The organism is Calditrichota bacterium (assembly GCA_013112635.1).
Taxonomy (GTDB): Bacteria; Calditrichota; Calditrichia; order Calditrichales; family J004; genus JABFGF01.
This window is the reverse complement of the sequence record JABFGF010000001.1, coordinates 403,701-461,371: the sequence shown is the minus strand read 5'-3', so window position 1 is coordinate 461,371 and position 57,671 is coordinate 403,701. Positions and strand designations below refer to the sequence as shown.

General features: G+C 35.9%; 38 protein-coding genes, 2 tRNA genes and 1 pseudogene (2 of these 41 cut by a window edge). 3 read left to right on the top strand and 38 right to left on the bottom strand.

Annotated features, from left to right (window positions below):
* The 20 genes and pseudogenes from HND50_02090 to HND50_01995 form a co-directional block, all read right to left on the bottom strand.
* Positions 1–1,304: the 5' portion of a phenylalanine--tRNA ligase subunit beta gene (locus HND50_02090; protein ID NOG43990.1), read on the bottom strand. It extends 1,081 nt beyond the left edge of the window; only the first 1,304 of its 2,385 coding nucleotides appear in the window; the start codon lies at positions 1,302–1,304; its stop codon lies beyond the left edge, outside the window.
* A gap of 39 nt (positions 1,305–1,343) precedes the next feature.
* The gene (gene pheS, locus HND50_02085) at positions 1,344–2,312 is read right to left on the bottom strand and encodes a phenylalanine--tRNA ligase subunit alpha (protein NOG43989.1); all 969 of its coding nucleotides are present in this window, start codon (positions 2,310–2,312) and stop codon (positions 1,344–1,346) included.
* Positions 2,313–2,386: 74 nt separating this feature from the next.
* The gene (gene rplT, locus HND50_02080) at positions 2,387–2,734 is read right to left on the bottom strand and encodes a 50S ribosomal protein L20 (protein ID NOG43988.1); all 348 of its coding nucleotides are present in this window, start codon (positions 2,732–2,734) and stop codon (positions 2,387–2,389) included.
* Between the two features lie 15 nt (positions 2,735–2,749).
* Positions 2,750–2,944, bottom strand: a complete 195-nt coding sequence (gene rpmI, locus HND50_02075) for a 50S ribosomal protein L35 (protein ID NOG43987.1) — start codon at positions 2,942–2,944, stop codon at positions 2,750–2,752.
* 14 nt (positions 2,945–2,958) lie between these two features.
* The gene (locus tag HND50_02070) at positions 2,959–3,447 is read right to left on the bottom strand and encodes a translation initiation factor IF-3 (GenBank protein ID NOG43986.1); all 489 of its coding nucleotides are present in this window, start codon (positions 3,445–3,447) and stop codon (positions 2,959–2,961) included.
* A 41-nt stretch (positions 3,448–3,488) separates the two neighbouring features.
* Positions 3,489–5,402, bottom strand: a complete 1,914-nt coding sequence (gene thrS / locus HND50_02065; GenBank protein ID NOG43985.1) for a threonine--tRNA ligase — start codon at positions 5,400–5,402, stop codon at positions 3,489–3,491.
* 43 nt (positions 5,403–5,445) lie between these two features.
* Positions 5,446–5,519: transfer RNA gene (locus tag HND50_02060), tRNA-Val, on the bottom strand.
* A 187-nt stretch (positions 5,520–5,706) separates the two neighbouring features.
* Positions 5,707–5,789: transfer RNA gene (locus tag HND50_02055), tRNA-Tyr, on the bottom strand.
* Positions 5,790–5,859: 70 nt separating this feature from the next.
* The gene (gene aroE / locus HND50_02050; GenBank protein ID NOG43984.1) at positions 5,860–6,678 is read right to left on the bottom strand and encodes a shikimate dehydrogenase; all 819 of its coding nucleotides are present in this window, start codon (positions 6,676–6,678) and stop codon (positions 5,860–5,862) included.
* Between the two features lies 1 nt (position 6,679).
* A complete protein-coding gene (aroA, locus tag HND50_02045) occupies positions 6,680–7,927 on the bottom strand; it encodes a 3-phosphoshikimate 1-carboxyvinyltransferase (GenBank protein NOG43983.1) in 1,248 nt (415 codons plus the stop codon).
* Positions 7,928–8,020: 93 nt separating this feature from the next.
* Positions 8,021–8,530, bottom strand: coding sequence for a hypothetical protein (locus HND50_02040; protein ID NOG43982.1), 510 nt, complete (start codon positions 8,528–8,530; stop codon positions 8,021–8,023).
* Positions 8,530–8,817: a PspC domain-containing protein gene (locus HND50_02035; protein NOG43981.1), complete on the bottom strand. Its 288-nt coding sequence runs from the start codon at positions 8,815–8,817 to the stop codon at positions 8,530–8,532. Before HND50_02035 ends, HND50_02040 begins: the two co-directional genes overlap by 1 nt.
* Before the next feature lie 189 nt (positions 8,818–9,006).
* A pseudogene (locus HND50_02030) lies at positions 9,007–9,216 on the bottom strand (PspC domain-containing protein).
* Positions 9,217–9,275: 59 nt separating this feature from the next.
* Positions 9,276–9,752: a transcription elongation factor GreA gene (greA, locus tag HND50_02025; protein ID NOG43980.1), complete on the bottom strand. Its 477-nt coding sequence runs from the start codon at positions 9,750–9,752 to the stop codon at positions 9,276–9,278.
* Positions 9,753–9,837: 85 nt separating this feature from the next.
* Complete coding sequence (locus tag HND50_02020; GenBank protein NOG43979.1) at positions 9,838–12,042, bottom strand: bifunctional (p)ppGpp synthetase/guanosine-3',5'-bis(diphosphate) 3'-pyrophosphohydrolase; 2,205 nt, start codon at positions 12,040–12,042, stop codon at positions 9,838–9,840.
* 36 nt (positions 12,043–12,078) lie between these two features.
* A complete protein-coding gene (gene dnaB / locus HND50_02015; protein ID NOG43978.1) occupies positions 12,079–13,476 on the bottom strand; it encodes a replicative DNA helicase in 1,398 nt (465 codons plus the stop codon).
* A gap of 207 nt (positions 13,477–13,683) precedes the next feature.
* Positions 13,684–14,460 (bottom strand): uracil-DNA glycosylase, encoded by a 777-nt coding sequence (locus HND50_02010; GenBank protein ID NOG43977.1) that lies wholly within the window; start codon positions 14,458–14,460, stop codon positions 13,684–13,686.
* 4 nt (positions 14,461–14,464) lie between these two features.
* Positions 14,465–15,436: a bifunctional phosphopantothenoylcysteine decarboxylase/phosphopantothenate--cysteine ligase CoaBC gene (gene coaBC / locus HND50_02005; protein NOG43976.1), complete on the bottom strand. Its 972-nt coding sequence runs from the start codon at positions 15,434–15,436 to the stop codon at positions 14,465–14,467.
* Complete coding sequence (gene gmk, locus HND50_02000) at positions 15,423–15,986, bottom strand: guanylate kinase (protein NOG43975.1); 564 nt, start codon at positions 15,984–15,986, stop codon at positions 15,423–15,425. The genes coaBC and gmk overlap by 14 nt, the downstream gene beginning before the upstream one ends.
* A gap of 3 nt (positions 15,987–15,989) precedes the next feature.
* Positions 15,990–16,865, bottom strand: a complete 876-nt coding sequence (locus HND50_01995) for a YicC family protein (protein NOG43974.1) — start codon at positions 16,863–16,865, stop codon at positions 15,990–15,992.
* A 207-nt stretch (positions 16,866–17,072) separates the two neighbouring features.
* Between HND50_01995 and HND50_01990 the strand changes: the two genes are divergently transcribed.
* Complete coding sequence (locus tag HND50_01990) at positions 17,073–18,719, top strand: DUF814 domain-containing protein (GenBank protein NOG43973.1); 1,647 nt, start codon at positions 17,073–17,075, stop codon at positions 18,717–18,719.
* Between the two features lie 9 nt (positions 18,720–18,728).
* On the top strand, positions 18,729–19,994 hold the full coding sequence (locus tag HND50_01985) for a tetratricopeptide repeat protein (GenBank protein ID NOG43972.1): 1,266 nt from the start codon (positions 18,729–18,731) through the stop codon (positions 19,992–19,994).
* 15 nt (positions 19,995–20,009) lie between these two features.
* Here the strand turns inward: HND50_01985 and HND50_01980 are convergent, their stop codons facing one another.
* The 15 genes from HND50_01980 to HND50_01910 form a co-directional block, all read right to left on the bottom strand.
* Positions 20,010–20,999, bottom strand: a complete 990-nt coding sequence (locus tag HND50_01980; protein NOG43971.1) for a PorV/PorQ family protein — start codon at positions 20,997–20,999, stop codon at positions 20,010–20,012.
* 15 nt (positions 21,000–21,014) lie between these two features.
* Positions 21,015–21,599, bottom strand: a complete 585-nt coding sequence (locus HND50_01975) for a phosphatidate cytidylyltransferase (GenBank protein NOG43970.1) — start codon at positions 21,597–21,599, stop codon at positions 21,015–21,017.
* A gap of 82 nt (positions 21,600–21,681) precedes the next feature.
* Complete coding sequence (locus tag HND50_01970; GenBank protein ID NOG43969.1) at positions 21,682–22,440, bottom strand: PASTA domain-containing protein; 759 nt, start codon at positions 22,438–22,440, stop codon at positions 21,682–21,684.
* A gap of 19 nt (positions 22,441–22,459) precedes the next feature.
* Positions 22,460–22,897, bottom strand: a complete 438-nt coding sequence (locus HND50_01965) for a D-tyrosyl-tRNA(Tyr) deacylase (GenBank protein ID NOG43968.1) — start codon at positions 22,895–22,897, stop codon at positions 22,460–22,462.
* On the bottom strand, positions 22,894–26,367 hold the full coding sequence (gene dnaE / locus HND50_01960; protein ID NOG43967.1) for a DNA polymerase III subunit alpha: 3,474 nt from the start codon (positions 26,365–26,367) through the stop codon (positions 22,894–22,896). Before dnaE ends, HND50_01965 begins: the two co-directional genes overlap by 4 nt.
* Positions 26,368–26,591: 224 nt before the next feature.
* Complete coding sequence (locus tag HND50_01955) at positions 26,592–28,799, bottom strand: T9SS type A sorting domain-containing protein (protein ID NOG43966.1); 2,208 nt, start codon at positions 28,797–28,799, stop codon at positions 26,592–26,594.
* A gap of 5 nt (positions 28,800–28,804) precedes the next feature.
* Positions 28,805–33,442 (bottom strand): T9SS type A sorting domain-containing protein, encoded by a 4,638-nt coding sequence (locus HND50_01950; GenBank protein ID NOG43965.1) that lies wholly within the window; start codon positions 33,440–33,442, stop codon positions 28,805–28,807.
* 333 nt (positions 33,443–33,775) lie between these two features.
* On the bottom strand, positions 33,776–36,049 hold the full coding sequence (locus tag HND50_01945; protein ID NOG43964.1) for a T9SS type A sorting domain-containing protein: 2,274 nt from the start codon (positions 36,047–36,049) through the stop codon (positions 33,776–33,778).
* 9 nt (positions 36,050–36,058) lie between these two features.
* Positions 36,059–37,405 (bottom strand): T9SS type A sorting domain-containing protein, encoded by a 1,347-nt coding sequence (locus HND50_01940; GenBank protein NOG43963.1) that lies wholly within the window; start codon positions 37,403–37,405, stop codon positions 36,059–36,061.
* A gap of 34 nt (positions 37,406–37,439) precedes the next feature.
* Complete coding sequence (locus tag HND50_01935; GenBank protein ID NOG43962.1) at positions 37,440–39,182, bottom strand: DUF1028 domain-containing protein; 1,743 nt, start codon at positions 39,180–39,182, stop codon at positions 37,440–37,442.
* Positions 39,183–39,221: 39 nt separating this feature from the next.
* Entirely contained in the window at positions 39,222–41,447 is a 2,226-nt protein-coding gene (locus HND50_01930; GenBank protein ID NOG43961.1) for a T9SS type A sorting domain-containing protein, read from the bottom strand.
* 65 nt (positions 41,448–41,512) lie between these two features.
* Positions 41,513–42,925 (bottom strand): hypothetical protein, encoded by a 1,413-nt coding sequence (locus tag HND50_01925; protein ID NOG43960.1) that lies wholly within the window; start codon positions 42,923–42,925, stop codon positions 41,513–41,515.
* 24 nt (positions 42,926–42,949) lie between these two features.
* Positions 42,950–45,835 carry a T9SS type A sorting domain-containing protein gene (locus HND50_01920; GenBank protein NOG43959.1) on the bottom strand — a complete coding sequence of 962 codons (2,886 nt, stop codon included), beginning with the start codon at positions 45,833–45,835 and terminating at the stop codon, positions 42,950–42,952.
* 42 nt (positions 45,836–45,877) lie between these two features.
* Positions 45,878–48,037, bottom strand: coding sequence for a T9SS type A sorting domain-containing protein (locus tag HND50_01915; protein NOG43958.1), 2,160 nt, complete (start codon positions 48,035–48,037; stop codon positions 45,878–45,880).
* Positions 48,038–48,238: 201 nt separating this feature from the next.
* Positions 48,239–52,423 carry a response regulator gene (locus HND50_01910; protein ID NOG43957.1) on the bottom strand — a complete coding sequence of 1,395 codons (4,185 nt, stop codon included), beginning with the start codon at positions 52,421–52,423 and terminating at the stop codon, positions 48,239–48,241.
* A gap of 216 nt (positions 52,424–52,639) precedes the next feature.
* Between HND50_01910 and HND50_01905 the strand changes: the two genes are divergently transcribed.
* Complete coding sequence (locus HND50_01905) at positions 52,640–53,884, top strand: DUF1015 domain-containing protein (GenBank protein NOG43956.1); 1,245 nt, start codon at positions 52,640–52,642, stop codon at positions 53,882–53,884.
* Positions 53,885–53,958: 74 nt separating this feature from the next.
* On the opposite strand, the gene HND50_01900 is transcribed toward HND50_01905, so the two are convergent.
* The 3 genes from HND50_01900 to HND50_01890 form a co-directional block, all read right to left on the bottom strand.
* Positions 53,959–55,296, bottom strand: a complete 1,338-nt coding sequence (locus HND50_01900) for a sigma-54-dependent Fis family transcriptional regulator (GenBank protein NOG43955.1) — start codon at positions 55,294–55,296, stop codon at positions 53,959–53,961.
* A 4-nt stretch (positions 55,297–55,300) separates the two neighbouring features.
* The gene (locus HND50_01895; protein ID NOG43954.1) at positions 55,301–56,449 is read right to left on the bottom strand and encodes a tetratricopeptide repeat protein; all 1,149 of its coding nucleotides are present in this window, start codon (positions 56,447–56,449) and stop codon (positions 55,301–55,303) included.
* A 143-nt stretch (positions 56,450–56,592) separates the two neighbouring features.
* Positions 56,593–57,671: the 3' portion of an OmpA family protein gene (locus HND50_01890; GenBank protein NOG43953.1), read on the bottom strand. The gene runs 322 nt beyond the window's last position; the window shows 1,079 of its 1,401 coding nt (coding positions 323–1,401); its start codon lies off the right edge, out of view — the gene reads right to left on this strand; it ends in the stop codon at positions 56,593–56,595.

The following is a 57,671-nucleotide window of genomic DNA, read 5'->3' as shown; positions in this document are numbered from 1 at the left end:
ATTCTCTTAAGTGTATTAAGAATTTTGGTGTCATCTAAAGTGGAGCCAAGGATGCGATTTACCTGGCTTAAACTAAAAGGTACTATTGAAGGATTTATTGGTTGAGGATATTCATCAATTATGCCTGAAGCAATTTCTCCACCCGCAAGATCTTTAATAAGTTGAGCTGCTCTGTCAAGCGCATAAATAACACCGTCGTAATCTGTGCCTTTTTCAAAACGCTGTGAAGCATCCGTCATTAAACTTAATTTTCGAGTAGAGGTAACAATGTTTTTAGGAGTGAAGTAAGCACTTTCCAATAAAATATTTGTTGTTACATCACTTACTTCGGAATTCATACCACCCATAATTCCACCAATAGCTACTTCCCGTTTTCCATCACAAATCATAACTGTATTTTCAGGAAGCAATCTTTCTTTCTCATCTAAAGTTGTAAATTTACTACCTGCAGTACTGTTTTTTACATTGATTTGGTGTCCTTCAATCAAATCATAATCAAATGCATGGAGTGGTTGTCCTAATTCGTTTAAAACAAAGTTTGTTACATCAACAACATTGTTAATTGAACGTGAACCAATAGCTTCCAACTTAGTTTTTAACCATTCTGGTGATGGGCCTATTTTTACATTTTTAATAACTCGGGTGGCATATCGCGGACACCCTTCTGTATAATCAATATTGACTTTTATTAAATCTTTTGCCTGGAAAGAATCAGATTCATCGATATCTATTTTAGGGAGATTGACTTTTTTCCCGGTAAAAGCGGCAACTTCTCTTGCAATGCCAACATGGCTTAAGCAGTCAGGGCGATTAGAGGTAATAAATAAGTCAAATATATAATCTTTATAATCCGCCAAAACTGTATTTATATCGCTGCCCAATTGTTCAGTTGTATTAAGTGGCCAAATCCCCTCGGATGCTTCTTCAAATCCCAGTTCCTCTTTTGAACAAATCATTCCAAAAGATTCTACTCCGCGAATTTTTGCTTTTTTTATTTTAATACCATTGGGAAGTTTTGCTCCGGGTTGTGCAAATGGAATTAACTGACCTGCTTCGACATTTGGTGCTCCACAAATTACCTGAAATGTTTCATTTCCTGTTGAAACAGTGCAAACACTTAATTTATCAGCATCCGGGTGCTTTGAAACGGATTCAACTTTTCCTAAAACAATATTGTTAAATTCTGCAACTAATGGAATAATCTCTTCAACTTCCACACCGGAATCCGTGATTTTCTGGGCAAGCTCCTCGATGGAGATATCGATATCAATGTATTCTTTTAACCATTTATAAGAAATTTTCATGCTGTTCCATAATAAAGAAGTATATAAATAAAAGTATTGTTAAAACTGATTTAAAAAACGTACATCATTCTCAAAGAAAAGGCGGATATCTTTAACATCGTATTTAAGCATTGCCACGCGGTCTATGCCCATACCAAATGCATAGCCAGAGTATTTTTGGGGGTCAATATTAACTGCTTTGAATACGTTTGGATGAACCATTCCGCAACCAGATATTTCCATCCATTTGCCATTAAACCAAACATCATATTCTGCGCTTGGTTCTGTAAATGGAAAAAAACTTGGCCGAAACCTAACTTTGGCATCTTTACCAAACATTTTATGTGCGAAAGCCTGTATCACACCCTTTAAATCTGCAAAAGTTACCGTTTCACCTACAACCAATCCTTCAACCTGATGAAAAAACGGAGAATGTGTTGCGTCTGGTGTATCACGTCTGTAAACACGGCCAGGCGCAATAATTCTTATCGGAGGCTTACGATCTTCCATAACACGGATTTGTACAGGAGATGTATGTGTCCTTAAAACGATATCTTCAGTGATGTACAAAGTGTCCTGCATTGCGCGTGCTGGATGACTTTTAGGTATATTCAGAGCCTCAAAATTATAATAGTCTGTTTCAATCTCGGGGCCGTCCTCAATTGAAAAACCGAATGACTTAAAAATACTTTTTATTTCGTCTGCAACCTTTATAAGAGGATGCTTTCTGCCAAAATGAGTCCTTCTTCCCGGCAAGGTGAGATCAATTTTTGAATTCGAGTTTTCATCCGATAAAAATGAACTCTTCTTGTTTGAAAAAGCCTGTTCGATCTGTTTTTTACAGATATTTAATTCAGCACCAAATTTTGGTTTGTCAGCTGGAGAGACATCCTTTATAAATGCAAAAGCGCCTGTCACTAAACCTTTTCTTCCAAGAAACTTAACACGTAATTCTTCCAGGCTGCTTTCATTATTGACTTTTTCTATTTCCGCGTCAAAACTATCTTTAATTTCTTTAATTCTATGCACAGATAAGTCCTTTTATAAAAAAAAAGGAAGTACATGAAAAATATACTTCCTTTTAAAACAAGTTATTAATTTTACTAAGCTGAAACTTGCTTAACTAATGCTGAGAAATCTTCTGGATGACGAACTGCCATGTCGGCCAGTACTTTTCTATCTAAGTCAATATTTGCTTTACCCAATTTGTTTATGAAAACTGAGTAGCTAATATCATTTAAACGGCAGGCTGCATTAATTCGGGTAATCCAAAGGCTGCGGAAACTGCGTTTCTTTGCTCTTCTATCCCTATATGCATATAACCAACCTTTTTCAACCTGGTCTTTTGCTGTTTTATATAAACGGCTTTTCCCCAGTTTATAACCTTTTGCTGCTTTTAATATTTTTTTACGCCTTTGACGGGCCGCAACATTATTAGTCGCTCTTGGCATTTTATTCTCCTGCTTTTATGCTAAAATCATTTTTTTTACGCGTGCTGAATCTGCATCGGAAACCAAACTCTCTTTTCTAAGGTTTCTTTTTCTCTTAGCAGATTTTTTTGTAAGAATGTGGCTGTGATGAGACGAGTGTCTTTTTATCTTGCCACTTGCTGTAACCCTGAAACGTTTTGAGGCGCCTCTGTTAGATTTCATTTTTGGCATAACCAATTTCCTTCCTATTTATATGTCATAATCATGTTCATATTTCGTCCCTCAGATTTGATGGCACTTTCAACTTTGGCAATATCTTCCAGGGCCTCGGTAACCCTTTCTAATAATTTTACACCAAATTGTTTATAGGCCATCTCTCTGCCTCGGAACTGAACAGTGAACTTTACTTTACATTTGTGCTCAATAAACGACCGCGCATGTTTTAATTTGTACTCTAAATCATGGTCATCTGTTTTTGGGCGCATTCTAATTTCTTTTAAAACTACAACGTGTTGTTTCTTTTTATTATCTTTCTCTTTTTTCTTTTGCTGGAAAATATACTTTCCATAGTCAAGAATTTTACAAACCGGCGGTTTGGCATTTGGTGCAATTTCAACAAGATCCAGACCAGCTTCTTCGGCCATTTCTCTGGCCTTATCAACAGAAACAATTCCAACTTGTTCATTTTCTTCGCTAATAAGTCTAACTTCCTGCACTCTAATGTCACTATTAATTCTGACTTTACTGGTTGCGATAACTATCTCCTTTTAAATAATCAGTTTTGATCTAATTCTGTGCTTAATCTATCAATAAATGATGAAAGCGTCAACCTGCCTAAATCACCATCTCCTTTATGTCGAACCGAGACGTTATTTTCTTCCATCTCATTATCTCCAACGATTAACATATATGGGATTTTTTGAACTTCTGCTTCACGGATTTTAAAACCCATTTTTTCGCTACGTGTATCAACATCAACGCGGAAATTGTTTTCTTTTAAGCTTGCTGCAATCTTATTAGCATATTCTGCGTGCCTGTCGGCGATTGGGATAACCTGAATCTGTTGAGGTGCCAACCACAAAGGAAAATTACCGGCATAATGTTCAATTAAAATCCCAAAGAACCGTTCGATAGAACCAAGTAACGCCCGGTGAATGGTTATTGGCCTATAATTTTGTCCGTCTTCATCTACAAAGTTTAAATCAAAACCTTCTGGTAAATTAAAATCAACCTGGATTGTTGAACATTGCCAAGAACGTCCCAAAACATCACGAATTTTTATATCAATTTTAGGGCCATAAAAAACACCTTCACCAGGATCAACCTCAAAAGGTGTTTCGCTGGTTTCTAATGCATCTTTAAGAGCATTTGTGGCCAACTCCCAGCTTTCATCACTCCCAACATATTTTTCAGGTTTTGTTGACAAGTAAACATCAAACTCGGTAAAGCCAAATTTATTTAACATGTCCTTTGTAAACCCAAGAACTGTTTTAATTTCTCCAGCAAGATTTTTAGGATGGCAATAAATATGTGCGTCATCCTGAGTAAACCCGCGAACTCTCATCAGACCATGTAAAACCCCGGAACGTTCATAACGGTAAACTGTACCAAGCTCGGCGTACCGAATTGGTAAATCACGATAGCTGCGTATTTTGGTTTTATACATTTGCATGTGAAACGGGCAATTCATTGGTTTAAGCTGGTACTCAACTTCCTCTACAGCCATCGGCTTAAACATATTTTCAGAATAGAAATTCGTATGTCCGCTTTTGTCCCATAAATTTAATTTTGCAACATGAGGGCTATAAACAAGATCGTATCCATTTTTGACATGCTGATCACGCCAATAGCTTTCAATTATATTACGGATCATTGCCCCTTTTGGCAGCCATAAAATCAAACCGCTTCCAACATCGTCACTAAGATTAAACAATTCCAGTTCACGCCCCAACTTCCTATGGTCGCGCTTCTTTGCTTCTTCGAGACGTTTGACATGAGCTTTTAATTCTTTACTGTCCGGGTAATTTGTACCGTAAATTCTTTGGAGTTGCTTATTGTGTTCATCACCTTTCCAATATGCACCTGCAAGTGAAAGAAGTTTGAAATTTTTACCAAGCACTTTTGTTGATGTTACATGAGGTCCGCGGCAAAGATCAGTGAATTCACCCTGGCTATATGCAGTAATTGTTTCGTCTAATTCTTCGATCAGTTCAATTTTTAGGTTTTCATTAATTTTCTTGAAAAAATCAACAGCGAAATCCTTCTCCATTACCTGACCGGTAATCTGCAAATCTTCATCAACTATTTTGGCCATTTCAGATTCAATTTTCCCAAGATCATCCGGTGTAAGCTTTTCTTCTAAATCAATGTCATAATAAAAACCATCCGCAATGGGAGGACCGATACCAAGTTCAGCTTTGGGGTATAATCTTTTAATTGCCTGGGCCATCAAGTGAGCAGACGAATGCCAAAATACTTCTTTTCCACCGGCATCTTTAAATGTAAACAGTTGTATTTCACCGTTTTCTTTTAGAGGAGAATTTAAAGAAATAGTTTTTTCATTAAAACTGGCTGCTATTGCTTTTTTTCTTAACGAGTTACTAATGCCTGCTGCAACTTCCAGAGGAGTAATACCAGAATCATAATCAACCTGAGATTGATCAGGGAACGTAAGTGTTATTTTCTTCAACAAAATTCCTTAGACATAAATCTTATTTCATGTAATAAATGTGTGGGACGAGAGAGAGTCGAACTCACGACCTCTACGATGTCAACGTAGCGCTCTAACCAACTGAGCTATCGCCCCATTTAAAAAGTGGTGAATTTACGGGCTAAAGTCAGTAAAATCAATCTTTTTTAGCGATAATTAATTGGATATTTTAATCACACACATATAAATAAATTTCTTTTATAATTTGACTTTAAAATCCTGCTACACCTTTTAATACTTTTTTTGAAAGTACCAAAAAAAAGCCCCGAATAACGGGGCTTTGTGGGGAGAGGGGGATTCGAACCTCCGAAGACCTGAGTCGACAGATTTACAGTCTGTTGCGTTTAACCACTTCGCTATCTCCCCTTAACAAGAGTCACTAATATACGGTATGATAAATTACTGAGTCAAATTAAAATTCACTAAAACTATACTTTTAATAAAATATATTTCTGTCGATGACTTGATCCGGAAATTTCTGCCCTGTCCATATTTCAAAACTCTTTTTTGCCTGCCCAATTAACATATCCAAACCATTTATTGTTGTAAGGTTCAATTTTTGTGCTGCTTGCAAAAAAAGTGTGTGTTCTGGGTTATAAATAAGGTCATAAATTATTGTTTTGTCATGAACATTATTTTGGATATTAAATGGGATTTCATTTTTAAGATTCGCCATTCCGACATTTGTGGTATTTACAATCAAATCATATTTTAGATTATTATCATTCTGGCTTTTTGATAAAATCTTGATTTCAGGATTTAAATGGCTTTCCAATTTTTCTTTTAAAAGCTCTGCCCTCTCCTTACTCCGATTTAAAATATCTAAAATATTTAGCTTTAATTTATCGATTAATGCGAAACAAATTGCATTCGCTGCTCCGCCGGCACCAATAACTAATACAGATTGAATAGTATCAAAATAATTACGCAAAGGAAGCAAAAATCCATATAAATCTGTGTTATAACCAATCCATTTGCTGCCTTTTTTTTTGATGGTATTGACTGCTCCAACCTTGGCAGCTAGTGGATCTGTCTCATCAAGAAAAGACAAAATCTTTTGTTTATATGGAACTGTAACATTTAAACCTTTGATATTTGCCTTTTTTAATTTCAAAATCTCATCTGTAAAAATATCAGGGGGAATCTCGTATCTTTTATATTCTGCGTTTAGTGCTAAGTGTTTAAATGCAGGATTGTGTATTTTTGGGGAAAAAGAATATTTTACAGGAAATCCAATGATGCCGTATTTGTCCATATTATTTAACAATTGAATCAAGAGTTTTATAAAAGCCCGGAAATGATACCGCTGCACACTCAGGGTCATCAATTTCGATATGACTATTTGTAAATTGGTTTGCTATTGAAAAAGCCATTGCAATTCTATGATCCCCGTGTGTTTCAATTGTTCCTGGTCCAAGTTTTTGTGGTCCACTAATATTGAAGCCATCTTTAAATTCATCAACCTCAACATCAAGTTTTCGAAGATTTTGTACAATAGTATTAATTCGGTCTGATTCTTTATATCGTAGCTCTTCTGCATTCCTTAAAACTAAGTCGCCATGAGCTTGAGTAGCCAAAACAGCCAAAATTGGGATTTCATCAATAATATTTGGTATTATTTTTTTAGAAATATTTAGATTTTGGAGTTTAGAAGCGGAAACATCAATTGTCCCTATTGGTTCGGGTTTTTCTTGTTCAATATTAAATTCTAATTGTGCACCCATTTCCTTTAAAACATTTATCAAACCTATCCGTGTTGGATTTAAGGAAACCCTCGATATTCTTAACGAAGAACCTGGTATTGCCAGGGCTGCACAAATAAAAAATGCAGCTGAAGAAAAATCACCAGGAATTTCCATACTCAAATCCGGAATGGAATTTAAAGAAGAGCTTTCAATATGTTTTTGTTTATCTGTTATTTCTGAATTTAGAGAAAGCATACGCTCCGTATGATCGCGAGTAATTGAATTCTCAGTAACTTTTGTTTTACCTTCAGCATATAAACCTGCTAGCAATATGGCTGATTTCACCTGTGCACTGGCCATAGGCGTTGTGTAAGCAATACCTTGTAAAGGAACTTTTCTGGTGAATGTTAAAGGTAAACAGCCCAATGTTGTGTCAATTCTGGCTCCCATTTTTTGTAAAGGTTTTACAACCCTGTCCATAGGCCTATTTGATAAAGAAGAGTCTCCAACAAGTTTAGTATCAAAAGGTAAAGCTGCTAACAACCCTGATAATAATCGCGCTGTTGTACCAGAGTTCTGGGCATCTAAAGCAGCATTTGGTTTCTGCCATTTATCAAAGCTTTTACCAAATATTGTTAGATTTGTCCCTCTCTTTTTATGTTCAATACCAAGTTTTTCTAAACAAGAAAGTGTAGCTTTGCAATCATTGTTTAAGTTAAAATTTGTAAAATGTGACTCGCCTTCTCTCAAGGCACTAAACAAAGCGGCACGATGAGAAATTGATTTATCACCAGGAAGTTTTATCTTACCTTGAATCATAATTATTTGGTTTAGTTTGGGATTTAATAAAAAAAAAGCGGGTCATTTAACTGACCCGCCCTGAAATATAAATTAAAATATTTAGGAAGCAATTTATTTAGCTTTTTTAAGCATCCCATCAATCAAGAAACCGAGCCCAGCAGTTATTAACAGGACAGGCCAATAAGTTGAAACAATATCTGAGACTTCCCAAAACGGAATTGAACTATAATAAAAGAATAGAACAGGCAGAGCGGCCAAAATAAAAATCACCCCGAATGTTACATTTGAAAAACTTGATCTTGTAAAAGCATAATAAATAAGATTTGAAAGACCAAGAGGAATAAGTAACATTGGAAAAATCATCGCATCTTGACTAGGGATAGGCATAATGCCTAAATCCATCATTAGTAGCAATGATGCAATCAGAATGAAAAAACTTCCACCTAAAAGCCCTTTTCTGGAAGGGGTTAAAAATGCTTTTCGGATTAGCAAGACTCCAAGTATTGCAAATCCAACAATCAACAAGTATGGCAAAGTAAAATTTAACAAATCAAATTGATTAACCAACAGTATTGTGCCAACAGCAATTAGGGCTAGTGGAAAGAAATAAGATTTATTCATTATTCACCTCCATTTTTTATTTGAGGCGATGCATCCGGGAAAACAATGATGGCAATTATGTAAGCAATTATAGCCAGTCCACCTGAAGCTAATGCGGCGAAAACCCAAAGCAGACGTATTAGAGTAACATCTATATCAAAATAATGTGCCAATCCTGTACAAACGCCGGCAATCATTTTATTTTCACTTATTCTATAAAAATCAGTTTTTAAAGGATTGTCTTTTTGATAAACATCCTCATCAGTATATTCCTCTTCTTCATGAGTATCGGTTTTCTTTTTATACATTATGTAAAGACCAAACCCTATAAGCAGGATGGCCATAAATGCTTGCCATGGAAATGACCAAAAATGAAAACGATACAGAAAACCAGTTTGCTCTAATAATAAAAGTCCTCCGAAAATGATTAGAAGAGTTCCCCATAGTTTTGCGCTGTCACCACTTTTTTTAGCTTTTTTTGCTGTATATTCCTGATTTGGGTTTTCAGGAACAATTATCAAAGCGGCGATATAAGCAATAATGCCGGCTCCGGCAAAAAGTGTAACAAAAACCCAGGCAATTCTTATAATGAATGGATCAATATTAAAATACTCTGCTACACCACCGCAAACACCACCAATTAGCCTGCTTTGTTTGGACCTATATAATTTTGGTGAGCTATTACTTTTATCTTGACTGTCATCCATCCTGTTGCCTCCTGTTATAAACATTCATCTTCAAAGACGGTTTAATACAACACAAAGTTTCATTCAGGTAAACCAATAGATAAAATCTCATATTTCAATATTCCTGCCGGAACTTTGATCTCCGCAACGTCCCCTACTTTTTTACCAATAAGTCCTTTTCCCACAGGGGAAGCAACAGAAATCTTACCTTCTTTAAAATTTGCCTCTTCATCAGATACAAGGGTATATGTCAGTTCTTTACTTGTTTTTGTATCCTTCATTTTCACTACATTCAAAATGCTTATTTCTTCAAGCGAAATCTCCGACTCATCTATAATCCTTGCGCGCGCAACCCGATCCTGAAGTATTTGTACTTTTGTCTCAACCATAGAAAGTTCTTCTCTGGCGGCGTGATATTCAGCATTTTCCTTTAAATCGCCATGATCACGCGCCGTTGAGACTTTCTCGGTTACCTTCGGCCTGGTTACATATTTAAGTTCATGTAGCTCTTTTTTTAGTTTTTCTAATCCTTCTGCGGATAGATATACAAATTCCACTGTAAATCCTTTCAAATATTTTAATTTGTGAAGTAGTCCTTTTGGAGTCCTCACACTGTTTCTAAATTGTTATTTAAAGTTAAATTTAATTTGGATCGCTTAGACGTTCAACCGAAAAAATACCCTGGAGCTTTAAAATGCTGTTAATGATTTTTGTAAGATGTTGCAGGTTCTTTACCTGAATATTTAGTTGACCTTTGGCATAAAGATCTTCGCTGCTGAAATTTGCCATAACAATGTTTGTTTCCAGCTTTGACACACACATTGTAACATCTTTCAAAAAATCCTTGCGATCTTCGCCAATAATGGAAAGCTGAACCAAAAATTCCTGGTCTTTCTCTATATCCCATGCAACTTCAATTATACGTTGCTTTTCTTCCAATAAATGAACCAGGTTTTTACAATCATTTAGGTGGATTGTAACTCCTTTTCCACGAGACAGATAGCCTATTATCGGATCACCCGGAACCGGATGACAACATTGGGCAAAGTTAATCAGCATATTGTCCATGCCTTGAACTTTTATACCGGATTGATTTCGGGATTTCTTTAAATACTTTGAAAAAAAGTTCTTTTTCTTTGGCTCAGTTTCTTCAACATTAGTGGGGAAAAGCTTTTTGCGAATTGATTCTACAACAAGCTCTCCTCTGCCAATTGCAATAATTAGCGACTCAAGATTGCTAAAACCAAGCTTAGGAATATTTTCAATAAACTCTTGGCTTTTTTCAGTCAGTTTATGTTTTTTTAAAAACTTAACAAGAATTTCATGACCGATTTCCCTTGTGTTAAGAAGCTGCTCTTCTTTTATATACTTCTTAATCCAATGCCGCGCCTTGCTTGTCTTTACAAATCCCAACCAGTCATGCGAGGGTTTTTGACTATTTGAGGTGATAATTTCAACCTGGTCCCCACTTTTCAATGTTGTTCTTAATGGGACAATCTTGCCATTTACTTTTGCCCCGATACAGTGATTTCCAATATTGGTGTGGATTTCATAAGCAAAATCTATGGGCGATGATTTAGCAGGCAGTTTAAACAGATCACCATTTGGAGAAAATAAAAACAATTCATCATGAAAAAGATTGATCTTTAAATCTTCCATAAATTCACCGGCATCTTCAGATATTTGCCTATCAAGCATATCCTTAACCCAGTTTAAAGCCTTTTCAATTGACTTCTCTTCTTCGGTGCCTTGCTTATATTTCCAATGAGCTGCAATTCCATCTTCTGCAAGGGCATGCATTGCCTTGGTACGAATTTGAATTTCAACCATTTTACCGGCCGGGCCAACAACGGTTGTATGCAAAGATTGATAGCCATTAATTTTGGGCATGGCGATATAGTCTTTAAAGCGATCGTAAACAGGATTAAACAGGTTATGGATTATTCCAAGAGCATAGTAGCATTCTTCAACTTTATCGACAAGAATTCTTATAGCCAGTAAATCATAAATTTCTTCAAAAGGCCTGTTACGTTTTTTCATTTTATGGTAAATACTGGAAAAACTTTTTGGCCTGCCTGAAATGGTTGGTTTAATATTGTTTTTGGACATCTCCTCATAAATCGGATTGGCAATATCATTTATATAACCTTCCCTCTCATCCCTGGAAAGTTTAATCTTATCTACAAGCATGTCATAAATATCGGGTTCAAGATTTTTTAGGCAAAGATCTTCCAACTCCCATTTAATTTTAGCAATCCCAAAACGATGTGCCAAAGGTGCATATACGTCTCTGGTTTCAAGGGCTATACGCGGTCTTTTCTTCTCAGGTACATGTTCCAAAGTACGCATATTATGTAGCCTGTCCGCAAATTTAATCATTATAACCCGCACATCTTTTGCCATGGAAAGAAGCATTTTACGGAAGGTTTCGGCCTGGCGGATTTCTTTACTTTGGAATTTTAGTTCACTGATTTTTGTAACGCCATCCACCAGTTTTGCTACAGGTTCGCCAAATTCCTCGGTAATAACATCAAGCTGAATATTTGTGTCTTCAACAACATCATGTAATAAACCGGAAATAATTGTTGTGGGATCCATACGCAATTCTGCAAGGATCACAGCAACATTTAAACAATGCTCAAAATACGGTTCTCCGGAGTATCTTTGTTGCCAGACATGAGCTTTTAAGCTGTACTCGTAGGCTTTTTGAAGGCTGCTTCTATCGAACTCAGAATAATATTCTTTTATATCAAGGCACATCTGATCAAACGATTTATCATATCGCTGATGCATTTGTTTAATGATTTTTTCTTCTTTTGATTTTGAAGCAGATTTAGCGGTATTCATTTAAGTTTTTTGTTTATTAAAACCGTAGTTAATTTTTTAAAAAGCAGCCGGCCCCATTGCCGATGTATCATGAAACATGTCGGGATCTGCAAATTTTCCAAATTCTTTCAGGAAAGTTAAGCGCACATTTCCAACCGGACCGTTTCTTTGTTTTCCTATTACTACTTCACACATATTGTGCGTAGAAGTTCCATCTTCAAATTCTTCAAGGTTATAATATTCAGGACGGTAAACAAACATTACCACATCAGCATCCTGCTCTATAGCGCCTGATTCACGCAAATCAGACAGCTGTGGACGTTTGTTATGTTTATCACGCGATTCACTTGCACGCGATAGCTGAGAGAGTGCGATAACAGGAATATCCAGCTCTTTTGCAATACCTTTAATGGAACGAGAAATATGGGTAATTTCCTGCTGTCTGTTCTCCCCTTTTGTACCATCCATTAGCTGCAAATAATCAATAACTAACATTTGAACATTTGCTTCCGCTTTTAAACGTCTGGCCTTGGCCCTTAATTCCAGTACATTCAAGGATGGTGAATCATCGATATAAATAGGTGCGTTCATTAGCTGGGCAACATGACTTGTCAGCCGTTCCATCTCTTGTTTGTTAAGTTTTCCTGTTCGCACATTCATTTGATTTACTCTGGCTTCCGTACAAAGCAAACGCATAACCAGGGATTCTGAAGACATTTCCAGACTGAAAAAGCCAACAGGAATTCCATGATCGACTGCGGCATTACGGCACAAATTTAAAGCAAGAGCTGTTTTTCCCATACTTGGGCGCCCGGCCAAAACAATTAAATCCGATGGCTGAAAACCGGCAGTCATTTTTTCCAAATCCTTAAAGCCGGAATAGACCCCGGTAACTCCCGATGTATCGGAATGGAAAAGCTGATCGATTTTTTCAAAAGTTGTATGCAGAATTTTCTTTATACCTGCAAAGCCTTTCTGCATACGCATTTCAGAGATCTCAAAGATTTTGCCTTCAGCCTGGTCAAGAAGCTCGTTTATATCATCATTTTGTTCGTAAGCCTTGTCGATGATAGTGGTACATTCTTTAATCAAAGTTCGCGAAAGGGCTTTTTGTTTTACAATGCCCAGATAATTCTTAAGATTTGCTGAAGATGGTGTACTGTTGGCAATTTCTGCCAGATAATAGGCACCACCAATTTCATCAAACTTCTTAGCGCGTTTCAGCCTTTCTGTCAATGTAATCAGATCGATTTCAATTTTCTCATCAAACATTTCCATAATTGCCTGAAAAATAACCTTGTGTGCAGGTTTATAAAAAAATGAGGCATCGATTGTTTCAATGGCGATTGACACGGCTTCCTCATCAAGAAGCAGCGCTCCAAGTACAATTTGTTCTACATCAATTGATTGAGGTGGTGTGCGTAATATTTGTTCTTCCGGTTTGGAAACATCCATGAAAATTTTTCCTAAGAAACAAAACCTTCCTCGATGCTGCCGGGAAGGTTTAAAGTTGGTTTTTATGTATTGGATTGTTTAAAAAGTTGTTGGAAAAGGATAATCAAAAAAATGCTCTATTGCAATATTTGAAAAGTAGTTTTTTGATCTATTTTCAGCAAGCTAACTTTGCAAACAGCTATTTGTATTTACTTAATATTGATCATATTAAAAGAGTTTTGCAATCTTCTGTAAATCCAGCCAGGCATTGGCTTTCCAGCGTGGGTTTCTCAGCAAGGCTGCCGGATGATAAGTGACAATAAATGGGATGTTTTCATAGCTATGTTCTGATTGGCGCATCATGCTTAATGAATCACTTTTCTTTAATAAAACCTGCGCAGAAATCCGTCCCAGAGCCACAATCACTTTTGGCTTAATAATCTCGATCTGTTTTTTAAGATATGGTTCACAATGAACTACCTCATCCGGGAGAGGATCGCGGTTATTGGGCGGGCGGCATTTTAACACATTGGCGATATAAACCTCTTCGCGCTTCATTTGTAAGGCAAACAGCATTTTATCCAGCAACTGCCCTGCCTTACCAACAAAAGGCAAACCCTGCATATCCTCATCACGGCCTGGTGCTTCACCGATAAACATAATATCAGCCTGCGGATTGCCCATACCAAAAACAAAATTAGTCCGTGTATGCCCTAAACTGCATTTAGCACATTTGTTTATCTCATGGTAAAATGCTCTTAAATCAGGATTGCCCTGGTGAAGAAGCTGTTCGTCAAAAGTCTTTTTTGCCGACCTTGGTATAAATTCCTTTTTGGGTTGAACCTGTTGTTTTACCTCAGGCTTTGCTTTGGGAACCGGCGAAATTGTTTCATCAGCAACCTCCATCGAAAAATCAAATTCACCATCAAAGCGAATATTGTCACCGTAAACCGTTTTATACCAATTTAGATAGGCGCTTAAATCTTGAAGTGTTTCACCATTCATAAAATTAAATTTCCAGCATATTGTCTAAGATTTTATCGGCTACATCATTTTTTGTCATCAATGGCAGCGAAACATTATTCGACTTACTTATAATCTCAACCTGGTTTGTATCTCCTGCGAAACCAGCTCCTTTTAGATTTGGATTGTTGGCAATAATCAGGTCCAGATTTTTTCTAATAAGTTTTTTTCGAGAATTTTCAATCAGGTCTTTTGTTTCAACCGAAAATCCAATTACTTTTTGATCAGCTCTTTTTAAAGTCTGAATATTCTGCAAAATATCGGCAGTTCTTTTCATCTCAAGCAGAAGGTTTCCTGAGCCTTTTTTCATTTTATTTTTTAGTGTTGTTAGTGGCGTATAATCTGCTACCGCGGCTGATGAAATAAAAAAATCACACCAGGCAAAATGCTTTTGAACTATTTGGTTCATTTCTTCTGCACCACGCACCTTGAGGATATTTAAGTAGGCCGGTTTCCTTGCTGAGCCGGGGCCTATTATTAGCTTTACATCTGCGCCTCGAATATAAGCCGCTCTTGCTAAAGCGATTCCCATCTTCCCAGTTGATCGGTTTGACAGAAACCTGACAGGGTCAATATCTTCATTTGTTGGGCCGGCAGAAATCAGTATTTTTCTATTTCTAAAATCTTTTGCTGAAAAATGAGCTTTTATTAAATCTAAAAAATCTCCAACATTTTCTTTTGGTGAGATATCTCCATTTTCTGCTATGGTGAAGAGATAATCAAGCTCGCCGGTATTTTGTTTCGCGGCTTCCCGTTGGAAATTAATAACCAAATCAAAATGCTGTCCTTTTTGAAATTGTAAAAAATTGGAGAAAAACGACAAAAATGTACCGTAATTATTTTTCTTTTCAAGATAAATAACATAATCAGATTTATTTAACTTTTGAAGTAATTCCCAGCCAAAAAACAATAAATTGGATTCATCCTTAATTAGGATAGATTTTTTATTCTGTATCATCAATTATTAATTTTTCAACTTCTTTGACAGCGGTATTTAAATCATCATTTACAACAACATGATTAAAAAAGCTTGCTTGCTCATATTCAAAATCAAGACGTTCCAGTCGTTTGTTTATGGTTTCAGTATCTTCGCTTTTTCGATCAATGAGTCGTTGACGGAGAACATCTTTCCCCGGCGGTTTTATGAAAATTAGTAATGCATCTTTGTAAGCCTGTTGGATTGACTTGGCGCCTTTTACATCGATATCAAACAAAACTGTTTTGCCGGCAGCAACAGATTCATCCACCTTGTCTTTCAAAGTACCATAAATATTTCCATGGACCTCTTCATACTCCAGAAACTTATTTTCTTTGGCCGCTCTTTTAAATTGTAATGGGGATAAGAAATAATAATCTTTTCCGTCTTTTTCAAAAGGTCGTTTTGCCCTGGTTGTAGCAGAAACAGAAATTGCCAAATTAGGATGTTTCTCAAGTAGAATTTTAACTATCGTGGTTTTGCCTGCCCCGCTTGGTGCGGAAAAAACTATGTGCTGTGATTTAAATTTCATCTTCTATTCTATGTTTTGGGTTTGTTCACGGATTTTTTCAATTTCTTCTTTTACCTGAATGATCAAATGTGATATTTCAACATCAGTTGTTTTTGAATTCATTGTGTTGGCTTCGCGGTGCATTTCCTGCAAAATAAAAGTCAGTTTTTTGCCTAACTCTTTGTCGCGTTTTAATGTTTGCCGGAATTGGCTAATATGGCTTTCCATGCGGGTAAGCTCTTCAGTAATATCAACTTTGTCTGATATTAATGCAATTTCCTGCTCCAGCCTTTCCGGATCTATTTGCTGGTTTTCTAAAAGTTCATTAATCCTGGTAAGCAATTTATCAAACTCACTTCTTACATTTGCCGGTGCCTTGTTCAGAACTGTTTTTGTAATGGAATTTATTTTGGTGAGCCGCTCATTCATATCCTTAATTAAATGTTCGCCTTCTTTTAAACGCATGTTATTAAATGCCTGCAAGGCTTTTTCCAGTGTGTTGCTTAATTGCTCGCTAAATTCCTTTTCATCAACACTGCTAATATCAGGTTCAAACAACTCCTGAAAAGTAAGCAAGTGACGTAAATCTATTTCTTCACTTAAATTCAGTTTCGTTTTTATAGCTTTTAAAGTATTGTAGTAATGAAGCAGCTTTTCATCATTGACAGTATTGCCATTGTCACTCTTTACAACTTCTTTTATTTCTATGAATACGCTTACTTTTCCACGACTAACTTTATTCTTCACAATTTTTCTCAATCCGGACTCAAATGAAGAAAGCATTGAGGGCATTCTGAACATAATATCCAAATAGCGGTTGTTGACACTTTTTATTTCAACCGTAATTTCAAACCTGTTGGCCATAAGCTGACCTTTACCGTATCCCGTCATACTATGCATAAAAAATAAACCTCAATATTTTGGTTTAATAAATGTAATTACTTTTATAACTTTAGCATTGTAATTGAACCACTAAATATTTTAAACTAAAATAATTCTATTCAGTAAGATGATTAATCAAAAATATTTTTCAGATAACAATGTTCCATTATACAATCTAACAAATAATTAAATAACGAATAAACAACTACTTTTATATTTTTAAATATGTTTAAAAATTATTACCTGTTTAAAGCCCAAATTGGACAAATTGCACCCAAGGTTATTGGCTCTGAGGTGGTTTCAGTTTATACCGAATATAAAAATGAATTGATATTTGAGCTTCAAAAGGAAAACGACCTTTTTCAATTAAAGTTAAGTCTAAGCACACATAAACCTTTTATTTTAATTGATAGTCCTAAAAAACAAAAAAATGATCGTTTGAATTTCTTCGAAGATTTATATGGCCATACTATCTCTAATTTAAATATGGCCGTTTATAATAAATTCCTTACAATTAAATTTGATTCTTTTAATGTTTGTGCCTGCTTTTATGGTACTGCGCCAAACATAATTCTTTCGGATTTAAGCAAAAACCCACTTGAATCTTTTAAATCACTCAATACAGTAATAGAATACCCAAATGAAATCCCTGTCCCCATTTCGCAGGCTTTGATTACAAATGCCATTTCTACAACACCCGATATAAAAATATCAAAACTTATCAGAGCTGTTTGCCCGCCACTTAATAAGCGCATGGTTAATGAAATTTGTTTTCGAATGAATACTAACAGTGACGATAAAGTAAAACAGATAAATAATTCAAAGCTCATTTACTCTACGATTTCCGGATTTTTAGATGAGATTAACTCAGGCGACTGCTTTATTTACAAAAAAGATAAACAAGCTAAATATTTAACTCTATTTAAAAGTAAACTACTTCTGGATAGTGGCTTTGAGGTTGAGATTTTTAAAGAAATAAACAAAGCCTGGTCTATATTTATTTATGAAATAAATAAAAACCAAACCTTCGACCAGCTTAACTCTGTTATTTCAAATGCAATCAAAAAAAGAAAAAAATCTTTAGAAACGGCTTTAAAAAAAATATCATTTGCTGAAAATATTGAGGATAGAAAACAAGATGCAGATTTAAAAGGAAATTTAATTTTAACAAATAAACATAAAATCCCCCGCGGAAGCTCATCTGCCGAACTAATAAATATTTTTTCCGACAATCATGAGAAAATTGTTGTTAAGCTTAACCCAAAAAAAACCTCAGTAGAAAATGCAAACCACTATTTTAATAAGTACAAAAATATTGTTGAGAAGAAAAAAGTTATAAGTCTAAAGAAAAATATGTATTCGTCTGAATTGGCTGAGATATCAAAAATGGATACGAAAATACAAACGGCAAGTATTAAAGAACTGCAAAAAATAAAAGAAAAACTTATAGGTATGAATGTTATTCAACAGGGCGAATCAAAAAAAGAGTCTTCCGATACATTGAAATATTCTTTCCGCAGGTTAATACTTGATAACAAATGGGATATTTACATTGGGAAAAACAATATTAACAATGATTTATTAACTTTTTCTTTTGCAAACAAATGGGATATTTGGATGCATGCACAAGGTGTTCAGGGGGCACATGTTATCATAAAAGTCCCGGGTAAAGATATCAGTATTCCAAACTCAATAATTGAACAGGCAGCACAAATTACTGCTGCCAACAGTAAGGCAAAACATTCATCAACAGTACCGGTTATTTATACACAGGCCCGCTATGTTAGTAGAATTAGGAAAGCATTACCGGGCACAGTGAATGTAAGAAATGAGAAAGTGATTTTTGTAAAGCCTTTATCATTGAATATTTAAGGATTTTAATTGAAAACTATTTTTATACTGGCCCTTGCCCTTTTTTTTACCTCAAATATTTATGCACAAAACAAAGTAGACTTACATTATAATATTCTTGATGAAGCTTTTAAGGAGTTAAAGCAAAATTCGCAAATAGATTATCTTATTGATGAGTTTGAAAATTTTGTATTTATTTACCCAAACTCAAAACAAGAAGATGAAATTTTATATAGATTGTCTCATTTATATTCTTTAAAAAACCAGCCCTCACAACAGATTATCCCTCTGATAAAACTGAATATTTTGCATGGAAACAGCCCACTAAGAAAACGCTCAATAGAGATTATTGATTCTTTGGTAACATTCAGTGTTGATTTTACCTTATCCGAACAAAGTGAAAAAACCCTACAACAGCTTAGTAACATACCGGTGCAAGAAAATTACAGATTGGCTTATCTGGATTATCTTTCATTTATCTATTCTCTTGACTATAGAAAAATGGACGAACTTTTTTTTGGCGAAATAAGTCTCTATAAAAAGCTCTTCGCTTCTTTTGAAGAGGATATGGACGCTATTATTTTTTGGCAGGCAAATATTTACAAAGTTGGAAAAAAGCATCCCGCAGCCATTTTTAATTTTGACAAAGTTTGCAAACTATATAAGAAATCCAGATTTGTTCCCCAGGCATTATTAGAATTAGCAATTTTGAACAGGGACTATTTAAATAACATCAACCAGACACGCGATTATTTGCTGGAAATAATTAACCAATATCCTGATGCAGCAAAAACAGGTGATGCGCAATATGAGCTGGCAAAATTATACGATCATAATTATAAAGACACTGATGAAGCTTTAAAAAATTATGAGCTGCATGTAAGTGCCTTTCCAAACAATCCTAATTATTCCTCTTCTTTGATGAGGATAGCAGCAATTTATGAGATGAAAGAAAACTATATTGAAAGTATAAACAGCTATAAACGTATTGTCGAAAAAAATCATAATGAAGAGGCAACATTTAAAGCACTAAAAATAATAATCCGCTTATATGAGAAAAAACTGAATGATAATAAACTGACAGCTAAAACAATGATTTTGTTTGCCCAGACATTTCCCCAAAATGAGGAATCATTAGGGTTTCTTTTCTCTGCAGGAAAACTGTATTTAGAAAAAATAGAAGATAAAATAAAAGCGAAAGAGGTTTTTGAAATTATTATTGCTCAATTTCCGGAAAGCACAGAGGCAAAAGAAGCGGCAGATATATTAAAAAAATTATCTGAAGCGGATAAATAGATTTAAAGTAGTGGTTTAATTTTGAAATACATTTCCAAGAAATAAATGAAAAGAAATTCGGTGAATATTGCCGAGTTCGCTCTCATATTCAGTAAATGCATAATCCACAGTAACGCGTGGCAAAGCAATTCCAATACCTGCATTTACCCTTTGCAGATCATCCATTCCAAAACGCAAAGCCAAAAGATCGTCATAGCTTATTTCCATTCCAGCCAGCACATCTACGCTAAACGGCCCGGCATTTACCTGGGCAGAATAATCTCTATTTTCTGCAAGAATGTTCAAATCAACAGCGGGTATAACTCTAAGATTTAGAGATGTAATATTGAAATTATATGCAGCACCAAAACGCGCGGATGGTGTCACAAATTCTTTTGTACCGGTACTCCAGGCCATTAACGTGCTGGTAAAATCACGAAGGACCAGGCCAAGTTTCAGATTATCTAAGGTATACTTTACACCTGCATCAAAACCAATCCCGGTGGCAGATTCAATTTCCAGATCGCTATAAATAAATTTTACATTCACTCCAAAATCAATATTAGAATGATACTTTTGTGCATACGCCAATGTTAAAATATAATCTCCAACATTGAACCTTTTTAACTTGTCATATTCAGCTTTTCCAATCGCTTCATTATAAATATCCCTGGAGTCCGGGATATCATTTACAGTTAAATAATATAGGGACGCGGCAATAGTTGATGACTCTGTATATGGCATGGAGAAACTAAGATAGTTTTGGCGAATATCATTTATAAATCGTTTGCTGTGCATAAACTGCGCTTGAACACCTTGTGATTCAACCAAACCAGCGGGATTCCAATATATGGATGTCACATCTCCTGAAATAGCCGTAAAAGCGCTTCCCATTGCTGCTCCACGTCCATCAGCGCCAAGATACATAAATTCACTGGCATATTTTTTAAATGCACCGGCATGGATAATATTTGCGCTAATCAAAAGTGTAAATAATATATAAATTGCTTTTTTATTCCTGATCATATCTAATCCAAATAATTAAATTTTTGCAATTGTAAATAATAAACCGCTTATCAACGGAATTGTAATATTGTCATTTATTTTCAATGGAACCAATTCAATAATCGCTGTGGCAAGGGCAACTCCAAAACCCAAAATGGGCTTATCGTAAAAAAACAGGCTTATAATAAATGCCGATAAAAAAAAGGCTGCCGTTCCTTCAATCGTTTTGTTAAAAATTTTATACTTTCCAAATAACTTGCCTGCAACCGCTGCCAATGTATCAGAAACTGAAAGGAATAACATTGAAACCACAGCGATATTTTTTTCAAATAGAACTACTGCTAATAAAAATCCTAAAAATAAAAGAGTTGCTCCATTGAGAGTTTTTCCTGTCTCATTTTTTCTGAGTAACATACCAAATACTTTTTCATAAATCTGTCTCAATTTTGTTACATAAATGCGAAGAACATCACCAACGAGAAAGATTAAAAACAAACTAATACACAAAACAAGGATTTGTTCCTTCGTTGCCATATAATAATAAACTAAAGGAATAATACTCGTTGAAATATGAATAAACTTTCTTGCAAGCTCCGTTTTTGGTGAGATTTCATTTTGCATGTTTATTTGGGTGTCTCGAAAGGATTATAAGAAATAATGCTGAAAAATGAAGTATAATTATATTTCCCTGATTTATTTAGACCTAATTATCCTGTGAATCACTTTCCAATTTACTGACAGTTAATGTAAGCTTAGTGTCTTCTGTGATGGATGTGCCCTCTTTCAAACTTTGTTTTAGTACGGTATCCGGCAAATAAGAAGTACTCTCTTCATATTCAACCTTATCGATGGATACACCTAGTTGCTCCAAACGCTGTTTGGCGGCGGAATAGCTTTTCCCTATTAAATTTGGAATTGTCCTGTTTTCCGGTTTTTCACCAAAGCTGACAGTAATTGTAATAGCAGTATTCTTTTTTATCTGTTGGCCCTGAGGAAAAGATTGAGAAATTACCGCGCCATCAGGATATAAATCGGAATAAGATCCCAAGGTGGCTTTCAGTTTTAGGCCAAGTGCATTTAATTTTAACTCCGCATCTCTTGGTGATATGCCAAAAAGGTTTGGCATAATAATCGGTCTTTCTCCAATACTGACTGTGAGATAGACGTTTCGCCCGGTTTTAACCGTAGAATATGCCAATGGCATTTGCTCAACCACCATGCCTGCTTCAAAACTGGCATCAAAAACGGAATCGGCCATAATAACTGTGAAGCCTTGTTTTTCTAATAGGTTTTTAGCTTCATTAGCATTTTTCTCTACCACATCCGGCATTTCTTTTTCATCGCCTAAGTCAACAAACCATGGCATTACAAAAAAGTCCATTAATAAACCAAATATAAGTAAGGCCAAAAGTATAATTGTAGATTTAAATATTTTTGATTGTTTTAACTGATCAATTTCCATTATCCTGATTCCACACCTTTTATTTTTCTAACATCAAAGTTACAGGGCCACGATTAGTAAGCTGAACATCCATCATTGCACCAAATATACCGCATTCTACTTTTATTGAAAATGATTTTAACTTATCGACAAAAAGATTATACATTTTTTCTCCCATTTCCGGAGAAGCTGCATTGATAAAACTTGGCCTGCGCCCTTTTCGCGTATCGCCCATTAATGTGAATTGTGAAATTGCAAGAATTTCGGCATTTACATCCAACAATGAACAATTCATTTTGTCATCAGCATCTTCAAAAACACGCAGATTTACACATTTGTCAGCCATCCAGTCAAGATCAGCCTCACTATCTTCATGTCCAATTCCAATCAATAAAAGAAGGCCATTATTAATTTTGCCAACAATTTTACTATCAACAGAAACAGATGCTGTGCTAACTCTTTGCAGTAAAACTTTCATCGCGATTCAATCATCTTAATTTTTACATTTTCATCACCAAGCAAAGAGCAAAGCTGTTTCAATGTTGGTGATGTCATTGTTACGCCAGATTTCCCAGCCTTCAAACGTATTGTGCCTTCGCCGTTAAAATCGAAATTAAAAAGAAGTTTGTTTTTTCCGGGACTGGATTTAATTGTCATTTTTAACTGATGTAATAATTCTTCATTTAACTTTTCCCGGTTAACATGAAGCATGACAGAGTCGGTAAACTTTTCCGGCACACTATCGGCGCTGTAAACCGATTCAACTACAAGCTTTATTAAATTATCATCCGGCTCAGAATTTAATGTGCCCTGAATAAAAACGATAGCATCCTGCTTTAAATGTTCTTCACATTTTGGAAATACTGAACCAAAGACAACGCCCTCATAACTATGATCAAAATCTTCTAACTTAACAAATGCCATTTTCTGCTGTTTACGATCAAACAGGGTTCGCAACTCATTTACCTGTCCACAAATACGAATTGTTTTCGACTTAGGCGTCGACTCCTTCTCTGTTTCATTTTCTTTTAGGAACTTTGATGTATATAAAGAGATAATGGTTTTATATGGATCTAATGGATGGCCGGAGATATAAAAGCCAAGCAATTCACGCTCTTTTTTCAGTTTTTCGTTTAAGCTCCAATCCGGGATATCCGGCAATGCAGGTTCTTTGATCGATTCTTCAATAGCCATATCGCCACCATCAAATAACCCGATTTGATTTTTATCTTTAGCACCACTTTGTACATTCTGACCAAATTCTATAGCTGTCTCAACAGAGTTAAACAATTGTGAGCGATTGCCTTTAAATGAATCTAATGCACCGGCCATTGCCAGATTTTCAAGGACTTTTTTGTTTACAAGCCGCAAATCAACTTTCTGAACCAACTCATATAAGCTTGAAAACTCACCGTTTTCTTCACGCACATGCACAATATTATTTATAGCATTCGCCCCAACATTTTTAATAGCTGCCATTCCAAAGGCGATTGTATTTTCATCGAGCGGTGTAAAATTAGCAACAGAGTAGTTTACATTTGGCGGATTTATAGTTAAACCCAGCTTGCGGCACTCTTCCATTAAAACCATCACACGGCTTAGGTTCGTTAGTTCGCTTGTTAAGTTGGCCGACATAAATTCTGCTGTATAATGCGCTTTTAAATAAGCTGTTTGATAAGCAATAAGCGCGTAAGCTGCAGAGTGTGATTTATTAAAACCGTACTGGGCAAACTTTTCGATTAAATCAAAAATAGTCGATGCAATTTTTTTATCAATTTCATTTTTAATACAGCCTTCAACAAAGAACTTTTTTTGTTCCTGCATCACTTCGGCTTTTTTCTTACCCATTGCACGGCGCATTAAATCCGCATCAGCCAGGCTGAACCCACCCAAATCGGATGCAATACGCATTACCTGCTCTTGATATACAATGATGCCGTAAGTTTCTTCAAGTATTGGTTTAAGTTTTGGATGAAGATATTCAATTTCTTTTCGCCCATATTTCCGATCAATAAAATCATCAATCATCTGCATCGGGCCGGGCCTGTAAAGCGCGTTCATGGCGATCAAATCTTCCACGCGGGATGGTTTTAGTTTTTTAAGATATTCCTGCATCCCTGAGCTCTCAAACTGAAAAACGCCAACTGTTAAACCATCCCCAAAAAGCTTAAATGTCTTTTCATCATCCAACGGAATATCTTGGGCTGAAAAATCCTTATTGTGTTTTGCATGGATCATCTTCTCAGCTTTTTGGATTACTGTCAGGTTGCGCAATCCAAGGAAATCCATTTTGAGCATGCCCATTTGCTCAGAAGCGCCCATAGTCCATTGAGTACAAACATCGCCCTCTTTTGTTTTGTACAAAGGCACATAATTGGAAACATCTTCCGGCGCAATGATAACCCCGGCGGCATGAGTGGATGTATTACGGGCAATGCCTTCAAGCGTTTTGGAGTATTTTACCAACTCCTGCATCTGAATGTCCTCACTCTCGGCAATTTCATTCAGTTCCGGTACTTCTTTAAAAGCACGTTCCAGTGGGATTGGTTTGGCACCTTCCACGGGTACTAATTTTGCAATGGCATCTGTTTTGGGCAGAGGTACTTTTAATACACGTCCAACATCGCGCACAACACCTTTGGAGGCCATTGTTCCAAATGTGATGATTTGTGCTACGTTTCGTTTCCCGTATTTGTCTTTTACATAATCAATTACTTCCTCACGCCGTTCTACACAAAAATCAATATCAATATCGGGCATGGTAATACGGGCAGGATTTAAAAAACGTTCAAAAAGCAGATCATATTTTAAAGGGTCAACATCGGTAATTCCTAATGTGTATGCCACCATACTGCCGGCTGCAGAACCACGTCCCAGGCCAACAGGAATATCACGGTCACGGGCTGCCGCTATAAAATCTTGTGTGATTAAAAAATATCCGGCAAAACCCATATCTCTAATCACACCAAGTTCAAAATCTATTCGATCTATAACCTCTTTTGAAACATTAGAAAATTTTTTTTCCGCACCCCGTAAAGCAAGGGTCTTCAAAAAATCATCCTCAGAAAGATTTCCTTCGCTTTCCGGTATTTTAAATGTTGGCAAGTGGCGGGCACTAAAATCCAGTTCAAGATTAATTTTATCAGCAATTTCAAGCGTATTCTCTAAAACATGCGGTTTATCTTTAAAAAGATTGAACATTTCATCAGGCGACTTCATGTACAACTGCTCTGTGCCATATCGCATACGGTTTGGATCGTCACGGTCTTTTCCGGTTTGCAGGCAAATCAAGATATCGTGTGCTTCATGATCGCCATGGTCAAGATAATGTGTGTCATTTGTTGCGACAACCTTAACACCCATTTCTTTGGCCAAATCATAAACTTGCGGGTATACATGCTGTTCTTCCGGGATTTGATGATCCTGGATTTCAAAATAAAAATCATCCCCAAAAAGTGTGAGATAATCTTCAGCCATTTTTATTGCTTCAGCTTTTTTACCCTGACGCAGCTTCCAGGCAATTGGTCCGCTCATACAAGCAGATGTAGCAATTAATCCTTCGGAATATTGAGTGAGTAGATCGAAATCTATTCGTGGTTTGTAATACATTCCATCAAGATATGCGATTGATGAAAGCTTTATCAGGTTTTTAAAGCCGGTTTGATTTTTGGCCAGCAAAATCAGGTGATAATAGTTCTTCTCGCCTTCCATCTTTTGGCGAAAGTCATGTTTACCCGGTGCGATATAGGCTTCACAACCAATAATTGGTTTTATGTTTTTCTTTTTGCAGGCATTGTAAAACTCAACCGATCCAAAAAGGTTGCCATGGTCGGTGATAGCCAGGGCATTCATACCTAAATCACCGGCTTTATTTACCATATCATTTAAGCGGCCGGCACCGTCTAATAACGAATAATGTGTGTGACTGTGTAAGTGAACAAAAGACAAATTAAACGCCCTCTTATAAAATTGTGAATGTATTTCGAAAACTAAAAAGTGAGATGAGATTGATCACTTGAATGCAGTTTGTCAAATTTAGATTGGAGGGTGAATAATAGCAAAAGGAAAAAAAGAATATTTGATATTCTTTATCGCTAAGTACGAAAAATTTTAATGTGCCTCTGATTAATTTTGTTTTTCGCAAACAATTAGTCTGCTTTTGAAAATAAAAGTCATTTTAATACCACCAATTTCCTTGTCTGTATATTTCCATCGCTTGTTTTTAACTGGTACATATAGATCCCACTGGCAAATCGGGCTGCGTCCCACTCTACTTTGTAATTACCAGCATTTTGTTTTTGGGATACCAGAGTTTCCACCTTTTGACCAAGAACATTATAAATGCTAAGATCTACATAATCCGAAGTGTGCAAGTCATAATTAATAAATGTTTTTGGATTAAATGGGTTAGGATAATTTTGATATAGCTTCGCGCTTTCAGGAATAATATTTGGCTGTTCAATCCAGTTTACGCCATCATCGGAATGCAATATCAACCCTTGTCCTCCAGCAGCCCACGCTTGTCCATTCTTAAAATGAAGGGAAGTAATTGGAGCTTTCAGGCTATCAATTAAAACCTGCCAGTCTTTACCTCCATTTTCAGATTGCATAACCAACCCTTTCCACATAGAATCCCATCCTGCTATCCAGCCCTTATTATTATCCTGAAAAAATAAATCCTCTATTCTGAAATCGAACTTTTTTGAACTCCAACTTTCCCCTCCATCATCAGTATAAAAAAGTAATTGGTTTTCCGGGTTATAGCCAGCACTAACCCAGCCATGGTTTGCATCTACAAAGAAAACTGAATTAAGAGGCAAATTTGTAAAACTTCTAATTGAATCCCAATCCCCATCATTAAATTTTGCAATTATCCCTTCATCACCAACGGCCCAACCAAAGTTCTCATTAATCATAAAAATACATTTAAAGCCCAAATATGAATTACCTACAACCACACTGTATTCAGATTCCCAATTCTCACCGCCATCATTAGTGGACAAAATTGTTGCGTTATTTGATATCGTTCTGGACATCCACCCACTATTTTCATTTAAAAACTGTATATCCCAAATATTTGATCCGCTATAAAGCTTCGACCAGCTAAAACCGCTATCGCTTGTTTTAAATATGCTTTTTTGAGAACTAATTAAAAACCCTACATTATCATTTGCAAACTCAATTGGGCCTGAGTTTCCACCTGTTATAAGCGATAGTTCCCAGGAATTGCCGCCATCATTTGTTATAAACAACTCACCTGTTTGAAAATGAATATCATCGCTGCCACCGGTAACAAATCCTTTATTCTCATCTACAAAAAACAGATCGCTATACGGGTAACTCATTTTCTTTATATTCCAATTTTCTCCGGCATCTACGCTACCGTAAATTACCGGTCCATAGGCACTTGTTATTCCACCGTTAACACCTACAGTTCCAATAAGGTGTCCTCTATTTTTATTTATAAAGATTTTATTAAAACCCCAGGAAGGCAATTCTTTAATGATCTGCCAATCTTCACCTGAATTTATACTTTTTACAATACGGGATGAATAAGCACCGGTTGTGTCATTATATTCTCCGGCGACTGCAAAAATTGAATCTTCCGAAATAGCATGGAAAGGAAGTACAACCTCAAAATATAGATTTTCAAACATATTTAAAACGTTCCAGCTTTTTAGAGAATCAACCGACATACATAACTGAATTCCTCTGCCCGTGTCGCTTTCTGCAGAAAAGAACAGAATTGAATCATTTATTAATTGCATTTCAAAAATATTTCTAAACTCTGAAATAATTACTTCCTGCCAGCTGATTCCGCCATCCTGTGTTTTTAATAATATTGAATTATATTCAGGATAGTTATAAATGCCACCGGATACAATTCCTATTTGCCGGTTAAAAAATACAATAGATTCCAATTGTACATTTTGAGTGCTTGGTGAATAAACAGACCAGGTTTCCCCACCATTAAAAGTACTAATTATCGATGTACCAACAGCAAAAACTGTATCATCACTCAACGCGTATATATCACGAGTATACCCACCATCATATTGATATTTAAGATCCCAGTTAAATCCGCCATTTTCTGATTTTAAGATTACTTCATTCCATCCACTGTTATACCCGTTTGCCCAGCCAGTTTGGGTTGTTACAAAATCAATACTATTTAATCTCCAATTGAGATTTAATTCCTGCCATGATTCCCCACCATCTGTAGTTTTTAACAATGAGTTTTCACTGGCAATCCAGCCGTCCTGTTCACCAACAAAATCAATATCCCTTGGATTGCCATTTGGCCCCACATTTAAAATTTCCCATTGAGCCTGAACAAATACAATTGGTACTATTAAAAAAAGTATTAATAATCGATTCATAATTTCTACTTTAAAAGTATAAGTTTTTTTGTTTTGATTTGCTTGTTTCCTGATCCTGTTGAAGAACTTGTTTCTAATCGATAAATGTAAATTCCACTGGCAAAACTACTGGCATCCCAAATGACTTTGTAGTTCCCCGCAGGTTGTTTTTTATTTACCAGCGTTGCTACCTTTTGACCAAGAATGTTGTATATAGACAGCTCAATATGTTGGGGCGCACTATACGCCCTTACTGTGTATTCGATTGTGGTGACAGGGTTAAAGGGATTTGGATAGTTTTGGGATAAAGAAAAATGTATTAGCTTTTTAATTGGAGCTTTAATGCTTGTGGCTTTATTCGAGGCATAAGGTGTTGGATTGCTGAAATAATCCCAGGTAATTGAGCCATCAGGTGTGCGGCCATAAGAAATATCTGTTGTTTGTTCTGAGTATGTCAGTGAGTCGATGAGCAGAGTATCGTTTTCTATAAGCTGGGCAATTGCTATCTGCTCACCCAGTTTAGCTAATTTAAAATTTAAATGTAATGGGCCTTGTTCAGGCTGTCCATCTGCCCAAAAAAGAAGATATCCATTTGCAGGAACAATTGTTTTTTCCGGATTTGAAAATGGAATTAAGTATTTTGAGGTTCTTGAAAAATTATCATTGATAAACAATCCGCTTGTATTAACCGGCCATGGATTGGCATTATAAATTTCAATCCAGTCATCATTTTCGCCAAATTCATCCACGTTAACTAAGCTATTGCTTGCAAGAAATTCATTAATATATAATCCATCGATTACCACAGCATTATTTGGTTCTCCTGGCGACCCACCTGAAATATAGCTTGCTCTCCATGAAGAAGAAACCATGTTTTCCAAAGATGTTGCATGTAATTCCAAAGATGAACCTGATCCACTTGCACGTTCCGGCCACCAATACCGGCTATCGTAATTGACAAAATCTATAAAATTTCCAATCTCGTTTTTAATGAATATTGCGCCGTCATTTGTTGATAATGCGCCGCTATCCCATTGATAAACTTTAAAACTGTTTCCCTGGTGCTTTGCAGCATCCTTAGCGATTATGCAAATCTCTCCTGCATCCATTTTACCAGCCGGAAAAGTATAAGTCACATCCCCGGAAAGCTGTAGATTATCTATTGAGATTTCTTCTGCTGATACATTTATAATTTCAATAAATTGATAATCCGGCCCTTCAAGTGGATTGTAATGAATTTCATTTATGACCAGGTTATGCTGAGATTCAGGGCTAAACGGAAAAGCACCTAAGTCAGGTAAGCTGCCGTCAGGATCCGATGGTAGGTCCGGATTTCCTTTATTAATTGCCGAAGAACCAGAAGTTAGCCTTAAATTATTTAGAAAACCGGGTTCAGATTTAATATTAAACTCACCATTTATAATATCTGTGTTTGACAAGGTGTATGAAGTTAAGACACTACTTTGGAGATCAACTAAAATGGAAGCGCTTTTGCTATTTGCCAGAATAGAGTTTACTATTTCAGCCGATCCACCGCCTTCACCAATATTTTTTTCAAAGCAGGCAATACTATAATTATTACCATAAAATGTGTTATGCTCAACATATCCAAAGGAATCAAAATCTTTTATACCAATGCCCATATCGCAGTTTAAAATAAGGTTTCTTTTAATGGTTGCGGTTGAACCATGACCAATGGAAATGCCTTTATCCTGAATATTATAAATGATGTTGTTTTCAACCAGAATATTTTTTGACCCCTCGCCAAGATCAATTGCATCACTATTAAAACCATAAAAATTGTAAATCCGGTTATTTCGGATAACCCCGTTTTCAACCTGATCAAAATCAATGGCATCGGTGTCGAACTCGTTATTTCCTTTAAATTCACAATTCTCAACAAGGGCTGACTTTGCCCCAATAATATTTATTAAATCACCGGAAATATCCATCGTGAAATATGAATTTTTAATTGACACTTTTCCAAACCTGGCGAAAACTGGCGCCAGACTGTTGTTAACCTTTACATTATTTAAAGTAAAACTTGAATTATGCCCGGATATAGCTGCCCGATCGCGTTCAAAATTTGGGCCTTTTGTTGCACCAGCAATATTTAGATAGTTCAAAATAGAAGAATCTGAAGCATTTACAAAGCTAATAGCGCCCCAGGATTGAGAATTTTCATTTGGTTGAATTGTCACTGGTTTTTGCTCTGTGCCTTCAATCAATAAATTACCACAGACAATAAAACTTGCCTCTTCGGGCATCATAATTTCAACACCCTCTTCTACTCTAAGTGTCACACTTGAGTCAATCAAAATATCTGTAGATGCATAATACGGAGAATTGATTGAAGCCAACACCAAATTAGAGGAAACAACCGATGGGATAGTGTTAATTGTGACAGGCTCAAATATAGCTTGAATTGTCATTGATTCCTTGTCAACACTAACTGTGATTGAATTCTGCAGAGAATCAGCTACCCCACTCCATTTAACAAACCTAAACCCCACATTTGGGATTGCTTGTAGCTTTAGAGGTACACCTTTAAAATAAAGATGAAAATCTTCTTCTTTTATTGAAGCCATACTATTAATGCGAATTGTTCCGGAGCCGGGTTCACTTATTTCAAAAGTAATTTCTGATTGACCTGGAAGTCCAAAATACTCTTCGATATGTTCTCTTTGGTATTCAGGCCTGTTCAAAACAAATTGCCTCATTCTATCAACGTGACCAAGCCAGGTAAAATAATCCGGGATTGGGTTGCCGTACCCTGATTCATTTCGCCAGCGGCTAATATGGCGGGGCATCTCTGCATCTATATTACTTCGAAGCATATTAAGCTTAGTTACCGTCGTATCAGGGTGAAAAACCGTATTCAGATAAGTTGAGAAAGCCTGAATAAATTTTATTCTAAAATCATCATTTTGCAGGAGTTTTCTAAAAATGAGTGTTGACCAAGGGGGAGGATTATCTTTTTGTTTAGAAGATGTTGCATGCCTTAAAGTGTTGTTTGTAAAACCAGAGAACTGCAAATTCGGCATACCAAGTCCAAAATCAATATCATGCAAAATCCAACGCCATTTTTTACCATGTTTGCGCTCCCGCCACATTCGCATGTTTTCTGCTGGCCAAATAACATTGTCATAAAAAATTTCGCAGATTTGATAGTTGATATATTCATCAATATCCATCCAGTTTTCTACAGTATAGTAATTCTCTGTGATGGTTAAATCATTTTCATCGATAAAATTAAAAAATTCATTGTAATTATTGGCATTCCCTTCCATCACTTCAGGAGTAAAACTTCCTGTATATTCCAACAAATCTATATCATCCGGATTAATGTTATGAATCGAGGCCAAATACTCAGCATTTATTTTGTCACGGATATTATATATACCCCAATATTCACCATTAATAAAAACAACAGCCGGAGAATAGGCCTGGACATCAATATCCATTTTATTTTGTACAAGGCGGGCAGCCAAACCATCCCTAAAAAAAGTATTCTGGTTATCAGGATAACCCGCATTTCGCAAATATAATGTTTTAAAACTGTTTAGTTCCCTATCAGCAAAAACCTGAAAATTAAATTCATCTTTACCATATCGCTCTCGTGCCGTAATTGTAAATGATTTTTGCCCATAATAAAGCGATGCCTGCCCTGTCAGCCTTAAACCCGCATTCTGGGCAAACCCTAATCTTCCGTCTTTTTCAAAGTATTCAAAATAGATTGGTATTTCTCTTTGTTTGAAATTGTTTTCATATATGCCAACTTTATCATCCCATAAACTTTTTGGTGGTGCAGCAATAGAAATAACCGGAAGTAAAGTCTCCTCATCAACAAAATAAGAACGGGTAATTACCGGACTTGCTAACTTATCGTTTTCAAAATTCCTACTTCTTAATATTGTATTGTTCGTAATTGTTAGCCCTGTTTCAAGGGAATCCGATAGATAAAATGGCTTAGAGCCATTAAGAGTGAAAGTGGTCTTGATTTCATCATTTAAAAAGATATTTACTAATTGGTTACCACCGTATAACCCACTAGGCAAATCTATCTCAGGCCCCTGAGAATATTCTGTGTTTTTGGTTGGTTGTGTGTTATTTGGCTTTCCGGCCGTTGGTTCACTAAAATAAAACCAATCATCTGCTCCATCCGGATATCTTCCCATGGAAACGTCGCGCAATTGCAATCCAAAACTTATTGAATCAACTACTGAGCCAGCTTGATCAAACAACCCAATCTGTTCTCCTGCACGGCTAAGTTTAAAATTAAGATGGTAATATTTTGTAGTAAAATAAATAGGATCCAAGTTTTTATCCAGGTATGGCCGCGAGTAAGTATTCCCTGGTTTGTCATTATAACCGTCAGCCCAAAAACGTAAAAAACTTTTTGCAGGCAGGATTGTATTTGCCGGAATTTCCCAGCGCATGGGATTGTCAAAATCATCTGTTAAAAAATAACCGCCGATATCAACATCAAAATCTTCATCATTGTAAAGTTCAATCCAGTCAGAGTAATCATCAAAATCAACAATGTCTGCATCATTCGAAACATTTGAAGCCAGAAATTCATTTATAAAAATTTTATGGGGCGATTGTGCAAATGCACAGTTGGCAAAAAGGAGAAATATTATTGATTTATACTTTTTTAACATTATTCACTCTAAGTATAGCTGTGATGAAATAACGCTTTTAAAACAAGTTATTCAAAGGTTTTGGCAAATTCAATAATTTATAAATCAGTCAACAGATGTATTGTCTGGTCTGTAAAAATTGATTATTAAAAGGAAGGTTCAAAACTTATGCCAATCCATATTTATGAAAACAATCAATGTTTTAACAAATATTTCATGCATTTCTAAAAATTGATTTATCAAATTTCTGATAAACCATCAAAGTTTTGATAGCATTTGTGAGTAGTTTATTACGATTTGTGGTTTTGGAAACAGGGTCTTTTACACATTTAGCCCAGTTTCATGGTATCAATTTTATTTCAATACTACAAGCTTTCTGGTTTTTGTATATCCATTGTCTGTTTCTATTTTATAAAAATACACCCCACTGCTAGATCCCAGTGAATTCCAATCTACTTTGTAATTTCCCGCCACCTGTTTTTCATTAACCAAAGTTGCCACTTTTTGCCCAAGCAGGTTGTAAATGCTTAAATTCACTTTGCTACTCTTTGGTAGTTTGTATTCTATCGTAGTTACTGGGTTAAATGGATTGGGATAGTTCTGAGATAGACTAAATGAGTTTGCATATATTTTATTAGTTCTTTGATCAATCCAGTTTACACCATCATCGGTTCTCAAGACAAGGCCATTACCACCAACTGCCCAACCGAAACCATCTTTAAAATGAATGGCTGTTAATGGCGCACTTAATCCTTCTGCCAGAGCTGTCCAGTTTTTTCCACCATCTTGCGTTTCTAAAAGTACCCCACTTTCGGATTTGCCTGAATATCCCTTAAAAGTAGTATCGTTACCCGCAGCCCAGCCATGAAGACTGTCTTCAAAAAACATATCATTTGTCTTGTAATCATAGTCGGGAACATCATGCCAGGACTGGCCACCGTCTACTGTTTTGAATAGTTTCAAATAGGACTTATCATCATCATAATCGAAATAGCCACCGGCGATCCAGCCGTGTTGCACATCAGAGAAAAATACTTTAGTCAACGGAAGATCTGTAAAAGGCTTTTCAAGCCGGAATGAATCACCAGAAACTGAAGTAGCGATTAAACCATTTTCACCAACACTCCATATATTATTGCCAACATTATGTAAAGAATTAAAGCCGTCTGTCTCTGAAACTTTGTAGGCTATATTCCAACTTTTACCTTCATCATCAGATTTAAGAATAGCTGCCCCTGAAGTTTGATTCACTGACCAACCTGCGGCCCATCCTGTTCGATTTTCTGTAAATATCATTTCCTTTACAGAAAATTCAAATCCGGTTGAATCAGGATTGTTTAGTTCAACCCAGCTGAGTCCGCCATCTTCAGTTCGTAAAAATTCATTCCAACCTCCTGCTATAAAGCCAGTTTCTTCATCTTTCCAATGAGTAAAATTCAATTCTCCCGTATCTTGAATCAATGCCCAGGTTTTACCACCGTCAATAGTTTTAAAAAGTTTGCCAGTATTTAAATGAAACCCCTGAATACCCCCACAGGCGTATCCAACTTTGTGGTCTATAAAAAACACATCGTTAAAATGAAAGCGAAAATTATCAAAAGACCATGACTTTCCATCATCTTTTGTTTCCCACAAATAGTAAAAAAATGGCCCCCTCCTTCCATCTTCTGAACTAAAAATAAAACCCTGCTGTTCTGACGCTAAATATATTTTGTGACCGAAAATATTTGATGATTGCAAAGCCCAGCTTTTTCCTTTATTTATACTTTTAAAGAGGCTACTGTTATAGAGGCTGTCTTCCATTAAAGAATGCATAGAACCATCTTCTTTTATAAAAACAGATCCTATACGAAAGGGTTTACTATAACAAACTTCCCAGCTTTTTAAGGTGTCTGTAGAAGAACAAAAATAATATTGATCCGGCCAGTCCTTTCTTTGAGAAGTAATGAAATATAATATCGAATCAGAGCCAAATTGTATTTGGTTCAAGTTTGAGAATTGGGTAATAACCTGTTGTTCCCACAAAGAGCCTCCATCTGATGTTCTAAGAATTATTAACTTATCATCACATTGCCCTGCCACTAATCCGTTTAAACCATCAAAAAAATGAATAAAATCAAAATCTGTTTTGTTTAATGGTGTAGTAGGTGTAATTACTTCCCAGGTGGAACCACCGTCCTGGGTTTTAATTACCCATCCGCTACAATCATCCGTGCTGGTTTTTATCCCAGTTACAAAAACAACACTATCATTTACAACGTTCATTTTTGGAACAAACCAATTCTCGTTAAATTGTTTTGATAAGCTCCATGACTCTCCACCATTTTCTGATTTAAATATACTATGATCCCATTGCCCTTCGAAGTAACCAATTGCCCAACCAACTGAATCAGATGAGAAAAAGATTTGCTTTAAAACCAAACCATCGCTCAATGGAATAATGCTCCAGCTTTCTCCGGCATCTTCTGTTTTTAAAATAACACTGTCCCCGCATAGCCAACCGGTATCATCATTTAAAAAAAACATATCGTTCATCTGGTTGGGGCTTTCATTTAGGACTTCCCACTGGCCAAACGCGTTATTAACGCAAATCGTTACAAAATTTAATATTAAGAAAACCCGCGACATTGAAATCTCCTATTTTAACAGAATAAGTTTTCTGGTTTTAATATATCCCCGGTCTGTTTTTAGTTGATAATAATAAACACCGGTACTAAAGCCACTGGCATCCCATTCAATTGCATATTGTCCGGACTGTTGTTTTTTGTTCACTAAAGATATCACTTTTTGACCAAGAAGATTGTAAATACTTAAATCAACTTTGCTGGTTTTAGGCAGTTGGTATTTAATAGTTGTACTAGGATTAAACGGATTGGGGTAATTATGTGAAAGTACAAATTGAATTGGACTTCTTAACAATTTATCTGCAAAACCTGAAATAGGAGAGTATGTATAAGCAACTAAACCGCCTTCCCAATTAGCCAGAAAAATAGTCCCGTCTGGACCAACCGCTACTCCGTGGGCCGAACCAGTGCTATCGTAAATATGGGCCGTATTTGTAAAAGATGTACCATTATAATCATAAGCCCTCAAGCCATCATCTCCACCGGTTAAAAAAACTGTTCCTTCCAATCCGATGGTTACATCATGGGCGAAACCTTTTTCATCCACATTATTAACATGGGCAGTGTTAGTAAATGAAACACCATCAAAATTATAAGCCCGTAAGCCATCTTCACCATTTGCCAGAAAAATAGTTCCACCCTGGCCAACTACCACACCATTGGCCCAACCTTCATCATTAATATGACCAATGTTTGTAAAGGATGTGTCATCATATCTATAAGCGTATAAACCAGAGTCGCCATAAGCTACAAAAACAGTTCCATTTGAATTAACAGCAACACTTTCAGCATCATCGCCATTGTAAATATGAGCTGTGTTTATAAATGAATCACCATCATAACTATAGGCGCGTAAGCCATCTCCACTACTGGCAAGAAAAACAGTCCCGTCCGGACCAACAATCACACTACGAGCTGAACCATTATCATCAATATGTGCGGTGTTGGTAAAAGTAGTATCTTGATAAATGAAAGAACGTAAACCATCATCGCCAGGTTCACCATGATGTCCTCCACTTTTACTGCTAGCAAGGAAAACAATACCGTCTGGGCCAACCGCAACGTCAAATGCTTGCCCACTATCAATAGGAGCGTATGCTGTGTTGATGAGAGAAGAACCATTAAAACTATAAGCAGACAAACCAAAAGTACCAAGAATCGAACCCAATATAGATCCTTCTGATCCAACGGCCAGAAAAACTGTACCATCAAGGCCCACTGCAACATCCCTGCCCCTTCCAATATAACCATCATTTTCCACTTCAATATTGGCATGAGCAGCGAGGGTAAAAGTATGAGAATATTGAGCCTGGCTATTAGAAACTACTAAAATTAAAATACTAAATAAATAAGTTTTCATAACACCCCCTTATTTAGATTTAAGAAATGTTTTCTTATTTAAGAACAACCATCTTGCGTATCCTAACAAAATCGTCGACTTCTAATTTGTACAAATAGACACCCGTTGCAAATCCCTTGGCATCCCATTCAACCTTATGAATTCCTGCCGATTGTTTATTATTAACCAGCGTTGCAACAATTTTGCCCTGTAAATCAAATACGTATAGTTTTACTTTACTGGTTTTGGGCAAATAATAACTGATTGTTGTTACAGGATTAAATGGATTGGGGTAATTCTGGTTTAAGTAATACTTTTCAGGTATTAAATGTTGCTCACCCTTTATAGTAGAAATTTTGTCGGCTACAAATTCAAATGAAGATGTCCAGTAAAGATACCCATCACTGAAAACATCAACATTAAACAGAATTGGATTTATAAGTGTGCAATCCGGAAGAAAACTATCCGCATAAACGAATGCAAAAAGTGAAAAGATCGTTGATGTATCAATTTCACCAGGCTCAAGATCAGGAATGGTTCTTGTGCTGATTTCCATTTTCTCTATTCTAGGATCTTCGGTATTGAGAGTAACAGAAAGGTCTTTGGCTTTGGTAGTTATCCCATAATTTTTTATGGTTAGTAGAATGAATTGTGTATTGGTGTCTTGGTTGTAACTTGTATCGATATATGCTCGCTCTGTTACTTTTACTGGGCCAATAGTTGTAAATTGTGTTATGTTTTTATTTATAAAGGATAAGCCTACAGATTTGTCGATAGTTGTAATACTAACCTTGTAACTTTTTTCAATAGACTCGGGTTTAAATTGAACGGCCCATATGCTGTCATCAAAAGCTGCATCATTATGCAAACCATCATTGAATAAACTAAGGGAATCAACCAATAAATTATCGCTATCAGTTATTTTGGCAAATACTTCAACATCATGTTCAGCATGATTATAAACAACTGCTGAAAGTGTAAGTGTATCTATTCCAGGTTGTAAATACGTTGATGATACTAAACCTCGAGATAAATAGGCGGCATCATAATTTGCTATTAGCCATTGATCATATTCATTTTGCAGGGAATTTATTGGATCAACACTATTTGGCGTATTGCCGATGTTGATATCCAAATTTAACTGGCCATAGCCGGACAATGTGTCATTTGGTTGTGCAACCCGTAAAAATGCAGATAAAGAACTCACGCCATCATCGGAACACCTACGATCTGCGCCAATTCTTTTTGCTCCCTGCATAGCTGCCATTAACTTATCTGCAAGGGAGCCTGATGTATTAAGAAAAGAGCTTTCCATATCATCAAGCACAGCACGCTCTAAAAGAGTATTGCCTTGAATTGAATAATTTGCCCCACGAATATGATTGGTCACAAAAGGGGTACTACTTCCGGTATAAGCGGCTGTTCTAGGATGTCCATTATTAATATTTATTATACCATATTGCCGGTCATTAATGTTGGCCCCATCTTTTCCTGAATCATTTTGGATTAACCAGTCTATTATTTCCTGAGGTGAGTCTCCATTTTCCATTCTTGCTCGGGCTGCAAATTGGTTTGTTGTATCCCACCAAGCCTGGGTGTGTATTGCACCAACTCCAAGAATAATATCACTAATAACCAGTGCTCCTTCCTCACCTTGAAGAATTACATTGTCTAGGCATGTAGCTCCCGCACTGCCAATTTCACCTGTAACTGAATCAACAGCTACAATAGAAAAAGTATGTTGGGAAAATCCATAAAAAGGAATTATTATTAAGAAAGTTATATAGACCGCCTTCATTTTGCCTCCGCTAAATAAACTGGATCAATTTTCTAATTTTTACTTTAGCACCACCAATTTGCGGGTTTGCTCAAATCCGCTGCCTGTTTCAAGTTTGTAAAAATATAGGCCCGAGCTAAAACCAGTGGCATCCCACTCAACACTGTACTTACCTGCAGATTGTTTTTTATTTACCAGTGTGGCCACTTTTTGCCCAAGCAGGTTGTAGATACTCAACTGTATTTTGCTGGTTTTGGGAAGCTGATATTCTATAGTTGTTGTTGGATTAAAAGGATTGGGGTAATTTTGATTTAACTTAAAACTTTCGGGATTGCTATAGGAGTTATGGGAAATAGAAGTTATTTCAGCGTATTCATAAACGATCAGACCTTCATCGTTCGTGGCCAGGAAAATGGTTCCGTCCGCGCTGACAACAACTCTATTTGCTTTGCCAATATCTTCACTTTTCGCAACATTTTTAAGAATGGAATTATTCTCGTATTGATATGCGAATAGTGAATTGCTTTCATAATCAGAATCTGCTAAAAAAATGTTTCCATCCAATCCAATAGCTACATCACTAGCCCAGCCATTGAAAACAAGTGTAAAAGCAATGTTGGTAAATAAAGTATCAAAGTAATTATATACACGTATTCCATCTTCACCATTTGCAAGATAGACTGTCCCATCCAACCCCAGGGCAATACCCGATGCCCACCCATCATTATCAATATGGGCTTTATTTGTAAATGAATGACCATCATATTTGTATGCACGTAATCCATCATCATCTGTATGAAAGCCTCCTCGATTGCGCCAGCCGTTACCTGCAAGGAATACAGTACCATCGTCTACAACGGTTACATCGCTTATCAAACCACTATCAATCGAAGTCCATGCCGTTTTAGTAAATGATACACCGTTATAATCATATGCTTGTAATTCTTTTTCGGTAACCAAAAAAACAGTCCCATTTGCATCTGTTGTCACTTTTTGCGCATACCCACTATCAAAAGGTACATGGGCTGTATTTACTAGAGACGATTCATTTAACTGGTAAGCACGGAGGCCGTCTGTACCATTTGCTAAAAAAATAGTCTCATCAGGACTTAATGAAACCCCGGATGCAAGACCGGTGTCCACATAAGCGTGGGCAATATTTAAAAGAGATGACCCGTCATAAGAATAAACCCGTAGTCCATCTGCACCATTTGCTAAAAAAACTAACCCTTTATTATTTGTTACAACATCATTTGCTTCACTGTACCTTATTTGAATTGCTGTTTTGGTAAAAGAAATGCCATCAAAATTATATATAGATAATCCACCATTAGCTAAAAAAATATCACCATTCGAGCTTATATACATATCTTCAACAGAACCTTTAATATCAATGTATCCTGAATTTTTAAAAGAAGAACCATCATATTCATAAGCAATTAACCCATACAAAAACTTTACAAGAAAAACCGTTCCATCAGGGGCAACAGTAACATCACCTGCGCTCCATCGCCTTCCCGGAACATCAATATGAGTGTTATACACAAATGCACTATCTATAAATTTATAAGCGAATAACTTGGTATGGTCTTGATAATTGTCAACCGTCAAAAAAATGGTGCCATCCACACCAATTGTTAAATCCTCTTCTTCCCCAGATTCATTTACATTTACCGAAGCAATATTTTTAAAAGTTGAGTCATGATAATGATATGCCTGCATTTCTCTTAGGTTAGCTGTAAAAACAATTCCGTTTGAATCTACAGCAATTGAATTTAAGTGACCATCAACAGATATCTGGGCCACAGGTTCTTTGGAGAAAGTTCCACTTATAAAAGAATAAGCTATCAACATATCATCTGTAGCTGCAAAAATTGTTGAATCATTCACGATTGCAATATCTGTGAAATAATCCGGTACTACAATTTCATCTTTTTTAGTAAAAGAAAGGCCATTAAAATTATAAGCAGATAATCTATAATCATTTATTCGCCAATTACTTCCAACAGTAAAAATAGTGCCATCTTGTCCAATAATTACTTTATATGGGGAACTATCATCATCTATTTGTGAGATGAAAACCAAATTAGTATCAGTTTTATTAAAAGCCTTTAGGCCACCCGATCCATTTGCTATAAAAATTGTTCCATTTGAGTCGCCCGTGACACTCTCTACACTGCCATAGTGTGTATTTCGAGCCGTTTCTGAAAAAGTGTGTGTGAATTGAGCGTTTAATACACCAGAAAATAATATTATAGTTGCAACGTTAAGAGTAAATAATTTCATATTACCTCCGATAAATTAAATTGCAAAGACTCCCCGATATTTTCCTAGAATAATAGAAATGGATTCTATTCAATTCCATGACCACCTCGGACACTCTTCCCTTCGCCCTGCCAAATATCATCCCACCAGATTGTATAGGTGTTATTGGTTCCGGAAACTTGATAAACATGAATATAATAGGTCTCTAAACTGGAGACGATATGATTGATTCTCTCATTATCAGTACTACCCTGAGATGTAGCTAATACGTTTCCATTTTTGTCAACCAGGTCAATATTAATATCCCCATCCGTATGGATAAAATCACATTTGATGGATAGGCTGTCGGCACTGATGGTCATGGAATACCAGTCATCATCGTTGATAGAAATGAATAAATCGTGATAATATGTAAATTCCGTTAAAGGAGCAGCATTTGATAATTCATCATTTTCTTCAAACTGGTCATCTTGTAAACAATCTGTTGTAAATTTTATATTTGGGCTTCCATATTTATCGAGGTTAACCCCGGCAGGTGGAAATGGCAGCACCCAAACACAGACATTTACCAATGTTGGAATAGAATGCAGACTGATTTCTTTTAAAGATTTATTATTCGATAAATCTAAATAAGTGAGCTGGTTTTCCTGCGTCCAAAGAACTTCTAATTTAGTATTGTTAGATAAATCAAGTTCTTTAATTAAATTATTATGGCAATTTAGATAAACGAGCTCAGGGTTATTTGAAACATCAAGTTTTGGTATCCGATAGTCACTACAATCCAGGTGTTCTAATTTCAGATTATTTGTTACATCCAAAGCGTTTAACCTACTCTCGCTGCAATCCAGGTAAACCAGATCTTTCATTTTTGAAACATCGATGCTGGAATAAAGATTGTAACTGCAATCCAGTGTTTCGAGATTAATAAAAGCTTCGAGACCTGTTAAATCAGAAATATTACGATGGCGCATTATTAACGTTGTAGTAGCTTCAGCTTCTATTTTGCTTATTAAACCGTCACCATCTATATCCACACTGGCTTCAATCAACGCATTTAAAAGGTTCTCATCGGGAATATTGATATAATCGTTCCCCCAAGTTACAATTATTTGAAGACTTCCTGTCGTGGGGTTTAAGTGTAGAGAAATAGTTGTCACCACTCCTGCACTCACCTTTACTTCAGTTGATCCTGAGTAAATAATCGTGTTTTCCGCATCAATAGCGTTAACCTGCAATACCCAATCACCAACCGGAATATTTTCCACCAAGGCAGTAGCAGAGTTTCCGCTAAGTTCAAAATCAAAACTAATTTCCACCCCATTACTGTTAGATAATATTCCAGTTAATGCAAATACTTCAGGTGGTGCATTGCTCATATCCAGGGAAATTTCCATCGTTCCCTCATTAAGGTTCGTATCATGTGAAGGTGTTACTGATTGATTTTCACAGGATAAATGGAACAAAAAAATGATTGCCAGGATAATATATAATTTTTTCATTTTATACTTCCCTTTTTTTACAAGTTATTTCAAAACGATAAGCTTGCGTGTTTGCACAAAACCTGTGTTAGTTTTCATTTTCAAAAAATATACACCACTACTAAAGCCACTGGCATCCCACTCAATTGCGTATTGTCCGGCATTTTGTTTTTTGTTCACTAAAGATATCACCTTTTGACCAAGAAGATTGTAAATACTTAAATCAACTTTGCTGGTTTTAGGCAACTGATATTTAATGGCTGTACTAGGATTAAATGGATTGGGATAATTCTGGTTTAAGTAATATTTTTCAGGTAATAAAAGCTGTTCACCCTTTATTGCTGAGATTTTGTCTGCTACAAATTCAAATGAAGATGTCCAGTAAAGATAACCATCACTGGAAACATCAACATTAAACGAAATCGGATTTATGAGTGTGCAATCCGGAAGAAAACCATCCCCATAAATAAATGAAAAGAATGTAAATATATCGGATGTATCTATTTCACCGGGAGCAAGATCAAGAAAAGTCCGTGTATCAATTTCCATTTTATCAATTCGTAAATCATCTGTGCTTAAAGTAACCGAAAGATCCTCTGCAATTGCTGAAGTGTCAAAATTTTGCAAAATCAAAAAAAAGGATTGAGTATTTGTATCTTTATTATAACTGGTATCAATGTAAGCTTGTTCTGGCGGCTGCACTGGGCCAGTTGTTGTATACCGTGCAACATCATTAAAAAAGAACTCATGTTCCCGGTCAATGTTTGCTATTTGAACTCCTAGTCTATAAAACTTCACTTCAGGAACCGGTTTAAAATAATTTCCCCAAACACCGTCCCCGGCCTTTTCATCCCCATGTAGACCGTCATCAAACAAAGGCAAACTATCTATTGGATTTGTTTCAAAATCTTCAACTCTTAATGTTTGATTATGCTGAAAATTATGCGGATTTAAAAAAACCAGTGTAAATAAAACACTATCTTTACTTATTGAGCTAATTGATGTTTCTGCAGGACGGATCAATGGAAGAGATTGTTTATTCAACCAATCGAATAAAAAGTTATTATCATATGCATATCTATTAATATCATGGCCAGCACCAATAATTTCTGAATAAAAAAGTCTGGCATTATTATTAATTGCATCGCTAATCTGTTCATCACTTAGATTTTCAGTATATATCGCATTTAATCCAGTGTTTTCAAACTCGGAAATGTAATATTGTGAGGTTGATACAGCAACTTCTTCATCAGATTTACCGTGATTAACCCAAACAGGTATATGTTTAATTTTTCCAAAACCGCCTCTATCATCTCCACTTAAAGGTACAGCTGCAGAAAATAACCGGGGATGAAGATTTAATAATCTCCAAGTGCCAACGGCTCCCTGAGACCAACCAGTAATGACTATTTTTGTGGTATCAATTGGGAAATTTTCAATTGTCGTTTTTATCAAATTAAAGACGGTATTTAAATTAGCGCTCGCATCCCACCCACCGTTGGTTGGCGCTTGTGGTAAAATGGTAAAATCATTATATCCATAATGTTCTGCATTAACCCTCCAGGATAAGCCTTCGTGAAGTTGACTTTCATTATCAGTGCCCCAATTTCCTGAGCCATGTAAAACAATTGTTAATGGATATAGATTTATGTGGTCATAATTTAAAGGGTAGGCAAAACGATAATGCATATCGCTAAATTGTTTATAAAGAAAATTTTCCTCAATAATAAAATCTTCAATTGCTAAGTTGACTGCGTCATTTCCACCAAATGATCCGATATCTGCTGTCAGACTTCCTTTTGCCGGCCATAAAGGCTCAGACGGATTATCAGGATCAGCTAGGTCATTGAACTTTTCTTCAGGATTTCCTGCATCAATCGCCGGACTTAAACCTCCCAGATGATAATCACTGTTTTCAAACAGTGGATCGGTTTGGATATTTCCAGTCCCAGGGAAAGCTTCCTGGGTAATTGAATAAGAAATATTTAATTCTCCACGAGTAAAAATATCAGGATTTTTGGGAGCTGAATTATTCCAAAAAATATTATTTACAACAGTAGCATGCCCATTTGAAAACCATGCGCCACCACCGGTAATTGAAGCATTGTTATCAGCAATTGTATTATTTATTAACCGGAAATTAAAACCTCTAGGAAAACCCATTGCTGCAATCCCTCCTCCATTTTGGGCTTCATTTCCAACAATAATATTTTTAATTATTTTAGGGCTCCGGTCAAGTATGAAAATACCACCACCACCAGAAATCCAGTCGTGTGGCAGCTCTGCATTTACTGAATTATTTCTAATAACATTATTTGAGATGAGTGTTTTCCCGAAACCAAAAACTGCAACTCCACCACCAATAATCCATTTACGGCCACTTATTTTATTATTGGCAATTAGGTTATTTTTAATGATTACATTCCCGTTTGTATCATCATTTGAATAACCAGTTACAATAAAAATTCCACCTCCATCTACCTCATTTGTATTATGATGTATACTATTATTAATAATGTGGTTATTAGTAATCTTGGCTCCATTAGTTACATAAATTCCACCTCCAGCATAAGAAGCCCATCCAGAATAAAAACTGCCTTTGCCTCCAGTAATTGTAAATCCATTCAAAATGGAAGTTGTATCCTCATTAAAACTAAATTTAACCACAGAATTATTATTTCCGCTTCCATTAATTATTGTGCTGCTAATGAAAGATGTGTCTTTTTCAAAAATGAATTGACTTGTTAACAAAATGCGTTTTCCTGCAAATTGAATGTTTTCGAAATACTCCCCTGGCGCAACCAATACAGTGTCGCCGTGATCCGATGTATTTATACCTCCTTGAATACTACTTTGGTCGCCAGGAACATTGATTATATCTGAATAGGCAACAGTAAATATAACCAAAAGAATAAATATAAGCTTTTGCATCGTGTCCTCCTGTTAAAATAATCTTAATGGCTTAAACTGAGGTTATTTTATTACAACCAGCTTTTTTGTTTCCTCAAATCCATCGGATGTTTTTAGTGTATAAAAATAAACTCCACTTGTGACTCCATTGGAATTCCAATTCACTTTGTAACTACCAGCCTGTTGCGTTTTCTGAACCAGAGTAGAGACTTTTTGACCAAGAATATTGTATATACTTAAATCAACATTGTTGGTTTTGTTCAATTGATATTCAATAGTTGTATTTGGATTAAATGGGTTAGGAAAATTTTGCTTTAATGCAAATCCTTGTATGCTACTTATAGCAGTTTCATTTATAGAAGTAAAAAATGAATATCTATAAGCGATTAATGGTCCGGGTCGCCAACGTCTTCCACTGGTCGATCCCGCTAGGTAAACAATCCCATCCATTCCAAGAGCTATATCTACTCCTCCCCGTTCATTTTCAGCCGTTTTGTAGAATGATTCACCGTTAAAGCCATATGCGTATAAAGGTCCGGAACTACTATATCCAAAAGTTGTAACGAAAATATGATTATCACTGCTAACTCTTATCTCACCTACATGAAGCTCTGTTTGTATTTGTGCCAATTTTAAAAAATTAAAACCGTCAAAGCTAAAAGCATACAAACTATCATAATTACTGGCATAAACAGTACCATCAATGCCAACAGCAATCCTGGAAAAATCGTTGGATTTTATCGCTGCAACTCTAATAAAGGAAATCCCATCATAGTTTAAAACCCATATACTATCACCAAGCATATAGATTGTACTATCGTTTACAATGGCAAGGTCATGGTTTGAAGAGCTCTGGTTAAAATGAGCAGTATTATTAAAAGAGACCCCATCATAGTTATAGGCCAACAATCCACCTATTGAACTAACAAGGAATACCATATTGTCAGAATTAACTTCAATATCTTCAACATATCCACTTTCACCCTTAATTGCAGTCATTGCTGTATTTGTGAAGTTATTACCATCATAAAAATAAGCAAACAGGCTATCGTGGGCTGCAAAAACAATGCTGTTATCAGCAGTAATGGTCAAACCCATAATATCTTTTTCTAAGTCAAAATGGGCCGTATTATTCAATGATTCGCCATCAAACGTATAAGCACGTAGACCATCCTCACCATTGTCTAAGAAGACAGTTCCATCATCTGCGAGGACTACGTTTCGGGCAGTTCCATTCGAAAAATGAGCCGTATTTGTAAATGAAGATCCATAGTAATCGTAAGCCCGCAGCCCATCTACAGCATTTGCCAAAAATACAACATCTTCATTATTTACACTTATACCATAAACAAACTCTTCAATATCAATTTGCGCTGTCTTTGTAAAAAACGAGTCGTTAAAACTATAGGCAAATAAAGCCTTTTTATCCTGGTAAAGAAGAATATCACCATCTTTACTTAAAGAAAGCACTCTGGCATCGTTATCATCAAGCTGTAGGTTGGCAATATTAGTAAAATCAAATCCATCAAAAACATATGCTATCAAATTATCATTACCATTCCACATACTATTTACTACAAAAATGATCCCATCGTCGTTCATTTCAATTTCAGCAGTATAGCCGCTATCAATAGGAATATGTGCCAAATCAAAAAACGAAATCCCGTTATAAGTGTATACCCGCAAACCATCATCTTCATTTGCTAAAATGATTGTACTGTCATTGTACACAACTACATCAACTGCATATCCGCCACTATCAATATGGGCTGTTTTTATTAAATTTGAACCATCAAAGTTAAAAGCGTACAAACCGCCAGATCCTGTGGCAAGAAATACCTTTCCATTTTTATTTGTTGTTATTGCTTTAGGATAACCATCTTCATAAAGAGCGTAATCAATTAGTGTAAGACTTTCATCATAATTATATGCATACAAGCCATCTTGACCTGCGAGAAAAATGATTCCATCTGAAGTAACAGTTACTTTAATGGGAGTTTCATGCTCAAATGAGTAATCTGATCTCAATATTAGAATCGAGTCTTCATAATTAAAAATTCTTAAATGTTCATCATTTATTAGGAAAATTGTTCCATTTGAATCAATTGCTATATCTCTTGCAGTTCCATAGTGAGTATTGCGAGCAATCTCATCAAATTTGTAGAGTAATTGTGAATGGCAAACCGAAAGACAAAAAAACAAAATAGACAGGAAGTACTTCATACATTTCCTCCTTAGATAGAAAACTTATCTTAAAAGCAACTATTTTGAGTACGGTTACTTATTGTTTTTGTCAAAATACAGGATTCATAACGGTAAGTATATGAGTTCAGATCTGAGTGGTATCAGAACCATGCATTTGATATAAATAATTACTTCAAATGAATTAACTATTTCTATAACAGGTGTATCAAAATCTATATCCTATGTTACATTTTTTGCCTTTTGTACATATTCCGTGGGAGAAATGCTAAACATCTCTTTAAATGCTTCAGCAAAGTAGGATGGGTTGGAGAAGCCACAATCGTATGCCACCTGAGAAATATTTCCATGACCGGAAACAAGCAATAGGGCTGCTTTTTTTAGGCGGATTGTCTGGATATACTTATTGGTATTAAGACCAGTTAGGGCCTTTAATTTGCGATATAGGTGTATTCGGCTTAAAGCCATTTCATTGGCAAAATCTTGAACTGAAAATTCACTTTTAGATAGGTTTTCATTTATTATATTGTGACACTTTTCTAAAAACAGCTCATCAGCCGAAGTTACCTTGAACTCTTTAAGATCCATGCGCTGATCTGTTTGAAATTTGCGGTGTAGCCTGGAACGGTTTTCTATTAAATTTTTAATACGGACATGTAACTCTGCTGCTTTAAAAGGTTTTTTAAGATAATTATCCGCACCGGTCGCCAGGCCTTCCATCATATCCTTATCTTCTATCTTTGCCGTCAACAGGATTACCGGGACATGGCTTGTGCGAAAATCATTTTTAATTTTTGAACAAAACTCATAGCCATCCATTTCAGGCATCATCACATCGCTGATTATTAATGCAGGGTTTGTTTTTATAGCTTTTGCAAAACCTTGCTTCCCGTCTGCTGCTAATTTTATTTCATATTCGTCATCAAGATGGCTTTTAATATAATCCTGCATTTGATGATTGTCTTCTACAATCAGAATCAATTTTTTATCTCTGTCGATCTCATCAAAATTAGGATTAGTTAGTTGTCTATTTGTTCCTGATTTTTCTTCAACAGATATTTCATGAACAGCACTAACCGGGATTGTTATTTCGAAAGTAGTTCCCACACCCAGAATGCTTTCGACTTCAATTTTACCGCCATGCAACTGAGTTAGTTCTTTTGCCATTGTCAGACCAATTCCTGTCCCACTTATTCTTTTATTGATTTCATTTTCAACCTGGTAGTACATTTTAAAAATATTAGATAGTTGGTTTTGAGGGATACCTACGCCAGTATCTTCAACTTTGATCAGTAATTGGTTTTGCATTTCTGAAGTTTCTGCACATAAGGTAACTATGCCATTCTGAGGCGTAAATTTAATGGCATTCGAAATGAGATTTATAATTATCAGTTCAAACTTCTCAGTATCCACCATGCAAATAGCTGAAAAAATAGATGAGCGAAATTGCAGCTCAATCTCTTTTGCTTCAGCAATGGATTCAAATGAAGCCAGAATAGATTTAAGAATTGGGATAATATTTTGCTCTTCTTTTTGAAGTGTGATGTTACCGCTTTCCAGCCGCGATAGTTCTAAATACATATCAACCAGTTTATTCATTCGAGTCGCGTTATCTTGAATGCGGTTCAGATCGGAGATTTGTTTTTTGTTGCTGATTTGTTTTAAAAGTCTCTCAACCGGTCCACTTATTAAAGTAAGCGGTGTTCGAAATTCGTGTGAAATGCTGGCAAAGAAACGGGATTTCATGTTATTTACTTCTTTGAGTTTTTCAGTTTCCAAATGTTCTAACTCAAAATTATGCTTTAATTGCTGTCGATTTAATTCATATTTGCGCAGCCCAAAAACCAATCCAACAATAAAAAGCAAGTACAAACTATAGGACCACCAGGTATTCCACCAGGGTGGCAAAACAGTAATTTTTAAGGTTGTCGGGGTTTCATTCCAAATGCCATCGCTATTACTTCCTTTCACTTTAAAAACGTATTGACCAGGAGATAGGTTTGTATATGTTGCAAAACGGCGTGTTCCGACATAATTCCATTCTTCCTCGAAACCTTCCATTTGATAAGCGTATTTGTTTTTATTTGGCTGGGCAAAATGAATAGCTGCAAATTCAAAAGTTAAAACAATTTGGTCATACAATAATGTAATCGAACTGCTTTCCGAGATTGGTTTGGTTAGTGGCGATTCTTGGTCAAAATGATCTGCAGATTTGTTAAATATTTTCAAATCTGTAAAAACAACCTGAGGCAAATTTAGATTGTCTTTAATACTATCGGGGTGAAACACATTAAACCCACTTGGGCCTCCAAAAAACATATCTCCGGTTTGTTTGCTGTGAAACCATGAGAAATCATTAAATTCCATATTTTGCAAACCGTCATCCAAATCAAAGTTTCTAAATACTTTGGATTGCGGATCAAACCTTGATAAACCTCGATTTGTACTCAGCCATAGTTTGCCGTTATCATCTTCTATAATTCCATAAACCGTATTTCCAGGTAAACCATCCTTTTTTGAATAATTACTAAATAAACCTTTATCAATATCTAAAAGACTAACTTGTGAGAGTCCACCTTTTCCGGTCCCAATCCAAATGTTCTTATTTCTGTCTTCATGGAGGGTTTGAATTTCGTTACTTCGCAAAGAGAAAGTATTACTTGTATCTTTTATAAAATGGATAAAGCTGTTATTTTCTCTGTCAAAAATATTTATACCTCCAGCATATGTCCCAATCCATAGCCTGCCATTACTATCTTCGAGAATTGCCTGAACCCTGTTGTGGCTTATACTCAATGAATCAGTTGGATCATTTTTGTATTGAAAAAACTTATTTTGTACACGATCAAATTTGCACAATCCCTTGTCTACTGTCCCAATCCATAGAACTCCGGATCGATCTTCAAATAGAGTTAGTAAACGGTTGCTAATTAAACTGGTAGAATCTTTTGGATCATGCCGGTAGCGAATCCAATTATCATTTTTACGGTCATATTTGTTTAAACCACTAAAAAAGCTGGCTACCCATATATCCCCTGCTTTGTCTTTTAATATTGACATAATTGTTCCGGTCGACAGCTTTTTTTTCGGATCTTTTTGTGTTCTAAAATGGGTCCAATCTTCGGAACCACTTTTGCTCACTAAAACACGGGAAAGCCCTCTGCCACGGGTTCCAATCCAATACTCGCCAGGTTCACCTTCATGAATGGCGTAAACCATATTGGTTTTCAATCCCTGTTGGCCATCTGGTACACTCTTATAGTGTGTAAATTTTACTTTTCCCGGATTGTATTTGTTTAATCCCTTTGAAGTGCCAACCCACAAAATCCCTGATCTATCCAGAAAAAGTGATGTAGCAAGTGGATAACTTAAGGTGGAAGGATCATTTGGATCACTTATATATGATTTAAAAGTTGTTTTTTTGCCATTACGAATTACGCGGCATAGCCCATTTGCTGTACCAACCCATATAACGCCATTTTTATCTTCCAATACATCTCTTATTAGATTATGATTAATGCTTGATGGATCATCCGGGTTGTGTTTAAAGCGAGTAAGCAATACATCTTCGTTGGATCTCCACTTCAAGCGGCACAATCCACCACGTCCTGTTGCTAGCCATAAAAAACCATTTCTGCTTTCAATTATTTTATTAACTAAGTTCCAATTTTTTAAAGAATCTGGTGCCAAACGTAAGTTGTTAAATAATCCTGTCTCAGGATCAAAACGATCCAATCCTTTATTTTTTGTACCAATCCAGATTATTCCTGATGAATCTATATAAAGCGAGCGTACGTTATTGTCACTAAGGCTATTGGCTTTTCCCGGTTCTTGCTTGTAATGTAAAATCTTTTTTAAACCCAGGCTGTCAACATCCACCTTAAACAATCCATTTTTGCTACCAATCCACAGATTACCTTTTTTGTCTTCACCAATTGCATAAACGCTTCCAGTTTTTACTGTGATGGAATCGATGAGAAATGAAGAAAAATTTTTGAAACTTTCTGTTTCATATATATACTGGTTTAGTCCAAAGCTTTTGGTCCCAATCCAAAGCCTGTTTTTTTTATCTTCAAATATAGCGAATACTGAGCTGTTACTTATACTGCTATTGTCACCAGGTTCATTTAAAAACGATTTGAAATTATATCCATCAAATTTGTTGAGACCATTTCGTGTTCCAACCCATAAATAACCGCGATTGTCCTGGTAAATACGTAATATATCGCTGCTTGAAAGACCATCATTAACTGACAATTGCTCAAACTTTACAGTATTTGGTTTATATAAGGTAGGCTTTGAATTTGATGTAATATTTAAGCTGGTATTATTGGCCCGCCCAAAACTCACAACCAGAAAAAAGAGAATAAATAAATAGTTTATCCGGGATTGCAAAGGAATAATCATATTGAATCCTGATAAATAAAAGAGATAGAAGTCTTAATAAGATAACAAATTAAACTAACGACGCAATTTAGGGATTTTATTCACAAAGAAACCGAAGATTTTTATATTTCACTATGATATAAAAGATAATGATAATATATTTTTTGATGCCGAGTTTCTATTTTATTAAATTCTTTAATTATTTTATTTTAGATTTAATTTTCTCAGGAGAAAAAAATGTCCATAGTAAAACCCTTTAAAGCCCTTCGCCCTTTGCCAAAAAATGCAGAGCATGTTGCTTCTCCACCGTACGATGTTTTAAACAGTTCAGAAGCCCGTAAAATAGCTGAAACAAATCCAATGACCTTCCTATCCGTAAACAAGCCGGAAATAGATTTACCGGAAGATACAGATATTTATTCCAAAGAAGTGTATCAAAAAGGTGCTGAAAATTTAAAAAACATGATCACCAATGGTGTTATGAAAAAAGAAGACAAAGAATGTTTCTATATATACAAGCAACTTATGGGAGAACATGAACAGTATGGTCTGGTTGCACTGGCCTCTGTTGAAGAATATGATAACGATCTGATTAAAAAACATGAATTTACGCGTCCCGTTAAAGAAGATGACCGCGTAAACCATATCGATAATTTAAACGCACAAGTTGGACCGGTTTTTTTAACATATAAAGCACAACCGGAAATAGACAAACTTATCTCCAAAATTACAGCAGGCCAGCCTGAGATTGGTTTTATGGCCGATGATGAAATTGAACACACAATCTGGGTTGTAAATAATGACGCAGATATAAAAGCAATTCAGGATAGCTTTTCAAAGCTTGATGCACTTTATGTAGCCGATGGCCATCATCGCTCCGCTGCTGCATCCAGAATTTGCAAAATGCGCAAGGATAAAAATCCAAAGCATAATGGAAATGAAAGTTATAATTATTTCCTAAATGTGATTTTCCCTGACAACCAAATGTATATAATGGATTACAACCGTGTTGTTAAGGACTTAAATGGCCTTTCCAAAGATGAATTCTTTGACAAAATCTATGATAATTTCTCAATCAGGAGATTAGGCCCTGCGGGATTTAAACCAATGGAAGCCCACGCATTTATCATGTACATGGATAAAGAGTACTTCCTATTGGAAGCCCATGAAGGCAGTTTTGATGAGAATGATCCTGTTTCCCGGCTTGACGTATCTATTTTACAAGAAAACCTTTTAGCACCAGCTTTAGGGATTGGTGATCCACGTAAAGATAAACGGATTGATTTTGTTGGAGGGATTCGTGGCTTGGAAGGTTTAACCGAAAGAGTTGACTCGGGAGAGATGGCAGTTGCATTTGCTTTGTTCCCAACATCTATTGAGGATTTAATGGCCATCGCTGATGCAGGAAAAGTTATGCCGCCAAAATCAACCTGGTTTGAACCTAAACTGCGTAGCGGATTATTTGTGCATCTTTTGGATTGAAAGATTGATGATTGTAAGATTGATAATTGATAATTAAAATACAGATTATTCAATAATACGCAATAAACAATATTTCAATATTCAATCCCATGTGTTTCCATCATTGAATATAAACGGCGGCGGGTTACACCGAGTAATTCTGCCGCTTTGCTTTTTTTTCCACCAGATTTTTCAAGCGCCTGTATTATAAGATTTTTTAACAACTCATCAATAATCAAACCTTGTTCAGGCAATACACCAAATTGTTTTGGACTTGATTCTTCTGAAAATGATGTTGCTGGCAAATTGATTTCCTCAATAATTTTTTCAGAAATAATTGCTTCGCGTGAAAGTATATTTTCCAGTTCTCGGATATTTCCGGGATAATCATATTCCATTAACGATAGTTTTGCCATAGGAGATAAAATTTTATCTGGGTGTTTAAGCATAAAAAATTCAATTAACTCGGGAATATCTTCTTTGCGTTCTCTCAATGGCGGTAGGACAATCGGGAACAAATTAATGCGGTAATATAAATCCGAACGGAAAGTTTGTTCTTCAATCATTTTTTCTAAGTTTTGGTGTGTGGCCGTAATCAGGCGTACATCAACTTTAATGGCTTCCCTTCCACCAAGGTGAAATACTTCATTATTTTGTAAAACCCGCAATAATTTTGCCTGCAAGCCCAAGGAAAGATCACCAATTTCATCCAGGAAAAGTGTACTGCCGCTGGCCATTTCAAACAGGCCTTTTTTAGATTGGGTCGCTCCTGTAAAGGCACCTTTCTCATACCCAAACAACTCACTCTCAAGCAGGTTCTCCGGCAATGCAGCGCAATTTATCGCCACCATGGGTTTGGATTGCCTGTCACTTTCTGAATGGATAGCATTTGCTGCAAGCTCCTTTCCAGTGCCACTCTCACCTCGGATAAGTACAGCGGCATCTTGCTTGCTTACCCGTTTTATCAGGTCAAACACTTCGCGCATTTTTTTGCTTTTACCGATTATCCCCGATAAATGAGTAGGTTGCTCATGGCGTTTTTTTAATTCTTCATTTTCTTTTAAAATTTCTTTTTGTTTCAGAACTCGATCAATCCTCAGCAACAGCTCATCCATTTTAAAAGGTTTAATCAGGTAATCATAAGCTCCTGCTTTCATTGCTTCCAGTGCTGTTTCCTGTGTAGCAAAAGCTGTGATCAAAATAACCTCGGTTGAAGGATGATTTCTCTTAACGTAGTCCAAAACTTGCAGCCCATCGACTGGAGTCATTTTTAAATCGGTGATCACCACATCAAAAAAATTATTTTGCAATAATTCAAAAGCCTCATTGCCGGAGTATGCTGTTTGTACGTTATAATTTTCAATTTCAAGCGATTGCTTTATAAGCGTACACATTCGCTTTTCATTGTCAACAACAAGAATTTTTCTTTCCATGATGTTATTTTAGGATGGCCCGCAGCAAGATCAGGAAGCCTTGCTTGTTGTGTCTTAAGAGTTCGGTGTTTTTTTGTGCTGTTTCAAAATCGGGGTCAATTTTCGTGGATTTTTCAAACTCTGCGATTGCTTTGGTAAAATACTCGCGGCATTGAACAAGATGGATAATTCCCAGTTCATTCCAATAATCGGCATATGTGTTATTTCTTTCAACCTCGGCAGTAATCAATTCTTCAAAAAAGTCAAGCTTGGTGTGTTTCAATTCTGATCCACCAAACATAAACTGCAAGAAAAAATAATCCATTATATCACTGCTGTCTTCCTGAAACATAATTTCGGATTGAATTTTTTCCAGCGCGGCAACTACATTCTTCTTTTTTCCTTCTTCCAGAGCCTGCTGGGTCAGAATAAACCTTTCATGCCAATACTTTGATTGAAACGAACTCATTTTAAGGATTTCTTTAAAAGAGCGAATAAATCTTGCAGGAATGATAACTTTTGATTCATCTTCATCATCAGCGATAGATGATAAGAACAAAACGATACCTAGGTTAAAATTAGCTTCTTTGAAGTTTGGTTTAATTTCCAAAGCTTTTTTTAAAAACTTAGAGGCGGCTGCAAAATTATTCGTTTTGGCATAAGTAACACCCAAATTATTTAAAATATCAGGATATTCAGGTTCTATCTTATGCGCCTGTAAAAAAGCTTTGATCGCATCCATATATTTTGTCTGTTTAAAGTAGGCCAGGCCAAGTTTAATATGCCCACGGACAAAATCGGGTTTTAGTTCTACAACTCGCTTCAGGTTATTTATTGCTTCATCTATGAAATTGCGGTTTAAAAAAACTTTACCAAGGCGGAAATGAGGTAGGTGCTGTCTTATTTGTTTTATTTTTTCATTGACTAAAAAAAGAATCTTAATCTCATCAAGTGTATTTTGATGCTGTTCAAAAGTAATGTCTTTGAGATATTCTTCATCAATTTCAGTTTCTTTGTTTTCACGGACAGAATATGGATCTTCTGCGCTGAATAGAAACTTCCCTTTTTCAAACACCTCACTTTTAACAATATTTTTTAAAGGATCATTACCTGTGTGAACCTGAAACTCGCGTGAGTCTACAGAGATTTTATCCCGTAATCCAATTCCTTTCAAACTTGGAAGCTCCCTAAAAATAGAATAAAACGATAATGTCTACATTCGGTTAGTCAATTTAAAGCACACAAAATAATCAGGGCAATATAAAGATTGACGTAATTGATAAAAAATATAAAATTTATTTTCGTAAATAAAATGGATTATTCGCTAATATTAATCACGACATCAATTCTTCTGTTTAACTCTCTGCCCTGCCTTGTTTCATTTGATGCCACAGGTTTTGATTCACCAAAACCAATGTGAGTAATTTGGGAGTCGCTTAAATCCATATTGGCAATTAAATATTCCCTAACAGAAAGGGCTCTTTTTTCAGATAAAATTTTATTCCTGTTATTATTACCTAAAGCATCCGTATGCCCTTCAATTAAATAATGGCTATCCTGAAACTCACGCAATGCCTGTTGCACTTTTGTTAATAGTGAAAAATATTCCGGTTGAATTATTGCTTTACCCGACGGAAAGTTTATTCCAAATAAACGGATAATCAGATTATCACCTTCATAAATTACTTTCGCCTCATTTGAAGAAAAAAGAGACTTCACTTTGTCAATTCGTCGTTCCTTGTCTTTCTTTTTCTCAAGCTCAGCAGAATAGTTTTCTTCCCGCTCTTTTACAGAGTTTAACTCTTCTTGAAGCCTGCCATTTTCCTGGATTAACTGTTTTTTATCTTCTTTAAGAGTTTTAATATATTCGGAAATTGATCTGACGCTATTATCAAAACCCTCGTCAAATTGTGGCTTATAGTTGAATTGACTTCCAAATTCTGTTAAAAATTCTTCAAACTTTAAAATTAAGTTTTCCCAATTTTCATCTTTTGTAGAAAGCGCTTTTATTGTTTTTGCAAGATATGCAGCATGTGATCCCTGATAAGAAGCCTTAGCAGCTTTTTGAATTGCCTCTTCGCGCGCATATCTGTCACCATCCAGCAACCTTTCCGTTTCAACCAGTAAATTCTGGGCATCAGTTAAAGTATGGAATGAATATTCACCCGCTTCAGCTTCTTCAGCCAGTTTTACTTTTTCCCTGGCTTCTCCCAAAATACCGTTCTTAATTCCCAATAGTTCGGATTGGTTAAACAGTTGCTGAGCCGTTTGTCCATACTCTTTGGCATCATCAATATCATCATCTTCCAGGTTTTGAGTTGCTTCACGAAATTCTTCTTCTGCTTCTTCCCACAATTTTGCTGCATAGATTGGCGCTTCAGCTGATAAAGCAGCTT

What these genes read in the sequence shown, in the direction of transcription:
- rplT (NOG43988.1), bottom strand. Translation starts at nt 2,734, where the DNA reads ATGCCAAGAGCGACTAATAATGTTGCGGCCCGTCAAAGGCGTAAAAAA.
- rpmI (NOG43987.1), bottom strand. Translation starts at nt 2,944, where the DNA reads ATGCCAAAAATGAAATCTAACAGAGGCGCCTCAAAACGTTTCAGGGTT.
- aroE (NOG43984.1), bottom strand. Translation starts at nt 6,678, where the DNA reads ATGGACAAATACGGCATCATTGGATTTCCTGTAAAATATTCTTTTTCC.
- aroA (NOG43983.1), bottom strand. Translation starts at nt 7,927, where the DNA reads ATGATTCAAGGTAAGATAAAACTTCCTGGTGATAAATCAATTTCTCAT.
- HND50_02040 (NOG43982.1), bottom strand. Translation starts at nt 8,530, where the DNA reads ATGAATAAATCTTATTTCTTTCCACTAGCCCTAATTGCTGTTGGCACA.
- HND50_02035 (NOG43981.1), bottom strand. Translation starts at nt 8,817, where the DNA reads ATGTATAAAAAGAAAACCGATACTCATGAAGAAGAGGAATATACTGAT.
- HND50_02020 (NOG43979.1), bottom strand. Translation starts at nt 12,042, where the DNA reads ATGAATACCGCTAAATCTGCTTCAAAATCAAAAGAAGAAAAAATCATT.
- dnaB (NOG43978.1), bottom strand. Translation starts at nt 13,476, where the DNA reads ATGGATGTTTCCAAACCGGAAGAACAAATATTACGCACACCACCTCAA.
- HND50_02010 (NOG43977.1), bottom strand. Translation starts at nt 14,460, where the DNA reads ATGAATGGTGAAACACTTCAAGATTTAAGCGCCTATCTAAATTGGTAT.
- coaBC (NOG43976.1), bottom strand. Translation starts at nt 15,436, where the DNA reads ATGATACAGAATAAAAAATCTATCCTAATTAAGGATGAATCCAATTTA.
- gmk (NOG43975.1), bottom strand. Translation starts at nt 15,986, where the DNA reads ATGAAATTTAAATCACAGCACATAGTTTTTTCCGCACCAAGCGGGGCA.
- HND50_01995 (NOG43974.1), bottom strand. Translation starts at nt 16,865, where the DNA reads ATGCATAGTATGACGGGATACGGTAAAGGTCAGCTTATGGCCAACAGG.
- HND50_01990 (NOG43973.1), top strand. Translation starts at nt 17,073, where the DNA reads ATGTTTAAAAATTATTACCTGTTTAAAGCCCAAATTGGACAAATTGCA.
- HND50_01980 (NOG43971.1), bottom strand. Translation starts at nt 20,999, where the DNA reads ATGATCAGGAATAAAAAAGCAATTTATATATTATTTACACTTTTGATT.
- HND50_01975 (NOG43970.1), bottom strand. Translation starts at nt 21,599, where the DNA reads ATGCAAAATGAAATCTCACCAAAAACGGAGCTTGCAAGAAAGTTTATT.
- HND50_01970 (NOG43969.1), bottom strand. Translation starts at nt 22,440, where the DNA reads ATGGAAATTGATCAGTTAAAACAATCAAAAATATTTAAATCTACAATT.
- HND50_01965 (NOG43968.1), bottom strand. Translation starts at nt 22,897, where the DNA reads ATGAAAGTTTTACTGCAAAGAGTTAGCACAGCATCTGTTTCTGTTGAT.
- HND50_01955 (NOG43966.1), bottom strand. Translation starts at nt 28,799, where the DNA reads ATGAATCGATTATTAATACTTTTTTTAATAGTACCAATTGTATTTGTT.
- HND50_01950 (NOG43965.1), bottom strand. Translation starts at nt 33,442, where the DNA reads ATGTTAAAAAAGTATAAATCAATAATATTTCTCCTTTTTGCCAACTGT.
- HND50_01945 (NOG43964.1), bottom strand. Translation starts at nt 36,049, where the DNA reads ATGTCGCGGGTTTTCTTAATATTAAATTTTGTAACGATTTGCGTTAAT.
- HND50_01940 (NOG43963.1), bottom strand. Translation starts at nt 37,405, where the DNA reads ATGAAAACTTATTTATTTAGTATTTTAATTTTAGTAGTTTCTAATAGC.
- HND50_01935 (NOG43962.1), bottom strand. Translation starts at nt 39,182, where the DNA reads ATGAAGGCGGTCTATATAACTTTCTTAATAATAATTCCTTTTTATGGA.
- HND50_01930 (NOG43961.1), bottom strand. Translation starts at nt 41,447, where the DNA reads ATGAAATTATTTACTCTTAACGTTGCAACTATAATATTATTTTCTGGT.
- HND50_01925 (NOG43960.1), bottom strand. Translation starts at nt 42,925, where the DNA reads ATGAAAAAATTATATATTATCCTGGCAATCATTTTTTTGTTCCATTTA.
- HND50_01920 (NOG43959.1), bottom strand. Translation starts at nt 45,835, where the DNA reads ATGCAAAAGCTTATATTTATTCTTTTGGTTATATTTACTGTTGCCTAT.
- HND50_01915 (NOG43958.1), bottom strand. Translation starts at nt 48,037, where the DNA reads ATGAAGTACTTCCTGTCTATTTTGTTTTTTTGTCTTTCGGTTTGCCAT.
- HND50_01910 (NOG43957.1), bottom strand. Translation starts at nt 52,423, where the DNA reads ATGATTATTCCTTTGCAATCCCGGATAAACTATTTATTTATTCTCTTT.
- HND50_01905 (NOG43956.1), top strand. Translation starts at nt 52,640, where the DNA reads ATGTCCATAGTAAAACCCTTTAAAGCCCTTCGCCCTTTGCCAAAAAAT.
- HND50_01900 (NOG43955.1), bottom strand. Translation starts at nt 55,296, where the DNA reads ATGGAAAGAAAAATTCTTGTTGTTGACAATGAAAAGCGAATGTGTACG.